This is a genomic window from Achromobacter sp. 413638 (assembly GCF_043119405.1).
In the GTDB taxonomy this organism is placed as follows: Bacteria; Pseudomonadota; Gammaproteobacteria; order Burkholderiales; family Burkholderiaceae_B; genus Achromobacter.
In genome coordinates, this window is record NZ_JBICCO010000044.1 from 1 (window position 1) to 50,753 (window position 50,753).

Annotated in this window: 41 protein-coding genes, 3 tRNA genes and 1 pseudogene; 13 read left to right on the plus strand and 32 right to left on the minus strand. The window is 65.6% G+C overall.

Annotation, left to right across the window (positions count from 1 at the left end; all coding sequences use genetic code 11):
- The 5 genes from ACEU5R_RS18095 to hisN all read right to left on the minus strand — a co-directional run.
- Window positions 1-189 (minus strand): GTP-binding protein (locus ACEU5R_RS18095; protein ID WP_233437053.1); only part of this gene is annotated, 189 nt, incomplete at its 3' end.
- Window positions 190-237: 48 nt separating this feature from the next.
- A tRNA-Thr gene (locus ACEU5R_RS18100) sits at window positions 238-312 on the minus strand.
- A gap of 10 nt (window positions 313-322) precedes the next feature.
- A tRNA-Gly gene (locus ACEU5R_RS18105) sits at window positions 323-396 on the minus strand.
- A gap of 159 nt (window positions 397-555) precedes the next feature.
- Window positions 556-642 (minus strand) — tRNA-Tyr (locus ACEU5R_RS18110).
- Window positions 643-1,378: 736 nt separating this feature from the next.
- Window positions 1,379-2,182, minus strand: coding sequence for a histidinol-phosphatase (gene hisN / locus ACEU5R_RS18115; RefSeq protein ID WP_392411108.1), 804 nt, complete (start codon window positions 2,180-2,182; stop codon window positions 1,379-1,381).
- A 594-nt stretch (window positions 2,183-2,776) separates the two neighbouring features.
- On the opposite strand from hisN, the gene ACEU5R_RS18120 reads away from it, so the two are divergent.
- The gene (locus tag ACEU5R_RS18120; RefSeq protein ID WP_103271757.1) at window positions 2,777-3,538 is read left to right on the plus strand and encodes a DeoR/GlpR family DNA-binding transcription regulator; all 762 of its coding nucleotides are present in this window, start codon (window positions 2,777-2,779) and stop codon (window positions 3,536-3,538) included.
- Window positions 3,539-3,580: 42 nt separating this feature from the next.
- On the opposite strand, the gene ACEU5R_RS18125 is transcribed toward ACEU5R_RS18120, so the two are convergent.
- The 8 genes from ACEU5R_RS18125 to ACEU5R_RS18160 form a co-directional block, all read right to left on the minus strand.
- Window positions 3,581-4,582, minus strand: a complete 1,002-nt coding sequence (locus ACEU5R_RS18125; protein WP_392411110.1) for an asparaginase — start codon at window positions 4,580-4,582, stop codon at window positions 3,581-3,583.
- Window positions 4,575-5,492, minus strand: coding sequence for a ParB/RepB/Spo0J family partition protein (locus tag ACEU5R_RS18130; protein ID WP_103271759.1), 918 nt, complete (start codon window positions 5,490-5,492; stop codon window positions 4,575-4,577). Before ACEU5R_RS18130 ends, ACEU5R_RS18125 begins: the two co-directional genes overlap by 8 nt.
- Window positions 5,493-5,535: 43 nt before the next feature.
- Window positions 5,536-6,363 (minus strand): GNAT family N-acetyltransferase, encoded by an 828-nt coding sequence (locus ACEU5R_RS18135; RefSeq protein ID WP_392411111.1) that lies wholly within the window; start codon window positions 6,361-6,363, stop codon window positions 5,536-5,538.
- Between the two features lie 13 nt (window positions 6,364-6,376).
- Entirely contained in the window at window positions 6,377-7,174 is a 798-nt protein-coding gene (locus ACEU5R_RS18140; RefSeq protein ID WP_103271761.1) for a ParA family protein, read from the minus strand.
- Window positions 7,171-7,821, minus strand: coding sequence for a 16S rRNA (guanine(527)-N(7))-methyltransferase RsmG (gene rsmG / locus ACEU5R_RS18145; protein ID WP_392411113.1), 651 nt, complete (start codon window positions 7,819-7,821; stop codon window positions 7,171-7,173). Before rsmG ends, ACEU5R_RS18140 begins: the two co-directional genes overlap by 4 nt.
- 29 nt (window positions 7,822-7,850) lie before the next feature.
- Complete coding sequence (gene mnmG / locus ACEU5R_RS18150; RefSeq protein WP_392411115.1) at window positions 7,851-9,809, minus strand: tRNA uridine-5-carboxymethylaminomethyl(34) synthesis enzyme MnmG; 1,959 nt, start codon at window positions 9,807-9,809, stop codon at window positions 7,851-7,853.
- 2,302 nt (window positions 9,810-12,111) lie between these two features.
- Window positions 12,112-12,318, minus strand: a complete 207-nt coding sequence (locus ACEU5R_RS18155; protein ID WP_006389561.1) for a cold-shock protein — start codon at window positions 12,316-12,318, stop codon at window positions 12,112-12,114.
- A 242-nt stretch (window positions 12,319-12,560) separates the two neighbouring features.
- Window positions 12,561-13,610 (minus strand): AbrB family transcriptional regulator, encoded by a 1,050-nt coding sequence (locus ACEU5R_RS18160; RefSeq protein WP_392411144.1) that lies wholly within the window; start codon window positions 13,608-13,610, stop codon window positions 12,561-12,563.
- 98 nt (window positions 13,611-13,708) lie between these two features.
- Here ACEU5R_RS18160 and ACEU5R_RS18165 point away from each other — a divergent pair, with 98 nt between their 5' ends.
- A complete protein-coding gene (locus tag ACEU5R_RS18165; RefSeq protein ID WP_392411117.1) occupies window positions 13,709-14,875 on the plus strand; it encodes a pyridoxal phosphate-dependent aminotransferase in 1,167 nt (388 codons plus the stop codon).
- A gap of 214 nt (window positions 14,876-15,089) precedes the next feature.
- On the opposite strand, the gene ACEU5R_RS18170 is transcribed toward ACEU5R_RS18165, so the two are convergent.
- The 5 genes and pseudogenes from ACEU5R_RS18170 to ACEU5R_RS18190 form a co-directional block, all read right to left on the minus strand.
- On the minus strand, window positions 15,090-16,616 hold the full coding sequence (locus tag ACEU5R_RS18170; protein WP_392411118.1) for a tripartite tricarboxylate transporter permease: 1,527 nt from the start codon (window positions 16,614-16,616) through the stop codon (window positions 15,090-15,092).
- Window positions 16,613-17,050, minus strand: coding sequence for a tripartite tricarboxylate transporter TctB family protein (locus tag ACEU5R_RS18175; protein ID WP_103271767.1), 438 nt, complete (start codon window positions 17,048-17,050; stop codon window positions 16,613-16,615). Before ACEU5R_RS18175 ends, ACEU5R_RS18170 begins: the two co-directional genes overlap by 4 nt.
- A gap of 117 nt (window positions 17,051-17,167) precedes the next feature.
- The gene (locus tag ACEU5R_RS18180) at window positions 17,168-18,166 is read right to left on the minus strand and encodes a Bug family tripartite tricarboxylate transporter substrate binding protein (RefSeq protein ID WP_392411119.1); all 999 of its coding nucleotides are present in this window, start codon (window positions 18,164-18,166) and stop codon (window positions 17,168-17,170) included.
- Window positions 18,167-18,284: 118 nt separating this feature from the next.
- Window positions 18,285-19,781: pseudogene (locus ACEU5R_RS18185) on the minus strand (sensor histidine kinase).
- Window positions 19,768-20,448 carry a response regulator gene (locus ACEU5R_RS18190; protein WP_103271769.1) on the minus strand — a complete coding sequence of 227 codons (681 nt, stop codon included), beginning with the start codon at window positions 20,446-20,448 and terminating at the stop codon, window positions 19,768-19,770. Before ACEU5R_RS18190 ends, ACEU5R_RS18185 begins: the two are co-directional and overlap by 14 nt.
- 491 nt (window positions 20,449-20,939) lie before the next feature.
- On the opposite strand from ACEU5R_RS18190, the gene ACEU5R_RS18195 reads away from it, so the two are divergent.
- Window positions 20,940-22,322, plus strand: a complete 1,383-nt coding sequence (locus ACEU5R_RS18195; RefSeq protein ID WP_392411120.1) for a ClcB-like voltage-gated chloride channel protein — start codon at window positions 20,940-20,942, stop codon at window positions 22,320-22,322.
- Between the two features lie 36 nt (window positions 22,323-22,358).
- Here the strand turns inward: ACEU5R_RS18195 and ACEU5R_RS18200 are convergent, their stop codons facing one another.
- Window positions 22,359-23,270, minus strand: a complete 912-nt coding sequence (locus ACEU5R_RS18200) for a LysR family transcriptional regulator (protein ID WP_392411121.1) — start codon at window positions 23,268-23,270, stop codon at window positions 22,359-22,361.
- Window positions 23,271-23,533: 263 nt separating this feature from the next.
- On the opposite strand from ACEU5R_RS18200, the gene ACEU5R_RS18205 reads away from it, so the two are divergent.
- The 6 genes from ACEU5R_RS18205 (at window position 23,534) to ACEU5R_RS18230 (ending at window position 29,379) form a co-directional block, all read left to right on the plus strand.
- Window positions 23,534-24,310, plus strand: coding sequence for a 5-oxoprolinase subunit PxpA (locus ACEU5R_RS18205; RefSeq protein ID WP_103271773.1), 777 nt, complete (start codon window positions 23,534-23,536; stop codon window positions 24,308-24,310).
- A 46-nt stretch (window positions 24,311-24,356) separates the two neighbouring features.
- On the plus strand, window positions 24,357-24,599 hold the full coding sequence (locus ACEU5R_RS18210; protein WP_392411122.1) for an acetyl-CoA carboxylase: 243 nt from the start codon (window positions 24,357-24,359) through the stop codon (window positions 24,597-24,599).
- A 7-nt stretch (window positions 24,600-24,606) separates the two neighbouring features.
- Entirely contained in the window at window positions 24,607-26,007 is a 1,401-nt protein-coding gene (locus ACEU5R_RS18215) for an acetyl-CoA carboxylase biotin carboxylase subunit (RefSeq protein WP_392411123.1), read from the plus strand.
- Window positions 26,004-26,876: an allophanate hydrolase subunit 1 gene (locus tag ACEU5R_RS18220; RefSeq protein ID WP_392411124.1), complete on the plus strand. Its 873-nt coding sequence runs from the start codon at window positions 26,004-26,006 to the stop codon at window positions 26,874-26,876. Before ACEU5R_RS18215 ends, ACEU5R_RS18220 begins: the two co-directional genes overlap by 4 nt.
- On the plus strand, window positions 26,869-27,858 hold the full coding sequence (locus ACEU5R_RS18225; protein ID WP_392411125.1) for a biotin-dependent carboxyltransferase family protein: 990 nt from the start codon (window positions 26,869-26,871) through the stop codon (window positions 27,856-27,858). The genes ACEU5R_RS18220 and ACEU5R_RS18225 overlap by 8 nt, the downstream gene beginning before the upstream one ends.
- Before the next feature lie 195 nt (window positions 27,859-28,053).
- Window positions 28,054-29,379 (plus strand): purine-cytosine permease family protein, encoded by a 1,326-nt coding sequence (locus ACEU5R_RS18230; protein WP_392411126.1) that lies wholly within the window; start codon window positions 28,054-28,056, stop codon window positions 29,377-29,379.
- Window positions 29,380-29,424: 45 nt separating this feature from the next.
- On the opposite strand, the gene ACEU5R_RS18235 is transcribed toward ACEU5R_RS18230, so the two are convergent.
- The 11 genes from ACEU5R_RS18235 to ACEU5R_RS18285 form a co-directional block, all read right to left on the minus strand.
- Window positions 29,425-30,378, minus strand: a complete 954-nt coding sequence (locus ACEU5R_RS18235) for a helix-turn-helix domain-containing protein (RefSeq protein ID WP_392411127.1) — start codon at window positions 30,376-30,378, stop codon at window positions 29,425-29,427.
- 39 nt (window positions 30,379-30,417) lie between these two features.
- Window positions 30,418-32,502, minus strand: coding sequence for a hydantoinase/oxoprolinase family protein (locus tag ACEU5R_RS18240; RefSeq protein ID WP_392411128.1), 2,085 nt, complete (start codon window positions 32,500-32,502; stop codon window positions 30,418-30,420).
- Window positions 32,503-32,512: 10 nt separating this feature from the next.
- Window positions 32,513-34,279, minus strand: a complete 1,767-nt coding sequence (locus ACEU5R_RS18245) for a hydantoinase B/oxoprolinase family protein (RefSeq protein WP_392411129.1) — start codon at window positions 34,277-34,279, stop codon at window positions 32,513-32,515.
- A 367-nt stretch (window positions 34,280-34,646) separates the two neighbouring features.
- Window positions 34,647-36,050 carry an amino acid permease gene (locus ACEU5R_RS18250; RefSeq protein ID WP_392411130.1) on the minus strand — a complete coding sequence of 468 codons (1,404 nt, stop codon included), beginning with the start codon at window positions 36,048-36,050 and terminating at the stop codon, window positions 34,647-34,649.
- 69 nt (window positions 36,051-36,119) lie between these two features.
- Window positions 36,120-37,262 carry an aminotransferase class V-fold PLP-dependent enzyme gene (locus ACEU5R_RS18255; protein WP_392411131.1) on the minus strand — a complete coding sequence of 381 codons (1,143 nt, stop codon included), beginning with the start codon at window positions 37,260-37,262 and terminating at the stop codon, window positions 36,120-36,122.
- A gap of 34 nt (window positions 37,263-37,296) precedes the next feature.
- Complete coding sequence (locus tag ACEU5R_RS18260; RefSeq protein ID WP_392411132.1) at window positions 37,297-38,376, minus strand: porin; 1,080 nt, start codon at window positions 38,374-38,376, stop codon at window positions 37,297-37,299.
- A 93-nt stretch (window positions 38,377-38,469) separates the two neighbouring features.
- Window positions 38,470-39,630 (minus strand): pyridoxal phosphate-dependent aminotransferase, encoded by a 1,161-nt coding sequence (locus tag ACEU5R_RS18265; RefSeq protein ID WP_392411133.1) that lies wholly within the window; start codon window positions 39,628-39,630, stop codon window positions 38,470-38,472.
- Window positions 39,631-39,770: 140 nt separating this feature from the next.
- Window positions 39,771-40,541, minus strand: coding sequence for a cyclase family protein (locus ACEU5R_RS18270; RefSeq protein ID WP_392411134.1), 771 nt, complete (start codon window positions 40,539-40,541; stop codon window positions 39,771-39,773).
- A gap of 10 nt (window positions 40,542-40,551) precedes the next feature.
- Window positions 40,552-41,979, minus strand: a complete 1,428-nt coding sequence (locus ACEU5R_RS18275) for an FAD-binding oxidoreductase (protein ID WP_392411135.1) — start codon at window positions 41,977-41,979, stop codon at window positions 40,552-40,554.
- Window positions 41,980-42,006: 27 nt separating this feature from the next.
- Window positions 42,007-43,311 carry an MFS transporter gene (locus ACEU5R_RS18280; RefSeq protein WP_392411137.1) on the minus strand — a complete coding sequence of 435 codons (1,305 nt, stop codon included), beginning with the start codon at window positions 43,309-43,311 and terminating at the stop codon, window positions 42,007-42,009.
- Between the two features lie 57 nt (window positions 43,312-43,368).
- Window positions 43,369-44,109 (minus strand): HpcH/HpaI aldolase/citrate lyase family protein, encoded by a 741-nt coding sequence (locus tag ACEU5R_RS18285; RefSeq protein ID WP_392411138.1) that lies wholly within the window; start codon window positions 44,107-44,109, stop codon window positions 43,369-43,371.
- A 325-nt stretch (window positions 44,110-44,434) separates the two neighbouring features.
- Between ACEU5R_RS18285 and ACEU5R_RS18290 the strand changes: the two genes are divergently transcribed.
- From ACEU5R_RS18290 to ACEU5R_RS18305, 4 genes are read left to right on the plus strand one after another with little or no spacing between them, the layout of a single operon-like run.
- On the plus strand, window positions 44,435-45,139 hold the full coding sequence (locus ACEU5R_RS18290) for an ethyl tert-butyl ether degradation protein EthD (RefSeq protein WP_103271789.1): 705 nt from the start codon (window positions 44,435-44,437) through the stop codon (window positions 45,137-45,139).
- A complete protein-coding gene (locus tag ACEU5R_RS18295) occupies window positions 45,136-46,281 on the plus strand; it encodes an LLM class flavin-dependent oxidoreductase (RefSeq protein WP_392411139.1) in 1,146 nt (381 codons plus the stop codon). The genes ACEU5R_RS18290 and ACEU5R_RS18295 overlap by 4 nt, the downstream gene beginning before the upstream one ends.
- A gap of 8 nt (window positions 46,282-46,289) precedes the next feature.
- The gene (locus ACEU5R_RS18300; protein ID WP_392411140.1) at window positions 46,290-46,829 is read left to right on the plus strand and encodes a flavin reductase family protein; all 540 of its coding nucleotides are present in this window, start codon (window positions 46,290-46,292) and stop codon (window positions 46,827-46,829) included.
- Window positions 46,830-46,878: 49 nt separating this feature from the next.
- Window positions 46,879-47,571 carry a GntR family transcriptional regulator gene (locus ACEU5R_RS18305; protein ID WP_158658313.1) on the plus strand — a complete coding sequence of 231 codons (693 nt, stop codon included), beginning with the start codon at window positions 46,879-46,881 and terminating at the stop codon, window positions 47,569-47,571.
- A gap of 268 nt (window positions 47,572-47,839) precedes the next feature.
- Here ACEU5R_RS18305 and ACEU5R_RS18310 read toward each other — a convergent pair whose 3' ends face one another.
- Together ACEU5R_RS18310 and ACEU5R_RS18315 are read right to left on the minus strand one after the other, a co-directional pair.
- On the minus strand, window positions 47,840-48,976 hold the full coding sequence (locus ACEU5R_RS18310; RefSeq protein WP_392411141.1) for an FAD-dependent oxidoreductase: 1,137 nt from the start codon (window positions 48,974-48,976) through the stop codon (window positions 47,840-47,842).
- A 169-nt stretch (window positions 48,977-49,145) separates the two neighbouring features.
- On the minus strand, window positions 49,146-50,753 hold a 1,608-nt coding region (locus ACEU5R_RS18315; protein WP_392411142.1), incomplete at its 5' end, for an RNA-binding domain-containing protein.

Below are 50,753 nucleotides of genomic sequence, written 5' to 3' on the forward strand. Positions count from 1 at the left end.
GATGGTGATGCCGCGTGCCTTTTCTTCAGGAGCTGCATCGATCTGGTCGTAGCCCTTGGCTTCGCCGCCGAACTTGGTCGACAGAACCGTCGTGATGGCTGCCGTCAACGTCGTTTTGCCGTGGTCAACGTGACCAATCGTACCCACGTTCACGTGCGGCTTGGTACGTTCAAACTTGCCTTTTGCCATGGCTGACTCCTGACCTGGATTGCGCTTCTGACTGAAGAAAAGAAGTTGTGGTGCCCATGACGCGGATCGAACGCGTGACCTCTCCCTTACCAAGGGAGTGCTCTACCACTGAGCCACATGGGCGTATAAATCTTGGAGCGGGTGAAGGGAATCGAACCCTCGTCGTAAGCTTGGAAGGCTTCTGCTCTACCATTGAGCTACACCCGCGGCTACCCTTTCACCTTCTCGTACTTCCCAACACCTTCAAATCCAGACCCCTGAAGCCTTACGGCCTTCGTTGCAAAGGCCGCCCAGCTCCCTGGGCTTGCATTTTAAAATCCAGGCCGCTGATGCTCTAGCCGCGCCTGGATTTAGGTATAGGGTCTCTGGTGGAGGAGGTTGGATTCGAACCAACGTAGGCGCAAGGCCAACAGATTTACAGTCTGCCCCCTTTAACCACTCGGGCACCCCTCCAGCGGAGAACTTGAGATTATGAACACTTTCGAATCCGGTGTCAAACGCCGGGATCGAAAATTTCCAATTTCCAGTCCTGCCTCCGCCGCGTTTCCGCGCAGAGGGGGCGAAGCTTACAGGTTTCTGCGAAACGCTGCACGGAAAAGTTGCGCCCTCCGGACCCGGGGACTGCGGGCCCGGAGGGCGGGTTGATCCGTCTGCCGGACCAGGCTGCCCCCTTCCCGGCCAAACAAGCCGCATCCGAACCGCCGCGTTTCGCCCTGCCTCTGCTCACAACCCTTTCAGCAGCCTGCCCTCTTGCGCCCACCCCAAAAAGGGACGCGGCAGATAGACAGAACCGCCTCCCCGCTTTCACCCATCCTCCAACAGATGCGCAACGGACGACGGTCACACCCTCCCCGCCCGCACGCCGACCAATCACAAGCGCGGCTATGCGCCAGACCGGCCAACCTCCATCCTCATGCGCTTCCCGGCCGAAGAAATGGCGCAATTCTCGCAATCCGGGCGCACCAAGCCAAATCCATCATCTTCTTGCGATATGCCGCCCAGCCCAATTTATGAGTACTTACTCGCTTATATGAATAAGCAAGCTTTAGCTCATGAATTTCCATATGCAAATCTTTACTCGCAAAATATCCGACGCTTTGCTCGTAAAACCTCAATGCACGAAGTGAAGCGATTGCTCGCATTCAACGCGAGACCGCGGCGCTCGAATCGCTGCCGTTCCTGATTCGTTTCAAGCCAGGTGCGCCAACGCGCGCATGGCCTGCTGATGCAGCTGCGGCGTCGCGGCGGCAATCACGCGGCCGTCAGAATCCAGGCCTGGCGGCTGGCCGGCCCAATCCGTGATGACGCCGCCCGCGCCTTCGATCACCGGTATCAAAGCCATATAGTCATAGGGCTGCAATCCCGCCTCGACCACCAGGTCGACATGGCCGCTGGCGAGCAAGCCATAGCTGTAGCAATCGCCGCCATAGCGACGCATGCGCGTCGAACGCGCCAGGGCGTCGAATGCGGCCAGTTCGGCGGTATTGAAGATATCGGGCGAAGTCGCATACAGAATGGCCTGGTCCAGGCTTGCGCAGCGGCTGGCCGAACAAAGCTGTCCGTTCAGATTCGACACGCCCCCCTGCGTACCGATCCAGCGCTCGTCCAGCATCGGCACATCGATCAAGCCCAGCACCGGCTTGCCCCGATACAGCAACGCCAGCAAGGTGCCCCACAGGGGATTGCCGGAAATGAAGGCGCGCGTGCCGTCGATGGGGTCCAGCGACCACACGAATTCCGCCTCGGCCTGCTGCACGCCATACTCTTCGCCAAAAATGCCGTGCTCGGGGTACTGCTGCGAAATAGCCGCCCGCAACGCGGCTTCGACTTCGCGGTCGGCCTGGGTGACCGGGCTCTCGTCGGCCTTGGTGTCGATGGACAAGGGATGCCGGAACCACTGCCGCGACAAGGGCCGAACCCGGTCCGCCAGGGTCTGGGCAAATGCGGCGTAGGCGGCCAACTGCTGTGCCGCGAGCGGCGTCGAGGTATGCATAGCTGTACTCCAAAACAGGGCAGGCCCGGATACTTGGACCCGTCAGGCAAGCGCCGCGCACTGGCTCGAACGCCTGCCTGCTGTTCGTTGACGCAAAAGCGCCTGTTCCGTTGCAGGCAAACAGATCCCGGCTGGACGTTTTGCCACAAATTTGCAAATATACCTAGAAATGCAACCCGGATTCTGACATCTGGATGGCAGCCCGCGATAAAGCGAATTCTTGGCCATTCCGGGCGCGCGGCATCGCTCCATGATGCCGCGAATGGGCCACGCTGACGACGCGCCTCGCGCCTGCGGCGATTTCAAGATCAGGGCTGTCTGACCCCATGCGATCCGACCCGTTTCCGAACAACCCTGTGGACAAGTCTGTGGGCAACTTCTTGCGCAGCTTTTGTTGGCCCGCCTCCCGACTTGAATCCGCCATTGCCGCGTCGGGCGCTTGCCGTTCCGTGCCCGGACGAATTCCCCGTCCCGAGGACCTGCGCGGCAAGTCCGGGCCGTATCATGCCAACTGCGCCGGGACGGCTAGGCATGAATCGGTCGTCCCGGGCGTCCGGCGTGCAACGCGCCGGCTATAGATAGGAAGCATCCGTTATGTGGCAAGAAGAGCGGTATCAGCGAATCCGCGCGCTGCTGTCTACATTGCAGCAAGTCTCGACCGACCGCATCGTCGGCGAATTGGGGGTCTCCCGGGAAACCGTCAGGCGCGACCTGCTCGAGCTGGAAGCGTTGGGAGAACTGCGCCGTGTGCATGGCGGCGCGGTGCCGGTGCACAGCGAGCCGCCCATCGCCGAACGCGTGCATACCCGCGTGAAGTACAAGCGCGCCATCGCGCGCCTTGCCGCCAGCCTGACCGCCAGCGGCCAGACCCTGTTCCTGGATGCCGGCAGCACCACCAGCGTGCTGGCCGACGAACTGGCCAGGCAGAGCGGACTGACCATCATCACCAATTCCTTCGACGTGGCAAGGAAAATCGGCGCCGCGGGCAACGGCGCCAATGAAGTGCTCATGCTGGGCGGAACGGTGGGCGGCCCCGTCTGCGCCACCGCCGGCGGCGTCACCGTGGCCGAGATCCACCGCTATCGCGCGGACCTGGCGCTGCTGTCACCGGTGGGTGTGGATGCCGAATGCGGCGCCACCAGCTACGACCTGCGCGAAGCCGACGTGGCGCGGGCCATGGCCGACAACGCCAGGCAGCGGGTACTGCTGGCCGACTTCAGCAAGATCGGCGTATGCAGCCGCATGTCGTACTGCGCCGCGAACCGCATCGACCACCTCGTCACCAACGCGTCGGCGCAAGCCTTACCCGCCTATGCGGCGCTGGAATCCGTGGTGGGCGCGGTGTCGATTGCCTGACTGCGCCGTGCGCTCAGATGGAGCGCATGGCGTGCGGGCTCTTCAATAGCGTTCGAAGCAATGCTGCAGCGCCGCCGGATCACGCGTGGCGGACAGGCCCAGCATCAACAGGATGCGTGCCTTCTGCGGGCTCAGGTCTGCCGCCGCGATGAAGCCCAGCGCGGCGTCATCGAGTTCGACGTCGCGCGCGACCAAGCCGCTGCCGGTGCGGCTGGAGCGAGCCACGGCCACGCCTGCGGCGGCGGCGCGCGTCAGGGCGGCGATGGCCGCGTCGGTCGCATTGCCATCCCCGACGCCAGCCAGCACGATGCCTTGGCACACGGACGCCATGAAATCAATCACGTCGGCCTGCAGGTCCGCGTGCGCGTACACGATGCCCACGCGGGGCCAGCCCGACTTTTCCAACAATGCGAGTGAAAACTCGCTTTGCGTGGAATGCGTGGTGGCATTCCGGGAATAGAACTTCGGCGCGCCGCCGTGCATGACACCGGCACGGCCGCGATTGGGCGAGCTGAACGCGCACAGGCCGGCGCTGGCGATCTTCTGCACCTCGCGCGCGTAGTGGATGTCCTCGTTCATCACCACCAGCGGCCCGCGGCCGCGGGCCTCGGCATGGCGCGCCAGCGCCACCGCGTTGTACAGATTGGCGGGACCTTCGGCGCCCAGCGCGGTGGCCGGTCGCATCGCGCCTACCAGCACGACAGGCTTGTCGTGGCGCACCACCAGGCTCAGGAAATACGCGGTCTCTTCCAGCGTGTCCGTGCCGTGGGTAATGACGATGCCGGCCACGGACGCGTCCTGGCACAAGGCATCCACGCGCGCGGCCAGCGCGCGCCAGACGTCATGCGTCATGTTCTGGCTGCCGACGTTGGCCACCTGCTCGGCGCGAATGCGGGCAATCCCCGCCAGCTGCGGCACGGCGGCCAACAGATCGTCCACCGAGAAGGAGCCGGCCTTGTAGCCGGCCGAGGTCGCGTCGGCCTGGGCGCCGGCGATGGTGCCGCCGGTCGCCAACACCGCCACCACGGGCAGCGCGTCAGGCATCGACTACTCCGGACAGGCCCTGGCGTTCAAGCAAGGAATTCAGGTGTTCCCAGCCGTGGAAGTCGATCACGATCTGGCCCTTGTCCTTGGCGCCGACCTTGAGCGCGACGCGCGTGCCCAGGTGATCGGACAAGGCTTCCTCCAGGCGCGTCAGATCGCGCGACACGCCATTGGCCTTCTTGCGCGGCGCCGATGCCGACTCGGCATCCTTGGCGGTCTTGGCGACCAGCTTCTCGGCCTCGCGCACCGACAGGCGGCGGGCGATGATCTGATTAGCCAGCTGGATCTGCGTGGCCGCGTCCACGGCCAGCAGCGCGCGCGCATGGCCCATGTCCACATCGCCGGCCAGCAGCATGGTCTGCACCGGCGCGGCCAGGTTCAACAGGCGCAGCAGATTGCTGGTCGCCGAGCGCGAACGGCCGATGGCCTGGGCCGCCTGTTCGTGCGTCAGGCCGAACTCGTCGAGCAGGCGGCGCACGCCATGCGCTTCTTCAAGCGGGTTCAGGTCCTCGCGCTGGATGTTCTCGATCAGCGCCATGACGGCGGCGTGCTCGTCGGCCACTTCACGCACCAGCACCGGCACTTCCTTCAGGCCGGCCAGCTGCGCCGCGCGGAATCGCCGCTCGCCGGCGATGATTTCGTACTGTCCGGGTTCTTCGCCCAGTTCGCGCACAAGAATGGGTTGCATGATGCCTTGCGTGCGGATCGATTCGGCCAGTTCGCCCAAGGCGCCCTCGTCCATGCGCGTGCGCGGCTGGTATTTGCCGGCGCGCATCTTGGAGACGGGCAAGGTGGACGGCGGACCCTCGGGCTTGGCCTGCGCCTTGCCGATATTCTCGATGGCGGGCGCGTCAGCGCCCAGCAGGGCATCCAGTCCGCGACCCAAACCCTTGGGTTTCTTGGTGGCCATAGTTAAATCCTCTTTCCTTCTGTTTTTGTATCCCGAGCCGGGCTCAGGCGGCCGCCTGCTCGGCAGGCAGGCGGTACCAATACGCGTAACAGTCTTTGAAACCGTAGCGGGCGTACAAGGCGCGTGCGGCGGCATTGTCCGGCTCCACCTGCAAATAGGCGGTTGCCGCGCCGTCGGCCGCGCCTGCGGCCAACAAATATTCCACCAGCGCGCCGGCATGGCCTTTGCGCCGTTCATCGGGATGCGTAACGATATCGAACAGGCCCAGCAAGTCGCCATCGCGCACGGCCAATCCCGCAGCCACGCAACGGCCGTCGCCGGCATGCGCCAGCACCGGCGAGATATCCACAGCCAACCCCGCCAGGCGTGCGCGATGTTCCTCGACATGCTGCGGCAAGGCGCCGCGCATGCGTCCAACTTCATCGGCAAAGCGGACCGGATCCACCATTGCGAACGTCAGCCCGGCAGGCGCGGCCTGCGGCCGAGGCGCCAATGGCGCGGACATGACGCGGGTTTCTTCGATCAGTGCATAGCCGCGCGCGGCCAGTTCGTCGTCCAGGGAAAAATCCGGTCCGATGGACGTCAGGCGGAACAGCATCGGCAGGCCACGGCGCGCGTACAACGAAGAACAATACGCCAGCCGCTCATCGAGCGGACGTGTGGATAACCCCAGCACATTGATGCTGCGCACCCGCTTGGCCGCTGACGGCGCAAAACGCACCAGCCAGCCGTCGTGGAGCAGCTGCGCGGAGACGGCCGTGGCGTTCAGCGCGGCCTCTTCCAGCCGCACGCGCAGGCGGTCGCGCGCATCGTCCGAGGGACGCGCGGCAGGCGCTGCGGTGGGGCGGGAAAAGAGCGTTGCTGCGGACATGGTGGCTGCGGCGTCAGTTGAGTTCCTTGACGCGCTCGATCATTTCGGCGCCGAACGAGATATAGGCCTGCGCGCCGCGCGAGCCGCGGTCGTACACCACGCCAGGCATGCCATAGCTGGGCGCTTCGGCCAGGCGCACGTTGCGCGGCACCACGGTCTTGAAGACCTTGTCGCCGAAGTGCGATTCCAGCTGCGCGGACACCTGCTGCTGCAGCGTCATGCGCGGATCGAACATCACGCGCAGCAAACCGATCACGCGCAGGTCGTCGTTGATGTTTCGGTGCACGCGCTTGATGGTGTTGACCAGGTCGGACAGACCTTCGAGCGCGAAGTACTCGCACTGCATGGGAATGATGACGCCGTGCGCCGCGGCCAGGCCGTTGAGCGTGAGCAGCGACAGCGTGGGCGGGCAATCGATCAGCACGAAGTCGTACTCGTGCTTGACGGAATCGATGGCGGCCTTGAGCTGACGCTCGCGCTCGTCCATCTGCACCAGGTCGATTTCCGCGCCCGACAGCTCGCGGTTGGCCGGCAGCACGTCATAGCCGCCCGACTCGGAGCGCACGCGCGCCTGCGCGATGGTGGCCTCTCCGATCAGCACTTGATAGAGATTGGACGCCAGCGAGTTCTTGTCGATGCCGCTGCCCATCGTGGCATTGCCTTGCGGATCCAGGTCCACCAGCAGCACGCGTTGCTTGTGCGTGGCAAGGCCGGCCGCCAGGTTGATGGCGGTCGTCGTCTTGCCCACACCGCCCTTCTGGTTGGCAATGCAGAAAACGCGAGCGGTTTCGCTGGGGGGAATGTTATTCATAGGGTTCCTTGACTGCGGCGCATCCAGATCAGGCAGCGTTCTGCTTGCAGCTCCGGCACGTGGAGCGGCTGTATGTGGTCGACTTGCCATGTCCCGCGCGCGTGCAACGCCTGGATTTCATCGTCGGGGACCTTGCCCTTCATCGCAACGAGGGTACCATCGTTGCGCACATGGCGACCCGCGAGTTCGGCAAAATCATCCAATGATGCGAAGGCGCGCGACGTCACAATATTGCACTCGCCCGGCTCCAGCGTTTCGATGCGGGCGTGGCGGGCCTGCAGATTGGGCAAGGCCAGCGCGCCGCTCATCTGGCGCACGAATGCGGTTTTCTTTTCGACGGCGTCGATGCAGGTCACGGACCAATGCGGCCGCATGATGGCCAGCACCACGCCGGGCAAGCCACCGCCCGAACCCACGTCATAGATCCTGGCAGGCGCCTCGCCCAGCGCGGCGCTCAGCGGCGCCACGACGGACAGGCTGTCGAACAGATGCTGGATCAGCATCTGCTGCGGATCGCGGATGGCGGTGAGGTTGTAGGTACGGTTCCAGCGCTGCATCTGCGCCAGATAGCCGAGCAGCTTGTCCACAGCTTGCGCGTCGACCGGCAGGCCGAGTTGCGCGCATGCCTGGGACAAGCGGCCGGCCATGTCGGCGCCGGCCGCTTGCGCTTGTGACGTCATGCCGCGGCCTCCTCGGGGCCCGCCTCGGACGAGGCATCGCGGCTCAGCTTGCGCGTGCCATAGTGCAGGCGCTTGAGATGGATCATCAGCAGCGAGATCGCCGCCGGGGTCACCCCGGAAATGCGGGCCGCCTGGCCGATGGTTTCGGGCCGGTGCGTCTTGAGCTTCTGGCGCACTTCGAACGACAGGCTGGTCACGGCGTCGTAGTCGACGTCGGCGGGAATGGGCTGCAGCTCGTGCGAAATCTGCTTCTGCACTTCGTCCTGCTGGCGGGCGATGTAGCCGGCGTACTTCACCTGGATCTCGACCTGCTCGGCCAGCACCTCGTCCGCAACCACGCCAGGACCGGCGAGCAGCGAGCCATCCAGGTTGCGGGCGGCCATCAGCGATTCATAGGAAACGCCCGGCCGTTTCAGCAGGTCGGCTAGTGAGTACTCACGTTCTATCGCCTTCCCCAGCAGCGGTTCCGCGATTTCGGCGGGCAACACGCGCGGGTTGACCCAGGACGATTTCAAGCGCTCGACTTCGGCGGCAACCGCATCGCGCTTGCGATTGAACGCATCCCAGCGCACATCGTCAACGATACCGAGGCGGCGACCGATTTCGGTCAGACGCAGGTCAGCATTGTCCTCGCGCAGGCTGAGACGATACTCGGCGCGCGAGGTGAACATGCGATAGGGCTCGGTCACGCCGCGCGTGACCAGGTCGTCGACCAGCACACCCAGATAGGCTTCGTCGCGGCGCGGCGTCCATTGATCGCGGTCCAGCGACTTGAGCGCGGCATTCACGCCAGCCAGCAAGCCCTGGGCCGCGGCCTCTTCGTAACCCGTGGTGCCATTGATCTGGCCGGCGAAGTACAGACCTTCGATCGCCTTGGTTTCCAACGTGCTCTTCAATCCACGTGGATCAAAATAGTCATATTCGATGGCATAACCGGGACGCAGGATATGGGCGTTCTCCAGGCCAGGCAACGAATGGATCAGGTCCAGCTGCACATCGAACGGCAGGCTGGTGGAAACGCCATTGGGATACACCTCATGCGTGTCCAGCCCTTCCGGCTCCAGGAATACCTGGTGCGACTCCTTGTCGGCGAAGCGGTGGATCTTGTCTTCGATCGACGGACAGTAGCGCGGGCCCACACCTTCGATCACGCCGCTATACATCGGCGAGCGATCCAGCCCGCCGCGAATGATGTCGTGCGTGCGGGTATTGGTGTGCGTGATCCAGCAAGGCAGCTGCCGAGGATGCATGGCCACATTGCCCATGTACGAGAACACGGGAATCGGATTCAGATCGCCCGGCTGCTCTTCCAGGATCGAGTAGTTAATCGTGCGGCCGTCGATACGGGGCGGCGTTCCGGTCTTGAGGCGGCCTTGCGGAAGCTTCAGTTCCTTCAGGCGCTGGCCCAGGGAAATCGCCGGTGGATCTCCGGCACGACCGCCGGAATAGTTCTGCAGGCCCACGTGGATCAGTCCGTTCAGGAACGTCCCTGCGGTCAGAACTACCGTCTTGGCGCGAAACTTCAGACCCACCTGGGTTACGGCGCCCACGACGCGGTCGCCCTCCACCATCAAATCCTCGACTGCCTGCTGGAATAGCCAGAGATTCGACTGATTTTCCAGGCGACCACGGATCGCCTTGCGGTACAGCACGCGATCAACCTGGGCTCGCGTCGCACGCACTGCCGGCCCCTTGGAGCCGTTCAGAATGCGGAACTGAATGCCGGCCTCGTCCGTCGCCAAGGCCATGGCGCCACCCAGCGCGTCGACCTCTTTGACAAGATGTCCCTTGCCGATCCCACCGATGGAGGGATTGCAAGACATTTGGCCTAGGGTCTCGATGTTGTGGGTCAGCAGCAGCGTCTGTGCGCCGGTGCGCGCAGCCGCCAGCGCCGCCTCGGTGCCGGCGTGACCGCCACCGACAACGATGACATCGAATTCGCGGGGGTAATCCATGATGGGGGGAGAAGATAAGAGAGCGTTCGGTGCTCATTATAGATGCAGGGGGGGCATGTTTCACGTGAAACATGCTTTACTGCGGCTGGATTGGCCGTCGCACCGGTAAGACGTGAGGAAAACGCGACGGGGATACAAGCATCCCAGCCTGAATATGTCGGCATCTGCCCAAGTCTCATGTTTCACGTGGAACACATGATGGCCCTGTTGATATCCGTAGATGGGTATCCGCCAAACCGATGTGGGCTTCATGAGAGTCAGCAATGCTATCGCGTTGACTCTGAACAACGGGGATGTCCATGCTCAGATTCCAATGTTTCACGTGGAACATATACCTATCTGCCATCGACATTAAATACGGACCGGCGCATCCCTACCCACCAGATAGCACTGCTCTTCCGTTGTTGTTTCACGTGAAACATCATTCGAATGATGCAACGTTCATGTTCGGCGGTGCGGATTTCAATGTTCCACGTGGAACATTTAATGCTCAGTTTTCCTGTGTTGGGTGCAAGGGCTGGAATTCGTTTCATGTTTCACGTGGAACAACCTCCCTTGGACTGCGCTGATGATTGTCCAAGGCTCGTGATGTTCCACGTGAAACCAAGATCCCCAGTTCCTTTTAATGCTGCACCCACATCGCCCCGAGCAATCCTTGTTCCCGTTTCACGTGAAACATCTAATGAAAATCACGATTCTCTAGCCCTACCCATCCCCTACCCCCAAAACAATCGGCCCTTCTTTGAACACAACGACCACGCACCATCGATTCTCGCGATCATCTGCATCACGCTAAGCAGACCGATCCATCAGTCCATACTCCGATTCCGACTACGACAGATAAGGGCTTACCAATGTCCGAGTCTGGTTCATACCCAGATCGCTGACCGGCAAAGGCCGACCGATCGTGATATGCCTTATCCACAGCACCAGCGTATTTCCGAAGATCAGCGCCAGCCGTACCCATTTTCATGTGAAACCACACAGCTTCCCTTCTCCAACACGCACGTGAGAACAAGAGCAAGCCAACAACAACGCTGAATATCTGAGTTCACCTTATCCACATGAAATCCTCATCCCAGATTAGCCAGGCCTGTGGACAAAAAAGTGGACAACCCGAACCTAGGACCCAGGCCGCCCACTCGGCCCATAAATCCATGAGCCATGCTAGGTAGGCACTCCGCCTGTTGCTGATTCGCCTGCCACGGCAAAATAGGCTTTCGAATCAATGGATACGCCGATTGCCCAAGCACGAGCAAGGCGGCAGAACATTGTGGATAAGCTGCAGTCTATGGCTGTGATAGGCAAGATTGCACGCGCCCGAATTTTGTGGACAACTCCTACAACTATCGTCAGCAGGAACTGGCTGATGAATTTGCTGTCCAACCGCACCTTCCGCTCGTCAGGCCGATCCACGACTTTTCCACAAAGTTGTAATTGCACGTCAGACACTCAGCCACCACATCCCGCTCGCGCACTCAATCCCTGGCCGCACAATTCATATAGCCCAGCCGGATACGGCCGCCCTCATCCTTTTGGCTGATCCACGGGAAAACGCTGTGGACAACATCTCTAGCCGCGTTTGATCTATTTTTTTGGCGGCAATACCCACGCGTGTCTGTCCCGGCCAAAGCCCGCTCAACGCTACCAGAGTGTTACGGCATCCTGGCTTTCCGCTGCACTGAAGCAGTCGCGCAAACCGGAATCAATAGCCGCTCGCTGGCCGATATCCCCATTTCTATCCACAGACTGGATACCCCACTTTGGCGTAAACCAAGGGGGATTCTGTGCATAACCAAGATGGGGATATCTTTGTGAACAACCGTCTGTCAGACCATCAAAAACTGCCCCAACAGAGCGCCAGAGCGCGTCGGCCAGCTTGCGGCCAATACGCCGTCGAAGCACTGAATAATCGGTAAGAGCCCGAATTTCCTGGGGAAAAAGCAGGTATCCCCCTGCGTGGAAGACGATATGGCGAGCTTCATGAGAAACATGAACCCGGCAGACACGCGATTCAAACAAATATCCAAAATTGTGCAAAACCGCGCCGCCGAATACCTATTGATCCAAGATTGCCCACAAAACCAAGACCGGTCCGGGAAAATTATCCACAGACTTATCCAAAGGACTCAGGTTAAGTTAGTATTCACTAACATTGTGCTCGGCAAGCCCGAAAATACTGGTCGCGCGAGATCAACATCGATAAGGGCAGGCCCAAATGAAACAACGCCCCAGACCGCAAGGTCTTGGGGCGTTGTAGCCAGGATTCAACCTGGCTGACGGGAAATTGGGATTTCCCGATTTAGAGCGGGCGAATTTCGGCCGCTTGAGGTCCTTTCGGACCATCCTTGACTTCGAATTCGACTTCCTGACCTTCGTTCAGGCTACGGTAACCGCGGCCTTGGATGGCGGAAAAGTGTGCGAAAACATCGGTGCCGCCAGCGTCCGGCGTGATGAAGCCGTAACCCTTGTCAGCATTGAACCACTTGACTTTGCCCTTCTGAGCCATTTTCCTAGCGTCCTGTAATTAACGAGATTGCAATGAATCAAGGACGCCGTGACAACTGAACGACCGGTAGGGATACCTGCGTTGCTGCTGCGTTCACGTTCGTCAAACGACGACAGAACGCGATCGCGCGCTGCTTGAATCAACTGCGGAACCAGCATACCCACCACACATTACCGAGTCATATAGTTGTTTACCCGAATGTCGCATTTTTCAGACTCGTCGGACGTCTTCGGGTAATACCGTTATGCGGACTCCCGCTGCCTGCGCGCCAGAAAGTTGTACATCGGTCCGGTCACCAGCACCACGAACACCATGCGCGTCACATGGAACGCCGTCACCACCGGAACCCCCAGTTGCAGCACCTTTGCCGTGATCGCCATCTCGGCGATTCCGCCCGGCGTCGTACCCAGTATCAACGTGGGCACCGGCGCGGCGGACCATAGCGACAGCAATGCGCCCAGCCCGAACGCCAGCGCCAATGCGACCAGCGTAAACACGGCCACGGCCGCGATGAAACGCGGCGCGGCGCGAAAGAAGTCCGGACGATAGCGGTCCCCCAGGGACCAGCCAATGAACAGCTGCCCGATCTTCGGCACATAGTCGGGCAGCGCCGACAATTCCATGCCGGACAGGGTCAGCGTCATCGCCACCGACATCGATCCCAGCACCCAGGGATTGGGTAGCCTCAGCCTCATGAACAGCAGCCCGCCCATGCAGGTCAACGCCACCAGCGCCGCCAGCCCGGGCCAATGCACCACGCGCGGCCCCGGCACGGTCGGATCCAACCCCGCCACGCCCCACCCCTGAAAGATGAAGGGCACCGTCACCACCACCAGCAGCACGCGCACGCTGTGCGCCGTGGCCACGCGATCGATGCGCGCGCCGTAGCGCTCTGCCAGGTTCGCCATTTCGCTGGCGCCACCGATCGCCGACGAGAACCAGGCCGTCTTGAAATCCGCGTCCGTATATCGGCGCAAAATCGCCGTACCAATGAAGGACAGTCCCAGCGCGAACAACATGCCCGCGATGATAGGCCCCGCGTTGTTGCCGATATGCTCGACGACCTGCGGTGTGAAGTACAAGCCCAGCGATGTGCCAATGACCCACTGCCCGGCATTGCGCGCCGGCCGTGGACAGGCTGTGCGCAAGCCCGCGATGCGCGTGGCCGCCGTGACCAGCAGCGCGCCCAGCATCCATGGCAAGGGCATGTGGGCCCATACCGCCACCAGCGCTCCGGCCAACGCAAGCACCAGGCCTGCCGCTACCCGCCCCCCCACTTTGCCGCCCTTCATCCCGTCCACGCATATGCTCATCGGAAAACCAGATTATGAGTTAGTGGGATACTTACGGAAACTCTCATCGCCCTATCGCGTCCACTATTGCGTCAACCATGATCCGATCCAAACTGCCCGACGTCGGCACCACCATCTTCACCGTGATGAGCCGGTTGGCCATCGAGCACAAGGCCATCAACCTCGGCCAGGGCTTTCCCGATTTCGATCCCGACCCGGCGCTGTGCGCGTTGGTATCCAAGGCCATGGCCGACGGCCACAATCAATACCCCTACATGCCCGGCGTCGCGCCGCTGCGTGAAGCCATCGCCGCCAAGGCGCGCGAGCTGTACGGCCACGCCTACGATCCCGAGACCGAGATCACCGTCACCAGCGGCGCCACCGAGGCGCTGATGGCCACCGTGCTGGCCGCCGTCGGCAGCGGCGACGAGGTCGTCGTCATCGAGCCCTGCTACGACTCGTACCTGCCCGCGATCCGCCTGGCCGGTGGCACCGCCGTGCCCGTGCCGCTGCGCGCACCCACGGCCGACGATCCCTACTACCGCATCGACTGGCAGCGCGTGCGCGACGCCATCACGTCCAAGACGCGCCTGCTGATGCTGAACTTCCCGCACAACCCCACCGGCGCCGTGCTCGACGACAGCGACCTGGACGCGCTGGAAGCCATCGTGCGCGACACCGGCGTACTGCTGCTGTCGGACGAGGTCTACGAACATATCGTGTTCGACGGCAAGCCTCATGCCAGCGTCGCGCGCCGTCCGCTGCTGGCCGAGCATGCCTTCGTCATCTCTTCCTTCGGCAAGACCTATCACACCACCGGCTGGAAGATCGGCTACTGCTGCGCGCCGCGCCAGCTCAGCGCCGAACTGCGCAAGGTGCACCAGTTCATGGTGTTCACCGTGCCGTCACCCATGCAGTACGCGCTGGCCGAATTCATGCGCGATCCCAAGCCTTACCTGGACCTGCCGGCCTTCTACCAGGCCAAGCGCGACCGCCTGTCCAAAGGCCTGGCCAAGACGCGCTTCCGCCCCCTGCCCAGCCCCGGCACGTTCTTCCTGCTGGCCGACTACAGCGATATCTCCAAGCAGGCCGAAGCCGACTTCGCGCGCGACCTGACCGTGAACCACGGCGTCACCGTGATTCCCGTGTCGGCCTTCTACCGCCAACCCGACGCGCCGGAATCCAATCACCGCATCGTGCGCTTCTGCTTCGCCAAGAAGGACGCGACGCTGGATGCCGCGCTGGAGCGGCTTGCCTCGGTGTAGTCCAAACGCTGCAGCAGCCTGAAAGAGCGCGCCATTTGGCGCGCTCTTTTCATTTCCACCAATACGAGCAAATACTCGCTATTAAGGTTTCGCAAGCAAACCCAGCGAGAATTCGCGCATAAAAAAAGGGCGCCGCAAGGCGCCCTGTCCAAGAACCGGCAGAGGCACCCCGCGGCGCCGCGCCTGCCGGTGCGCGGCCCGCTGGGGCGTCCGGTCATGCCGGCCCGACGACAACCTTCTTCTGCGCGCGCAGGCGGCGCATGAGCTGCGGCACCACAACCACGGCGCCGGCGGCCACCCACAAGCTGATGGCGACCGGGCTATGAAACAGCACCGACACATTGCCGTCGGTGATGGACAAGGCGCGCCGCAGGTTTTGCTCCATCATGTTGCCCAGCACCACGCCCAGCACCAGCGGCGCCATCGGCAGGCCGAACTTGCGCAGGAAGTAGCCCAGCGTGCCGATACCGGCCACCAGCAACAGGTCGAACGTGCCGGCGTTGATCGCATACACGCCGATATAGCTGATGCAGAGAATGCCCGGCACCATCAGCCAACCCGGCACCGACAGCACCTTGGAGAACAGCCGCACCATCGGTACGTTCATGATGAACAGCAGCACGTTGGCCACGAACAGCGAGGCGATCAGGCCCCAGACCAGCTCGGGCTTGGAATCGAACAGCACAGGCCCCGGCGTGATGTTGTAGAGCGTCAGCGCCCCCATCATCACCGCCGTCGTGCCCGAGCCCGGCACGCCCAGCGTCAGCATCGGCACGAAGGAACCCACCGCCGAAGCCGTGGCCGCCGCCTCGGGCGCGACCAGGCCGCGCATGTCGCCCTTGCCGAACTTGGCGTCCGGATCCTTGCCTTCGATGATGCGCTTTTCCTGCGAATAGGCCACGGCCGCGGCCACGCTGGCGCCCGCCCCCGGCAGCACGCCCACGCCGAAGCCGACGAAGGCGCTGCGCACCACGCTCCACCACGTGAACGCCAGCTCTTTCAGATTGAACAGCTTGCGGCCGCTGGGCTTGACCTCGACGCTGTGCCCGGCCATGACCTTCTCCAGCATTTCCAGCATCTCGCTGACCGCGAACAGGGCGATCACCACCACCACGAACTCGATGCCGTCGGACAGGTGCACCAGGTCGAAGGTATAGCGGTATACGCCTGAGTTCGCGTCCACGCCGACCACCGAAATCGACAACCCGATCATCGCCGCCAGCACGCCCTTGACGGGCTGCTTGCCCAGCAGGCTGGTCAGGCAGCAGAACGCAAAGATCATCAATACGAAGTATTCAGCCGGACCGAAGGCCAGCGCCCATTTGGCCAGCAGCGGCGCGAGCAGGATGATGCCCACCACCGACACGATGGCGCCGAAGAACGCCGACCAGGCCGACAGCGACAGCGCCACGTTGGCCAGGCCCTGGCGCGCCAGCGGATAGCCGTCCAGCGTGGTCATGATGGCGCTGGCTTCGCCCGGCACGTTCAGCAGGATGGACGTGATGCGCCCGCCGTACTCGGCGCCCACGTATACGGCCGCCAGCAGGATCAGCGCCGTCTCGGGCGGCAGGTTCATGGCGAAGGCGATCGGAATCAACATCGCCACGCCGTTGATCGGGCCCAATCCCGGCAACACGCCCACCAGCGTGCCGAAGAACGAGCCGATGGCCGCGACCAGCAGGTTGGTCAGCGAGAACGCGACGCCAAAGCCGATGGAAAGATGATCGAGGATGCCGCTCATATCAGGTTCTCCAGCAGTCCGCCGGGCAGGACCACGTCCAGCACCTTGTCGAACAACACGAAAAAGAAGACGCTCATGACCACGCCGCCGATGGCGCACTTGCCCCAGCCGCCGCCGAACAGCCGGCCCACCGCCACCGTCATCAACGCGGTCGCGACGATGAAGCCCAGCCACTGGAACAGGAAGGCGTAGCCCGCGCAGAACAGCACCATCAGCGCGATGCGCCCGTTGGCGCCGGGCGCGTTGGCCTGCACCGGGTTGCCACCCTTGATGGCCAGCCGCAGGCCGCACAGGCCGATGATCAGCGCCAGCAGCAGCGGGAAGGCACGCGGGCCGACGGGCTCGTAGGCGAACGGCGCCTCGATGTCCCATCCCGCCCAGGTCATGAAGGCCGCCAGCGCAAGCGCCGCGATGCCCAGGGTTCGATCGTTCATGGTGATGTCTTTCCGTGATGGCCGGAACGCGGCGTAGCCTCGTCCCGCCGCCCGCGAATGAACCGCGGGCGGGCTGCCACGCAGCGCTCGGGTTGGGATGAAGGCCGGCGGCCTAGATCACTTCTTGACCAGGCCGAAACTCTCGGCCAGTTCGCCGTACTGCTTCACCTGCTGCTTCACGTAGGCGTCCAGCTCGGCGCCGGTCTTGCTGAAGGGAAACAGGCCCTGCTGCTCGCGCAGCTTCGCGAATTCCGGCGTGCCGGTGGCCTTGTTGAACGCCTGGACCCAGAACTCATAGTCGCTGTCGGACACCTTCGGCCCCACGTAGAAGCCGCGGATGATGGGCCAGACGATGTCATAGCCCTGCTCGCGCGCGGTGGGCACGGTGTTCAGCTTGCCCGGCAGGCGCTGGTCATTGAACACGGCCAGCACGCGGATGGGAGCGCCGCCCTCGAGCATGGTGAAGGCTTCGGCCGCGTCGCCCATGTAGGCCTGGATATGGCCCCCGCGCAACGCAGTCACGGCCTCGCCGCCGCCTTCGAAGGCCACGAAGCGCATCTTCTTGAAGTCCACGCCCGCCGCCTTGGCGGTCAGCGCGGCCTTCATCCAATCCTGGCTGCCGACGGTGCCGCCGGCGCCCAGCACGATCCTGGTCGGATCCTGCTTGAAGGCCTCCATCAGGCCCTTCAGGTCGGTGTACGGCGAATCGTTGCGCACCACGGCCACGCCGTAGTCGGTGCCGATGCCGGCCAGCCAGCGCACGTTGTCGACGTTGTACTTGCCGAACTTGCCCTGCGCCAGATTCAGCAGCGAACCGCCGGAGAAGGCCACGATGGTGCCCGGCTCGTTCGGATGCTGGGCCACGATGTTGTTGTAGGCCACGGCGCCGATGCCGCCCGGCATGTAGACGATGCGCATGGCTGTCTTGAGCGCCCCGCTCTGCTTCAGGCCCTCGGTGGCCAGGCGGCAGGTCAGGTCGAAGCCGCCGCCGGGCTGGGCGGGGGCGATGCACTCCGGACGGCGGGGTTCGGCGGCGGCCTGGGCGGCGCCCAGCGACAGGGTCAGGGCGCCCACCGCCGTGGCGGCGGCCAGGCGCAGCTTCAAACTGGTCTGCATTGTTGCGTCTCCGAAATTTATAGGTCTGGATCCGATGCCCGCCTTGCAGGCCGTCCCATGCGCGGCTCTGCTGGCCCCGCGGACGCAACCGTACAAAATCGAACCTTTCCAACACCTTTCAAATTCTGTGATTTTCGTGATGCAGCGCAGCATCCGCGGTGTTTTCCAGGGTAAACACCAGCGCCGCGCGCAAGCCGGGCTGCGGCGTCCGGTTCTCCAGAACCAGCTTCGCGCCCAGGATCTCGGCGATGGTGCCGACGATGGCCAGGCCCAGGCCGGCGCCCGGCTTGTTCCTGCCCGCCGCTCCCCGGCGGAAACGCACGCAGGCGCGGGCGATGTCCTCGGCCGACATGCCCGGGCCGCTGTCCTCCACCACCAGCCAGGCCGTCCCGTCCCCGACCAGCACCCGGACCGTCAGATCCCCGCCCTGCGGGCTGTAACGGATGGCGTTGTCCACCAGGTTGCTGACCGCCTCCCGCAGCAGCCAGTCGGCCGCCGGCACCTTGACCGGTCCGGACGGCGTGTCCATGCCCACGTCCAGCTGGCGGGTACGGGCCGCCGGCAGCAGGGCGCGGATGACGGCGTCCGCCGTGTCGACCAGGTCGACCGGCTCGGGCGCGAACCCGCCTTCGGCCAGGGAGGCGTCTTTAGCGCGCGCCAGGGCCAGCATCTGGTTGGTGGTACGCACGGCCCTGTCCAAGCCTTCCTGCATCGCCAGAAGGGCTGTACGGACCTCCTGGGGGTCTGTTTCGCGCAAGGCATAGGCCGTCTGGGTCCGCAAAACCGACAAAGGCGTGCGCAATTGGTGCGAGGCGTCGTCCAGGAACTGGCTTTGCACCCTCGCCTGAGCCGCAAAACGGGCCATGTGGAGGTTTATGGCGCTGACCAGGGGTAGGACCTCACCTGGCATGTCCGATGCGTCTACGGGGCTTAAATCGTCCGAGGACCGCCTTTCCACATCCTGGCGCAGCCGTTCCAGGGGCCTCAGGGCCATGAAAACCCCCAGGATGACCACCAGGACGCTTATGACGATCACCGCCAGGTCGCGTTCCACCGAGCGCAACAGCACCCGGTGCAGAAATTCCTGGCGGGTGCCCAGGCCTTCCGCGACCTGCACGATTATACGTCCCCCTTTATTTGCATACAGCGGCGGATCCATCGGACGGGCCAGCGCCGCGACTCGCACCGGCGTGCCCAGGTAGTCGGCATAGAAAAACTGCGGTTCGCCAGATTCCAGCGGCGGGTCGGGCATGGGCAGGTCCGGATGACCGATCTCGGCCAGCCCGTCCTCGGTGGCTACCCGGTAGAACACGCTGCCATTGGCCGTCAGCTCGAAGAATTCCAGCATCAGGTATGGCTGCTCCATGGCTAATCCACCGCTGGCTGTGGATATGTTGTGGTCGATCGCGCGCAGCGCGCCGGCGAGCGAGCGGTCATAGGCCATGTCGACCTAGTTGCGCAGCTGGTGGTTCGACAGCCACAGCGCGGCGATCATCACCAGGACCAGCGTCGGAATCAGCCACCAGAGCAACTGTGTTTTCAGCGTCCGGGGGCGCCTGCCCTGTGCCGGCAGGCTGTTTTTCGCGCCGATTTTTTCCGTACTACGGGTTGTCAACAGCGTTCTCCAGGCAGTAGCCCATGCCGCGCATAGTCACGATCTGCACATCGGTATCCGCTAATTTCTTGCGCAAGCGGTGGACCAGCACTTCGATCGCTTCCAGGTTGATGTCCGCATCGTCGGTCAGGATCCGGTCCAGGATCTGTTGCTTGTTGATTGGTTCGCCACTTTTCTGGATCAGCGTGCGCAGCACCGCGTGTTCACGTGGGGATAACTGCAGGGGCTGTCCGTGGACCGTGAATTTCTGTGTCGCGGTATCGAAAACCAGGTTTCCCAGGATGTGCCGCGGACGTTCTCGCCCTCGGCTGCGCCGGATCAGCGCGATCAAACGCGCTTCCAACTCTTCCACAACAAAGGGTTTTGGCAGGAAATCATCGGCGCCTTCATGCAGCGTGCCGATTTTTTCGGCGAGTGAGTCGCGCGCAGTGAGGACCAGCACCGGCGTTCGATCGTCGCGCGCGCGCATCCTGGCCAGCAAGGAATGGCCATCCATGCCCGGCAATCCCAGGTCGAGCACGACCGCGTCGAATTCTTCCATTGCCAAACGCCGTTCGGCAACCAGCCCGTCATCTGCCCATTCCACAACGAAACCCGCGTGACGGGCCAGGCTGCGTGCCAACCAGCGGGCAAGTTCAGCTTCGTCTTCTATCAGAAGGATGCGCATGGACGAAGTCCGGGGGGGCGTGGCTGGGAGGTGAGAGAGAGCATGTTTGTCTTTTCCCTGTAGTTCTCTTTATATAAAGACTAATGATTAATAAGGCCTGTGGATAACTACCTTAACCTTGGAAACCTGTTTTTTTTCATAGCCTTGCGACGGTTTTTGGCTGTGCAAGAACTCTGTGTGGGAAAAAAGTCGAAGTTGGACAAGATTTGGCGACCCCGCCAAAACCCCCGCTTGTTCAACTTGCCTCCACAACATGTGCACAACAACGCGCCCCAGTAGTTATCCACAGGCTGATTCTTGCCGGACAGGCTCCGGATCGCCATTTTTACCCCTGAAAAACCCGCTTTGCCCATCCTGTTTTTCACCCCCTGGAAGCCTCCAGAAAGCCCTGTGAGGCACGTTCGCGGGCAGGCATTCCAGGCCCCATGCGCGCGTTCGGTTGACGGTCCGCTGAACAAAAAGTGAGCAGCTGCCGCCGTAGAATTCCGGCCATGGCAAAAGAAATTCGAATCGGAAAATTCCGCTGGGCCGGGGCGTTGCGTGGCCAATTGGTGGCCGAAAACCTGCCCTACACCTTGTTCACAGCCGCCTTGATGGGACTGCTGGGCGCGCTGGCCACCGTGGTGTTTCGCGAGCTGCTTTCCTGGATACAGGTGGTGCTGGGCGGAGAGGACACGCCGCATGGCATGGTCCATCTGGCGCGCGGCCTGGAGTCCTGGCAGCGGCTGCTGTTGCCGGCGGCCGGTGGCGCGTTGGCCGGCCTGGTTCTGCAACTGGCCTCGCGCTGGCTGCCCAGACGCGGCGCGGCCGATTACATGGAAGCCATCGCCGTCGGGCGCGGGGTGATCGGCTTTCGCCAGACCGTGGCGCGCAGTGTGTCCTCGCTGTTTTCCATCGGATCCGGCGCTTCCATCGGGCGCGAAGGGCCCATGGTGCAGCTGGCCGCGATGCTGTCCTCATTGAGCGGCCGCTTTCTGATCCTGCCGCCACGGCAATTGCGCCTGCTGGTGGCTTGCGGCGCGACGGCCGGCATCACCGCCGCCTATAACGCGCCCATCGCCGGCGCCCTGTTCATTTCCGAGATCGTCTACGGCGTGATTTCCTCTGCCACGCTGGTGCCGCTGGTGGTGGCCTCGGTCGTGGCCAATATCGTGACGCGGCAGATCCTGCACTACGACGCGGTATTCCACATGCCGCCCTTCGACTTCGTGTCCGGCTGGGAAGTGGCCAGCTATCTGGGACTGGGCCTGTTGGCCGGCTTGCTGGCGCCGCAGTTCCTGCGCCTGCTCGACCTGTCGCGCGCCGGTTTCGGCCGCCTGCCCGCGCCGTTGTGGACCCGCATGGCCCTGGGCGGCCTGATCGTCGGCGCGTTGTCGCTGTACAAGGCCGAGGTCTGGGGCAATGGCTACAGCGTGGTCAACAGCATGCTGCATACGCAATGGGCCTGGTCGGCGGTCGCCGCTATTCTGCTGTTGAAGATCATCGCCACGGCCGCCAGCGCCGGTTCGGGCGCGGTCGGCGGCGTGTTCACGCCTACCCTGTTCGTCGGCGCGGCGCTGGGTTCGCTTTATGGCATGGGCCTGCAGGCCCTGCTGCCGCCGGGCGCGGTGTCCACGCCCGCCAGTTATGCCGTGGTCGGCATGGGGGCGATGCTGGCCGCCACGACTTATGCGCCGCTCATGTCCATCCTGATGATTTTCGAGATGACGCTGAGCTATGAGGTGATGCTGCCGCTGATGCTGGCCTGCATCACGGGGTATGCCCTGGCGCAGCGGATACGGCCGGCATCCGTGTATTCGAAGTCGCTGGCGAGCAACCGGTTGGCGCGTGCAAGATTCGGCGGGGGCCGGGATGTGAGTGGGCGATCTTCCTGAGTGGCATGCTCTTTAAATATGAGCTATTGCTCATAATCAAGCCTGGCCTACCCGCTGCGCCGTATAGACATGCCGGAAATACTCGCGCACCGCCCGCATCGCCGGCGATATCTCCGCGCCCTTGCGCCAGGCCAGTCCCACGTTCATCGGCGGAATCGGATCCTTGAGCTGGATCGTCTCGATGCGCCGCCCTTCCAGCGACCAGGGCCGGTAAACCATGTCCGACAGCACCGTCACGCCGCTGCCGTTGGCCACCATGCTGCGCACGGCCTCGACCGACGAGGTGCGCAGCCGCACGTCCGGCTTGAACGGCGTTTCGTTCCAGTAGCGCAGTGCTGTATAGGCCGCTTCGTCCACCGTCAACATGATGAAAGGCTCGCGCGCCACGTCTTCCAGCGTGACGGTATCGCGCTCCAGCAAGGGATGCCGGGCCGGCAGCCATAGCCGCCGGGGCGAACCGAAGAAATGCTCGACCGCCAGGTCCGGGTTGGCCACATTGGACGTCAGCAGCACCGCCATGTCGTAGCGGTTGGCGATCAAGCCTTCCTCGATGGCGCTGCGGTTCAGCTCGTGCAGCTGGATGTCCAGCTGCGGATACTGCTGCGACAGCCGCTGCAGGTGATACGGCAGAAAATAACCGATGACGGTATAGGACGCGGCCAACAGCAGGCGGCCCGACACATCCTCGGCCGCGCTGGGCATGCGCAGCGCCTCGTCGACCGAGGACAGGATGTTGTACGCATGATTGAGAAAGCCGCGGCCGCTGTGCGTCAGCGTCACGCCGTGGGCGCTGCGTTCGAACAGCGCCGCGCCCACGGTTTCCTCCAGCTCGCGGATGGCGCTGGTGACGGCGGACTGGGAGATCGCCAGCTGGATCGCCGCTTGCGAAATCTGGCCCAGTTCGGCCGCGGCGACGAAGTACTTGAGCTGGCGCAGCGTGATCGACATGGCGAGTGCTATCTGATTAATCGATATTCAGAACGCAGAATATCTATTAATTCTGGTGGGAACCAGAAATCAAAATCTAGGGATTTCCCTTGGTTTTCATAGAGAAAGGCCAAATTGATGCGCTTCGTCGTAACTGCGTCGTATCTGAATTTCAGATACTGAACGATCAATAAAAAGAACTTTTTATCCCCGTCCGCCTTGGCTACTGTTCACGTCAAGCGCCGCGCCACACGCGGCCCGCAACAAGACGGAGACATCCCACAATGCGCAAGCGGAGCATCGACCTGAATTCCGACATGGGCGAAGGATTCGGCCCATGGACCATCGGAGACGGCGTGGACGACGCCATCATGCCGCTGATCAGCTCGGCCAACATCGCCACCGGCTTTCATGCCGGCGATCCCAACATCATGAACCGCACCGTGCTGCTGGCGCGCGAGCATGGCGTCTGCATCGGCGCCCATCCCGGTTTTCGCGACCTGGTCGGCTTCGGCCGCCGCGATCTACGCGAAAGCGCCGACGCCCTGGTCCACGACATCGTCTATCAGCTGGGGGCGTTGCGCGAATTCGCCCGCCTGCACGGGCTGCGGCTGCAGCACGTGAAACCGCATGGCGCGCTGTACATGCTGGCCGCGCGCGACGAGGCGCTGTCGCGCCGGCTGGTCGAGACGCTGCGTGAACTGGAGCCGACGCTGGCCCTGTACTGCATGGAAAACTCGGTGACCTGCCGCATCGCGCGCGAACTGAGCCAGCCCGTGGTGCGCGAGTTCTATGCCGATCGCGACTACGACGCCAGCGGCTCCATCGTCTTCACCCGCCGCCCACAGCCGCTGGACCCGGACAAGGTCGCCGCCAAGGTGCTGCGCGCCTGCGTCGACGGCAAGGTCCGCACCGTCGACGGCCAGGACATCGCCATCGATTTCGATTCCGTGTGCATCCACAGCGATACGCCGGGCGCGCTGGCGCTGGTGCGCGCCACGCGCGCGGCGCTGGACGGGGCCGGCATCCATGTCGCGCCGCCCAGCATCACCGGACCCTGAACCCGCGCGCGCTTGCAACCCATACGAACATTCCAAGGAGAAAACCATGTCGTCACAGGAAATCCCCAGCCCCTTGCCCGGCACTTTCTATCGCCGGCCCAGCCCCGACGCGCCGCCGTTCGTCGAGCCCGGCGCGACGGTCGCGGCGGGCGACGTGATCGGCATCGTCGAGGTCATGAAGCAGTTCATCCAGGTGGAAACGCCGGTCGCCGGGGTGGTCGAGGCTTTCCTGGCCGAAGACGGCGACCCGGTGGATATCGGCCAGCCGCTGCTGCGCATCAAGGAGTGAGCGTTCCATGTCCGTGATTGACTCTTCCTACCGCCCGCGCCGCATTCACAAGCTGCTGGTGGCCAACCGAGGCGAGATCGCTTTGCGCGTGATTCGCGCCGCCCGCGAACTCGGCATGCGCAGCGTGGCGGTCTATAGCGACGCGGACCGCGACGCGCTGGCCACGCGCATGGCGGACGAGGCCGTGCACATCGGCCCGGCCCACGCCACGCGCAGCTACCTGAACGTGGACGCCGTGTTGAAGGCCGCGCGCGAAACCGGCGTCCAGGCCGTGCATCCCGGCTACGGCTTTCTTTCGGAGAACGCCGCCTTCGCGCAGGCCGTCAGCGACGCGGGCCTGATCTTCGTCGGCCCGGATGCGGAGACCATACGGAAAATGGGCGACAAGGCCGCCGCGCGCGCCTGCGCCCTGGCGGCCGGCGTGCCGACCGTGCCCGGCAGCGCAGGCGTGGTGTCCTCGCTCGATGAAGCGCTGACGCATGCGGGCGGCATGGGCTATCCCCTGATGATCAAGGCGGCGGCCGGCGGCGGCGGGCGCGGCATCCGCGTGGTGCAGGACGAGGCCGAGCTGCGCGCGCAGATGCCGCAGGCCCAGGCCGAGGCGCAGGCGGCGTTCGGCTATGGCGGCGTCTACCTGGAACGCTACCTGCCGCGCGCGCGGCACATCGAAGTGCAGGTGCTGGGCGACGGCAAGAACGCCATCCATCTTTATGAACGCGAATGCTCGTTGCAGCGGCGTCGCCAGAAGGTGTTCGAGGAAGCGCCCTCGCCCGCGCTGGACGCCGCCACGCGCCAGCGCCTGTGCGAATCGGCGGCGCAGCTGGCGCGCTCGGTGGGCTATCGCGGCGCCGGCACGCTGGAGTTCCTGTACGACGACAGCCGTGGCGCGCACGATTTCTATTTCATCGAGATGAACACGCGCATCCAGGTCGAGCATCCCATCACCGAGGCCGTGACCGGCGTGGACCTGGTGCGCGAGATGCTGCGCATCGCCGATGGCGAGCCGCTGCGCTGGCGCCAGCAGGATATCTCGCTGCGCGGCGCGGCCATCGAATGCCGGCTCAATGCGGAGGATCCGCAGCGCAATTTCGCGCCCAGCCCGGGCCGCGTCGATCAGCTGCGCTGGCCGGGCGGGCCGGGCGTGCGCGTGGATTCCATGCTGTATCCGGGCTGCACGGTATCGCCCTACTACGATTCGCTGCTGGCCAAGCTCATTGTCTGGGACGAAGACCGTGGCGCGGCGTTGGCCCGGCTGTCGCGGGCGCTGGATGAGGTCGAGCTGGACGGCGTGCATTCCACGCTGGCGCTGCACCGCGCGCTGGCGCAAGATCCCGAGGTGGCGGCGGGCAACTACCACACGAACTGGCTGGAAGCCTGGATGCGGGCGGAGCGGGAGGAGCAGCGATGAGCGTGCGCTACACCCATGGCGGCGACGAATTCATCTTCGCCGAGATCAGCGAGGACATGTCGCTGGAATCCTTCTTCAAGGGCATGGCCATCACCCGCGCGCTGCGCGAGCGCGCGGTCGACGGCGTGACCGAGATCTGCCCGGCCAACGCGTCCTATCAGGTGCGCTACGACCCCGATCGCATCGCGCCCGACGCGTTGCTGGCCCTGCTGCGCGAGCTGGAGGACGGCATCGACATGGCCAACCTCAGCCTGGACACGCGCATCATCGAAATCCCGGTCTACTACAACGACCCGTGGACGCACGAGACGCTGATGCGCTTTCGCGAGCGGCATCAGGACCCGGCATCCACCGACCTGGAATACGCCGCGCGCATCAACGGCTTTGCGTCGGTGCAGGCCTTCATCGACGCGCATGCCGGCTCGCCCTGGTTCGTGTCCATGGTGGGTTTCGTGGCCGGCCTGCCCTTCATGTTCCAGATGGTCGAGCGCGAGCGCCAGCTGCAGGTGCCGAAGTACCTGCGGCCGCGCACCGACACGCCCAGGCACACGGTGGGACATGGCGGTTGCTTCGGCTGCATCTATTCCGTGCGCGGCGCCGGCGGCTATCAGATGTTCGGCGTGACGCCCGCGCCGATCTTCGAGCCGGGCCAGCGCCTGGCGCATCTGCGCGATTCGATGGTGTTCTTCCGGCCCGGCGACATCGTCAAGTTCAAGCCCATCAATCGCGAGGAATACGACCGGGCCGAGGCCCAGGTCGAGGACGGCAGCTTCGCGCTGCGCATCCGTCCCGTGTCCTTCTCGCTCGCGGAATTCCTGCGGGCGCCGCAATTGTGCAACGCCCGCCTGCTGGAGACGCTACATGGCTGACGCTTCCCACATCGAAGTCCTCAAGCCCGGACTGGCCACCTCGGTGCAGGACAAGGGCCGCCAGGGCTACTACCACCTGGGCATTCCGCCGTCGGGCGCGCTGGACCAGTACGCGCTGGCGGCGGCCAACCTGCTGGTGGGCAATGCCGAGGACGCGGCGGTGCTCGAATGCACGCTGCTCGGCCCGGAATTGCTGTTCCACCGCGCCGCGCTGATCGCCGTGACCGGCGCCACCATGGCGCCGAAGATCGATGGCAAGCCCATGCCCTGCAACATGGCGCTGGCCGTGCCCGCCGGCAGCCGCCTGTCGTTCGAGTTCGTCTCGGCGGGCGCGCGCGCCTGCCTGGCCGTGGCCGGCGGCATCGACGTGCCGGTGGTGCTGGGCAGCCGTTCGACCTATACGCTGGGCGCCATCGGCGGGCACGAGGGCCGCCGGCTCAAGGCCGGCGACAAGCTGGCCATTGGCCAACCCTCGCCGCGCGCGCGCGCCGGGCGCGAATTGCCCCTGGACCTGGCGGCGCACTGTCCCAAGACGCAGACGCTGCGCGTATTGCCGGGCCTGTACGACCATCGGCTGGAACCGGAATCGGCCGCCACGTTCTACCAGGACGCCTGGACCGTCACGTCCGAGGCCGACCGCATCGGCTACCGCTACAAGCAGGGCCGCGCGCTGCGTTTTCGCGAGCGCGAACAGCCCTTCGGCGCGGGCGCGGATCCGTCCAACATCGTCGACGCCTGCTATCCCATCGGCTCGATCCAGGTGCCGGCCGGCGTGGAGCCCATCATCCTGCACCGCGACGCGGTGTCCGGCGGCGGTTACGCCATGATCGGCACGGTCATCAGCGCCGACATGGACAAGGTCGGACAGATGCAGCCCAACCAGAGCGCGCGCTTCGAAAAGGTGACGCTGGAGCAGGCGCTGGCCGCCAGGCGTGAGCACCACGCCCGCTACGACCGTTTGCGGCAGGCGCTCAGCGGTTAAGACGCCGGCATCCTCGACCGCGCCCTGAGCGGCGCGTTTTCCCCGCTTTCTTTCACGTTCCACGCCGCAGCCCGCAGCACGGGTTGCGCGCGTCGGCGCGTCCGTTGCAGTTGAACCGCAGCAAAGCACGCCGCAAGGCACGCAGTATCCGTCGCTTCATTCATCGCAGCACTGATTCCCGCCGGGAGATCGATCATGGCCAACCTGGTCCGCAACAAACCGTCCGACGAGACGGACAATTCCCTGCATGCCGTCGCCGATGCCGACCGCATGCCGCGCTACTCGCTCACCATGGCATGGTGGGCCGTGTGCAGCGCGATGTTCTATATCGTCGTGGGGGCGACGCTGGCGCTGAAGTACGGCGCGCGCAACGCCATCATCGGCATGGCGCTGTCGGTGGTCTGCTATGGCATCGTCAACGGCATCATCAGCCGCTACGCGATCCGCACCGGCCTGTCGGTGGCGCTGTTCTCGCGCAAGCTGTTCGGAACGTCCGGCGCGGCGCTGGCCACGCTGATCTTCTTCGCCACCGCCATCTACTACGCGGTGTTCGAAGGCGCCGTCATCGCCGTGGCGGCGCACCACCTTTATCCCGCCGTGCCGTACTGGCTGGTGGCGCTGGCGGTGGTGATCTACAGCGTGCTGCTGATCTTCGGCAGCGTGCAGCGTTGGCTAGACAAGTTCAACGGCGTGCTGCTGCCCTTCTATCTGCTGGGCCTGCTGCTGGCCGTGGTAATGGCCACGCGCGAATACGGCTACAGCGACGCCTGGCTGTCCTTCGGACCTGCTGGCGGCCCGGTGGCGGGCGGCTGGTGGGATGCGTTCGTGTACTACATGGGCGTGTGGATCCTGATGATGTTCACTTTCGACTATGCGCGTTTCGGCAAGCGCGAGGATCAGGCGTATCACAGCCGTTTCAATTTCGGCATGCCGTTCTACCTGGTGACCTTCCTGCTCAACGGCGTGGCCGGCATCTACCTGGTCAGCGCGATTCCCAGCGATGCGGCGTTGTCGGAAGTGTCGGTGGTGCTGGCCCTGCTCAAGCTCATGGGATTGGGCGGCCTGCTGTTCGTCTGGATCACGCAGACCCGCATCAATACCGCCAACTACTACCTGGCCACCATCAACATGCAGGCCTTCTTCGCGCGCTTTTCCGGCATGCGCTGGCCCAAGGCCGCCTGGGCCGTGGCGGTGGGCGCGGTGACCTACGCGCTGATGCTGCTGGACGTGTTCTCGTATCTGCTGCAGGCGCTGGCCTACCAGGGCATCTTCGTCGTGTCCTGGGTCGCGGTGGCGCTGGTGCACATCCTGTCGGGCGATGACGGGACCGTGTCGTCCGGCGGCGCGGCGTTCAATCGGGCGGGCCTGACGGGCTGGTTCGCTGGCGCGATCTGCGGACTGGCCCTGATGCACACGGCGGGCTTCGCGGCCACGCTGGCCGCGCCGGCCAGCTTCGTGGTGTCGGCGCTGGTGTACCGGTTGTGCGCCGGCGCGGCGGGCCGGGTGGCTGCGGCCGGCTAGATCAGGGCGACGATGCGTGGTCGGTCACACCGGCCGCGCTTCGTATCAATCCATGCGGCGGCGCGCTTGCCCCGGCGTGTGTCCATAGCGGCGCTTGAACAGCCGCGAGAAATGCGACTGGTCGGCAAAGCCCCATTGATGCGCGACGCTGGCCACGGATACGGGCGCGCCGCGCAGCGCCTGCTCGGCGCGGCCCAGGCGCTGCTCGTGCAGCCACTGGACAAAGGTCTGGCCCGCGTCGCGGTACAGCGCGTGCAGGTAGCGCGTGGAGATGCCGCAGGCCTGCGCGGTGCGTTCCGGCGTCAGGTCGCGGTCGCCCAGGTGGCGGCGCGCGTAGTCCTCGATGCGGCACAGGTGCGCGGCGCGCACCGCCGAATCGCTGGAGGACAGCACGCGCGCATCGGCCTGCACCGAACAGACCAGCAGGTCCACCAGCTGCTGCGCGGCGAGTTCGCGTGCCGGGCCGTCGCCGCCATCCAGCTGCTGCCCGAGCTGCTGGCCGACCAGTTCCACATAGGACGCGAACAACCAGCCCGCGCCGCTGCTGGCGTCGAACGACAGCGCGCAATAGCGGTCGGGCGTGCGTAGCCGGCCGCGCAGCAGGGCGCCGGGCACCTTCAGCACCGACAACGCGTTGTCCTGCGCATAAGAGAATTCATAGGGGCTGTGGCCGTGTTCCAGCAGGAACGCGCCGGGCTGGCACAGCGTTTCGCGGCCGGCCTGGGCGAAGCGTATGCCGCTTTGGCGCGGCACAGTCACCAGATATTGCTCGTCGTTGCAGTCGCGCAGATGCGTCTTCAGCCGCCGGTAGCACAGCGGCGACGAGGCCAGCCGCGACAGCGACAGCGCGCCCAGCCGCCAGGAGCGCAGCGAGCCCTCGAAGCGCGCGGCGTCCTGGAATTGCAGTTGCAGGCTAAAGTAGGTGTTTCCGACCGCCGCCTCCCAGTGGCGGGAGCGGTCGGGAGCGGCCAGGCCGGCGGTGTCGTAGCGGGTGTCCACGGGACTGCCCTCCGCGTGCATAACAGACGCCAATCTGGATCAGCCGGCCGCGCGGGTCAATAAGTACGTACCCGAGCCGTGCAGCAGGGCTTGCCAGCCTGGCCGCACCACGATGGTGGTGGTGGGCTCCTCGATCACCGCGGGGCCGGCGATCGCGTCGCCGGCCAGCAGCTTGCCGCCGTCATACACCGGGGTGGCGGTCCAGGGGCCGTCGCCCTCGAACAGCATGTCGCGCATGTCCGTCAGCGCTCTCGCCGGATCGCCGTCGCCGCTTGGCAGCTCAGGCAAGGCGGGTTTGTCCACCGCGCCGGCCGCCATCACTTCCAGGTTCACCAGTTCGACCACGTTGTGCGGTTCGGCATAGGTGTAGAGCTGTTCGTGGCGCGCATGGAAAGCGCGAAGCAGCGCGTCCAGCGTGTCGGCGGTGACGGGGCCGGGGGGAACGTCCACCTGGCATTCGTGGATCTGGCCCTGATAGCGCATCTCGACCTTGCGGTCCAGGCTGATGCGTTCCGGCGCGAAACCGTCGGCCGCCAGTAACTCGCGGCCGCGCGCTTCCATGTCGCTGAACAGCTGGTCCAGCCGCGCCAGATCGGCGTGCTCGTCCAGGCGCATGACGGCGCTGGCCAGGAAGTGGTATTTGACGTCGGAGATCACCTGGCCAAAGGCGCACAGGCAGGAGGCGATCTTGGGCACCAGTACGTTGCGGCTGCCGATTTCCTCGGCCAGCGCCGTGATGTGCATGCCCGCCGCGCCCCCGGCGCAGACCAGCGCGAAGTCGCGCGGATCGTAGCCGTTCTCGATGGAGATGCGACGGATGCCGTTGGCCATGTTCAGGTTCACCAGCGTGCCGATACCGTGCGCCGCGCGTTCCAGGCTCAGGCCTAGCGGCTCGGCCACGCCGCGCCGGATGGCGGCGACGGCGCGCTCGCGGTCCAGGCGGATGGCGCCGCCCAGCACCGCATCCGGGCGCAGGTAGCCCAGCGCCATGTTGGCGTCGGTGACGGTCGGTTCCTCGCCGCCCTGGCCGTAGCAGGCCGGCCCGGGCATGGCGCCGGCGCTGCGCGGTCCCACTTCCAGCATGCCGAAGGCGTTCAGGTGGGCGATCGAGCCGCCGCCCGCGCCCAGCGTCTCGACGTGGATCATCGGCACGCCGATGCGGTGGCGCAGGAAATCGATGTTGCGGTTCAGGTTGGTCTGGCCGCCGCGCGCCAGGGTGATGTCGAACGAGGTGCCGCCCATGTCCACGGTGATGATGTTGTCGATGCCGAAGGGCGCGGCCACGTACAGGCCCGCCTGCGGCGCCGAGGCCGGGCCGGAGTTGATGGCGTTGACCGCGCGGCGGCGCATGATCTCGCCCACCGCCAGCCCGCCGTTGGACTGGAAGTAGCGCACCGCGCCGCGCGCGCCCAGGCCGCGGAAATAGTCGTCGATGCGCGCCACGTAGCGCGCCATCACCGGACTCAGGTAGGCATTGACGATGGTGGTGGACGTGCGCGTGTATTCGCGCACCTGTGGATAAACCTCATGGCCGGCGCAGACGAACACATCGGGCATGGCCTCGGCCACCATCCGCAGCGCGCGCTGTTCATGTGCGGGATTGGCTGGCGCCCAGACGAAGGACACCGCCACCGCCTGCACGCCCTCGCGCTTGAAGACCTCGATGGCGGCGCGCACGTCGTCCTCGTTCAGCGGCTGGCGCACCGAGCCGTCGGCCAGCACGCGCTCGCGCACCGGCAGGCGCAGCCGGCGCGGCACCAGCTGCGGCGCCGGCGGGTAGTCGGCGTCGTAGCGGTAGCCCTCTTCCTTGTGGCCCAGGCGGATCTCGATGCTGTCCTCGTGGCCAGCGGTGCACAAGAGACCGACCTTGACGCCCTTCAACTCGATCAGCGCGTTCAGCGCCACGGTGGTGCCATTGATGCACAGATCGCAGTCGCGCACGATGTCCTCGACCGGGCGGCCCAGTTCTTCGGCCATCTGCGCCAGGCCGGCGGCGATGGCGCGGGTGCCGTCCTGCGGCGTGGATGCGCTCTTGAACAGGCGGATCTTGCCGTCGCGGCCCGCCAGCACGAAATCGGTGAAGGTGCCGCCGGCGTCCACGCCGAGGCGATATTGTCCTTGCATGGTGGGCTCCTTAACGGGGATCGCGGGTGCGCAGGGCATGGGTGGCGGTCAGGTCGGGCTGGCCGTCGGCGCCGATGGCGACGCCGTACTCGGCCTGCGCGGCCTCGCGCGAGACCAGGCCGTTGCCGACGTCGCGCGCCACGTCCAGCGGCGCGCGGCTATAGGGATCGCCGTAGCCGCCCCCTCCCGGATTGACGTTGCGCGCGCGTTCGCCCGGCGTCACTTTCAGGATGGTGTTCTTGCGATGCGTGGTGACCTGGCCGTCGGCGTGACGGTGCTCCAGCCGGCCCAGCTTGCGCTCGGGCAGCGAGTTGTAGGCGCCCGCCGCGCCTCCGGTGGGAATCTGCCGGCCCTCGCCGAAAGCCACCACGGTCATCTCGTGGCCGATCGGCTCCACTTCCCACACGGTGCCGCTGCCGCCGCGATGCTGCCCGGCGCCGCCGCTGTCCTGCTGCAGGCCATAGCGATGGATGATGATGGGATAGGCGTATTCCAGCAGCTCGATGTCGCCCGAACTCAGGGCGCCGAAACAGCACAGCGGGCCGCAGGCGTGCCAGCCGTCCATCTGGCGCGTGGCGCCGGCGCCCGAGATGATCGAGGCCAGCACCATGGTCACGTATTGCTCGCCGGTCTTGGGATCGACGCCGGCGATATTGACGCCGCTGGCATGGCCCCAGGACGCCGTCACGCGCTCCGGCGCGGCGGCCTCGAAGGCCTGGCGCACCGCGTCGGTCAGCGTCTCCATCGGCGTGGTGGTGCAGTTCACGTGCGGCGCCGGCTCGCGCGCGTTGCACAGCGTGCCCGACTCGCCCAGGTCCACCGTCACGCAGCGGTACAGCCCGGCGTTGTAGGGCGGCGGTACCTGGGCGAACATCATCAGCCCCAGGTAGATGCCCGACAGCGAATTGCCCGCGTAGGAATTGATGAAGTACGGCACCTGCGGCGGGCTGTCGATGCGGATGTGCACGCTGTCGCCGTTGACCGTCACCGCCGCCGAGATGGTCATGTCGCCATGGCCGTGGCCGGCGTCCTCCAGCCGCGCGCGGCCGTGGTACGTGCCGTCCGGGATCGACGCGATCAGCGAGCGCATGTGCCGGTCGGCCATGTCCTTCAGCTCGGCGATGGCGGCCTGCACGGTGGCCAGCCCGTACTTGGCCAGCAGCGCGCGTAGGTGGCGTTCGCCGACGCGGCAGGCGCCGTACTGCGCGTTCAGGTCGCCTTCCTGGTCGCGCCGCGCCCGCATATTGCACAGCAGCAGGTTGATCACGTCGTCGCGCCGCACGCCGCGGTCCCAGAGCTTGACCGGCGGGATCCGCAGCCCTTCGGCGTACAGGTCGCGCGCATCCGGGTTGTACCCGGCCGGCACCGGGCCGCCGATATCGGTCAGGTGGCCCTTGCAGACCGCCCAGAACACCAGCTCGCCCTCGTGGAACACCGGCTTGTACATGCAGCAATCCAGGATGTGGCTGCCCTGGTAGACCGGGTCGTTGTGATAAATGATGTCGCCTTCGTGCAGGTCGTCGCCAAAGAAATCGGCGACCGCCTTCATGGCCGGGATCAGCGAACCCAGGTGAATCGGGATGTCCTGGCCCTGCAGGATCATTTCCGGGTGATGGTCGAACAGCGCGTTGCTGTAGTCGTGCGCCAGGTTGAAGACGCTGGAGCGGCCGGTCTTCTCCAGCGTCAGCGTCATTTCGCGTTGCGCCGTCTCCAGCGCGCCGCGCACCACGGCCAGCGTGATCGGGTCCACCGGCGCGCCGGCGGTTTGCTTGCTCATCATGTTCCCCTTGATCGAGCGCCGTCTTCGAGGACGGCCATGGGGCTACGTTAATGAGCGGGGGGCGGCGCTGGCTTGTACCGGAGCGCAGGAAAAATAGGCTGTGGAGGAACGGGGACGGATCGATTCGGAACCCGGCGGGGGCAGGGAAATCGAGCCGGATGCCTGTGGATAAGCCTGTTGGCTAGTCTGTGATCAAGCTGTTGGCAGGCTGTGCGCAGGGTGTGGACAGGGTGTGGGCAAGTGGCGGCTTTTCCCTATGGGACGCGACGGCAAGCCTGCTTTTTCCACCCTGTTGGCAGATCAGCACTGCGGGGACCGAGGCCCGGGGGCGACGGATTCGCCGCCTCCCGGGGAGCGTCACGCCCTACCCCCGCGCCACCGCCGGCGCGCCGGCAGGTCCCTGCCGCCGGCGCCAGAACACATACGCCAGCGATACCCCGATCAGCCATGGCACGCCGATGATCCACGAGATGTTCCAGAACTCGGTGTCCAGCCCCATCGTGACCAGGATCCCGACCAGCAGCGCGATGCCGGTGATCTGGGCGATGGGAAACAGCGGCATGCGCACCGGCAGCGCGGCGCCACGCCAGGCGCGACGGAAGCGCAGGTGCGTGACCAGGATCATGATCCAGACGAAGATGCCGCCGAACAGCGCCACGCCGAACAGGTAGTTGTAGGCATGCGGGCTGAAGAAGGACACGCTGGTGGTGGCCAGCACGCCCGCGCCGGAGATCAGCGTGGCGCGCAGCGGCGTGCCGTTGGCGGTGAGCTTGCCGACGAAGCCCGGCGCATAGCCGCCGCGCGACAGCGAGAAAAGCATGCGCGAGGACAGGTAGATGTTGGTGTTCATGCTGGACAGCGCGGCGGTGATCACCACGAAGTTCATGATGCCCGCCGCCTGCGCGATGCCGGCGTGCGCGAACAGCTTCACGAAGGGGCTTTGCTGCACCACCTTCGCGCCAGCCTCGGTCCAGGGCAGGTAGGCCACCATGATGCCCAGCGCCAGCACATAGAACAGCGTCAGCCGCAGCACCATGGATTTGAGCGCGTGCGGGATGGCCTGCTTGGGGTTCTCCGCCTCGCCCGAGGTCACGGCCACGATCTCCACGCCGTAGAACGAGAAGATCGCCATCAGCACGCCCATCCATACGCCGCTGAAGCCGTGAGGCATGAAGCCGCCCTCCAGCCCGGTCAGGTTGTGCATGCCGACCGGCGGCCGGCCAGTGCCGATGCCGAACACGTGCGCCAGCCCGATGACGATGAAGGCCATGATGGCGGCCACCTTGATCAGCGCGAACCAGTATTCGAACGAGCCGAAGTTCGCCACCGACTTGCAGTTCACGTAGATCAGGATCAGCCCGAACGCCGCCGACCACATCCATACCGGCGTGCCGGGGAACCAGTAGGTCATGTACAGCCCCACCGCCACCGCCTCGCCGCCCACGGCCACGACCTGGATGATCCAGTAGGTGTAGCGCACCACGAAGCCGGCCCAGCGGTTCAGGTACATCTCGGCGTAGGTGCCGAACGAGCCGGCCGACGGATGCGCCACCGCCATCTCGGCCAGGCTGAACACCATGATGACCGCGATCAGCGCGGCGATGGCGTAGCTGATCAATACCGCCGGCCCTGCGTAGCCGATGGCGATGCCGCTGCCCATGAAGAGCCCGGTGCCGATGGCGCCGCCGATGGCGATCATGGTGATCTGGCGCTTGGTCAGCGCCTTGTGCAGGCCGGCCTCGCGCGTGGTGATGTTGGATGATTCCATGCCGCGTTCCCCTAGTTTGTGAATATGCGGTGTGCGATGGATGCGATGGGTGCTTTCAGGCCACGGCAATCAGGCCGCGGGCAGCAGGCGGTCCAGTTCGTCGATCACGGTGGCCTGCGTCAGCACGCCCGGCGACAGACGCAGCACCTGGCCGCGCGTGTCGGCCAACACGCCCTCGGTTGCGAGGCGCGCTTCCAGCGCCTGCGCGTCGATAGGCGCGGGCAGCTCGACCATGACGCTTCCGCCGCGTTCGCTGGCATCGCGCGGCGAGCGCAGCCGGTAGCCCTTGGCATCGGCCAGCGCGATCAGCTTGCGCGATAGCGCCTGGTTGTGCGCGCGCATGCCCTGCGCGGCCGGCGACAGCAGCCAAGACAATCCCGGCGCCGAGGCCACGTAGGGCAGAAAGGACGGCGTGCCGTTGTCGAAGCGGCGCGCCTGCGTGGCCAGCGAGTATTTGTCCAGGTCCCAGTTGAAGGGATCGGGCTGGCTGAACCAGCCCTGCACCAGCGGCTGCAGGCGCTCGTCCAGCAGCGCCGGGTTGATGTAGGCCAGGCCCGCGCCGGGCGCGCCGCAGAGCCACTTGAGCGTGGTGGTGGCGGCGAAGTCGATGGCGGGGGCGCTGACGTCCACGTCGACGATGCCGGCGGCCTGGGTGATGTCCACCGCGATCAGGCTGCCCTGCGCGCGGCCATGGGCGGCCAGCCTTTGCAGGCCGGCGCGCTTGGACGCGGTCGAGGTGACCAGCGTGATGATGGCCAGCGCCACGTCGTCCTGCCAGCGCGCGATATAGCCGTCGTCGGTGACGTAGCCGGCGGCCGCGTCCACCGGCACCGTGTCCAGCGTGTAGCCCAGCAGCGGCGCCAGGCCGGTCAGCATGTAGTGCAGGCTGGGGAAGCAGTCGGCGGCGATCAGCACGCGCTTGCCGTTCAGCCGTGCGCGACCCAGCGCGCCGACGAACTGCGCGAAGGCCTGGGTCACGTTCTCGGCCGCGTAGACCGCGTCGGCTGGCGCGCGCAGCAGGCGCGCATACAGGTCCAGCACCTGGCGGCGCGCCGCCAGGCCGTCGTCCCAGCGTTGCAGGCCGGGCCTGCACCAGCTGGTCGTGAAGCCTTCCAGCGCCGCGCGCATGGCGGCCTGCTGGCCGGGGAACATGCCGACCGAGTGGTACAGCAGCCAGCCGGCCTTGTCGTGTTCCTGGGGTGTCGTGCTCATGGGGATCCTTGGATGTCGCGGGCGCGGCGCGCCGTCAGAAAATGTGGCGCAGGCCGACGCCCAGGCCGGTCTGGTTGTTCTTGCCCGGCATCTCGGCGTTGGCGCCGCCGCTGGTCCGGTTGAAGTCCACCGTGCCGTAGACCTGGGTGCGCTTGGACAGGCTGTACTCGGCCAGCAGCACGGCGGCGTGGCGCTTGCCACGGTTGCCTTCGAAGCCGTTGATGTTCTTGGCGTCGCTGTAGTAGTAGGCGCCGGTCAGCGCCAGGCGCGGCGTGGCCTGGTAGGTCAGGCCGGTGTACAGCGTCATGTCCTTGCGCGGGTTGGCGCCGGGCGAACCCTGCGCGACGGTGCGCGTCGGCGCGTTCAGCAGGCTGTCGACGAAGCCGCTGGCGTCGCGTCCGCCCATGTAGCCTACGAAGAGCCTGGCCGCGTCCAGCGCGTAGCGCGCGCCCAGGCCCCACATGCGCTGGGCGCGGTCGTCGGGGTCGCGCATTTCCTGGTAGGTGCCGCCAAAGCTCAGCGGGCCGGCGTCGTAGGATGCGCGCGCGCCCCAATAGCTGCCGCGCCGCATGCTGCCGAACTGGTTGCCGAAGCCGTAGGTCAGGCCCAGGTTCAGGCCGCCGAACTTGCCGGCGTAGGTCAGCAGGTTGTCCAGGCGTCCGACCGTGATCAGGAAGGGCCAGGAATTGCCCATGTAGTTGCCCACGGTCAGCGGGTCGAACTCGCCGAAGAAGTTGAAGGACTCGGCGCCCTGGCGGCCCGCCGTCAGCGTGCCCCAGCGGTCGTTGGACAGGCCCACGTAGGCGTAGCGTCCGAACAGCCGGCCGTTCTGGTTGGCCATGCCGGTCTGCGGATCGAAGCCGTTCTCCAGGCGGAACACGGCGCGGCTGCCGTCGCCCAGGTCTTCATCGCCCTTCAGGCCGAAGCGGCTGTTGGTGATGGCGCCGTTGGCGAGCTGCAGCTTGGAGCCGCCGCCGTCATCGACGTGATTGGTGTAGCGGATGCTCTGGTCGATGATCCCGTACAGCGTCACGTTGCTGGCGCTCTGGGCCTGCGCACAGGCGCACAAAGCCAAGCCCGCGGCCGTCGCGGCCGCGCGGAGATTGCGTTGCATGGTCTACCTTCCCCTGATTGTCGGTATGTGGAACAGCGAAGACGGCGCAATGCGCCGGCCGCGGCATGAGGCGGCCGGCCGGTCCGCGGCGGTTCAGCGCGCGCGGCGGATGAAAGCGGAGAGGCGGTCCATTGCCTCGGTGAGCTGGGCGTCGCTGCGCGCGTAGCACAGGCGGATCTGGCGCGCGGATGCCGCGCCGAAGGCGATGCCCGGCGCCAGGCCGACGCCGGCCTCGTGCACGGCGCGCTTGCAGAACGCCAGCGAGTCGTCGATGCCGTCCACGTCGAACATCACGTAGAAGGACGCCTTGTTGGGCACGATGCGCACGCGATCCAGCGCCCCCAGCCGGTCCAGCACGATGGCGCGGCCGCCGCGGCAGCGCTCGACGAAGGAACGCACGAAGGCTTCGCCCTCGTTCAGCGCGACCACGCCGCCGGCCTGCAGGAAGGCCTGGCCGCCGCTGGTGTTGAACTGGATCAGTTTCTCGAAGGTGTCGACCATGCCGCGCGGATAGATCAGCCAGCCCATGCGCCAGCCCGTCATGGCCCAGGACTTGGAGAAGCTGTTGACCACGAACACGGGGTCGTCCGGCGCGGCGATTTCCAGGATGGACGGCGCGTGGGGGCGGTCGTAGACGATGCGCTGGTAGACCTCGTCGGCGATGATGGCGATGCCGCGCCCGCGCGCCCAGGCCAGCAGCTCGCGCTGCTGCGCGTCTTCGAGCATCCAGCCGGTGGGGTTGCCGGGCGAGGCGTAGTAGATGGCGCGGGTGCGGCCGTCGCAGGCGTCGAACAGGCGCTGCAGGTCCAGATGCCAGCCGCTGTCGTCATGGTCCAGCGCCACTTCGCGCGCCTCGCCGCCGGTGATGGTGATGGCGCGCAGGATATTGGGCCAGGACGGCGTGACGCAGACCACGTTGTCGCCCGGCTCGACGATGGCCTGCGCCACCAGCATCACGGCGTTCATGCCGGCGCAGGTGGCGGCGATGCGTTCATCATCGAGCCGCACGCCGCAGAGGCGTTCGTAGTAGCCGGCGATGGCCGCGCGCAGCGCGGGAATGCCGCGGTTCTGCGAGTAGAAGGTATGGCCCGCGGCCAGCGCCTGCGCCGCCGCGTCGCTATAGGCCTTGGGCGTGGGCAGGTCGCTCTCGCCGGCCCACAGGCCGATGACGTCGTCGCGGCCCTGGCCCAGGCGCCAGACATCGATGATGGGCGAATCGGGCATCGTCAGGATCGATGCTCTGGTGGGGTTCATGGCCTTGTCTCCCATGATTATGAATTCTGGATTCAGTTTTTATTTTGTGCGTGAAGATTAGGTCTGGCCCGGGCAAAAGTCAAACCTCGCAAGCGTGTTTTCGGACGCGCGGGAGCCTGGGAAAAACCCGAACCGGCGCGCTAAGCCTCGACCAGCGCCAGCACCCGGCACGGACTGCCCGAACCGCGCCGGATCTTCAAGGGCGGCGTGATCAGGATCGCGCCCGTGGGCGGCAGCTGGTCCAGGTTCACCAGGCTGGCCAGCCCGTAGCGGTTGTTGCCGTGCATCACCGAGTGGCAGGGAAAGGGCTGCGTGAAGGCATGGGCCTGGCCGGCGTCGGTGCCCACGCCTTCGGTGCCCCAGCCCACCACGTCGCGCTCGCGCGCCAGGAAGGCCGGCAGATCGGGATGGCCGCCCGGCGTGTGTGCGCCGTCGTCGCGCAGGTTGAGAAAGGCGGCGGGATCGTCGCGCTGCGACCAGTCCGTGCGCATCAGCACCCAGCTGCCCGGCGCGATGCGGCCGTGCTCGGCTTCCCATTGCTCGACGCGCTCGATGGTGAGCAGGTAGTCAGGGTTGTCGCGCGCCTCGGCCGACACGTCGATGACGCAGGCCGGCGCCACCAGCTTCTGCACGTCTATCGTTTCGGTGGTGTTGTTCGGGTAGTCCTTGCCGGTGATCCAGTGGATCGGCGCGTCGAAGTGCGTGCCCGTGTGTTCGCCGCAGGAGATGTTGTTCCAGTACCAGGCCGGCCCGCGCTCGTCGAAGTTCGAGATCTCGTCCAGGCGGAACGGCGCGCTCTGTCCGTATTGCGGCGGCAGCGGGATGATGGGCGTGCGCGCGTGCAGCGTCTGGCTCAGGTCCACCACGCGCACGGAACCGCTTTGCAGGGCTTGCGCCAGGGTCTTCAGCATGTCGATGCTCCTAGTGTTGGGCGAGCGGCGGCGTCGCGGGCAGCAGCTTGCCGGGGTTGAGGATGCCGCGAGGATCCAGCGCGGCCTTGATGGCGCGCATGGCGGCCAACTCGGCCGGGCTGCGGGTATGGCCGAGGACGCCGCGCTTCTTGGCGCCGATGCCGTGTTCGGCCGACACTGAGCCGCGATGCTCGCGCACGATGCCGTAGACCATGGCCTCGACGGCATCGGCCAGCGCGGCCTGGCCGATGCCCTGTTCGTCTGGCACCTGCACGATCAGGTGCAGGTTGCCGTCGCCCAGGTGGCCGTAGGCCAGCACTGTGCTGGCGGGCCAGGCCTGGCGCAGCGCCGCGTCGCAGCGCTGCGCGGCGAGGCCGATGTCGGCGATCGCGAAGCTGACGTCGAACGCGACCAGGTCCGGCAGCAGCATCGGGAATTCGGCGGTGGCGTCGCGCACGCGCCAGAATGCCGTCGCGTCGGACGTGGACTGCGCGATGGCGGCGTTCTCAATTACGCCGGCGTCCAGCATGGCGCCCATGAACTGCTCGAATGCGGCCTGGTGGCCGTCGCTATCGGCGCCTTCGGATTCCAGCAGCACATAGAACGCGTGCCGGCTGGACAGCGGCGCGCGCAGCGCCGGCACCTGCGCCAGCATGTAGTCCAGGTAGCTCGGCCACATCACTTCGAAGGCCGAGACGCCGGCGGGCAGCCGGCGCTGCGCCTCGGCCAGCAGCCGGGTCACGGCGTCGTAGCCGGACAGGCCGCAATATGCAGTCGCCACCGCCTGCGGCCTGGGCCGCAGGCGCAGCACCGCGCGCGTGATGACGCCCAGCGTGCCTTCGCTGCCGATCATAAGGTGGCGAAGGTCGTAGCCGGTGTTGTCCTTCACCATCTTGCGCGTGCCATCCAGCACGCTGCCGTCGGCCAGCACCACTTCCAACCCCAATACCTGGTCGCGCGCCATGCCATAGCGGATCACGCGGTTGCCGCCGGCGTTGGTCGCGAGATTGCCGCCCAGCGTGCAACTGCCGCGCGCGCCCAGGTCCAGCGGAAACAGCAGGCCCGCCCGCGCCGCCGCCTGCTGCACGGTTTCCAGCGGCGCGCCGGCCTGCACCGTCATGGTGGCCGACAGCGGGTCGATTTCCTCGATGGCGTCCATGCGCGCCAGGCTCAGCGCGATGTCGCCGGCCGTGGTGCAGGCGCCGCCCGCAAGGCCCGTCAACCCGCCCTGCGTCACTACGGGCTGGCCGTGTCTGTTGCAGATGGCCAGCGCGGCCGATACCTGCGGGGTATCGCGCGGCCGCAGCAGCGCCAGCGGCGCCTGCGCCGGCAGGCCGCTCCAGTCGGCATGGCGGTGTTGCTGGATCTGCGCGCGCGGCAGGACGGCATCGCCGCCGAGCACGCGGCGCAGTTCGGACAGGATATCGAGGGCGGGCATGCGGCGTCTCCTGGCGGTGCGTGATATTCAGCGTCGGGGGGCGGGCCGCTCGCTCAGGCAGGCGAGCAGCGCGACGGCCAGCAGCGAGGCGGCGGCGAACATGTACATGGCCACGTCCAGGCGCGACGTCAGCGTCTTGATCCAGCCGACGATGTAGGGCGACACCAGTCCGGGCGCGTTGCCGACGGACGTGATGACCGCGATGGCGACCGCGGCGGAAGCGCCCTGGTAGGCGGCGGTGGGCAGGTTCCAGAACACGGGCAGCGAGGCCATCAGTCCGAACATCGCGATGCTCAGCACGGCCATCGACGCGCTCACGCTGTCGGCCACCCAGGGGCTGGCAGCCCAGCCCGCCGCCGCGGCCACGGACAGCGCCATTAGCACCGGCCGCGTGTTCTGGCGGCGGTCGACATAGGCGCCGACGCCGCACATCGCGACAATGGCCACGCCCCAGGGAATGGCCGAGATCAGGCCGATGGACAGCGGATCCGCGACGCCGGAGGACTTGATGATGGTGGGCAGCCAGAACACGAAGCCGAAGAAGGACATGCCGTAGCAGGCATAGATGCCCGACAGGATCCAGAGGCGCGCGCCGCGTAGTGCCTGGCGCACCGGCGTGTCGTCGACCCCTTCGCGTTCTGCCTGCAGCAGCGCGTTCAACCTGGCGGCTTCTTGCGGCGTCAGCCAGCGGGCCCGTTCCGGCGAGACCGGCAGACAGTACAGCGTGGCCAGGCCCAGCAGCACCGAGGGCACGCCTTCGATCAGGAACAGCCATTGCCAGCCGGCATAGCCGCCCAGTTCGTGGAAATGATGCAGCACCGCGCCGGAAACCGGCCCGACCACGACGCCGGCGACCGCGATGGCGGTCATGAACGCCGCCGTCATCCTGCCGCGGTGCTCGCGCGTGAACCAGCCAGTGAGGTAGAAGATGACGCCGGGAAAGAACCCCGCCTCGGCCATGCCCAGCAGGAAGCGCATGATGTAGAACTGCATTGGCGTCTGCACGAACATCATGCCCGCCGACACCAATCCCCAGGACACCATGATGCGCGCCAGCCAGCGGTGCGCGCCGTAGCGCCGCAGCAGCATGTTGCTGGGCACTTCGAACAGCACGTAGCCGATGAAGAACACGCCCGCGCCCAGGCCGTAGACGGCTTCCGAGAAGCCCAGGTCGTCCAGCATGTCGAGCTTGGCGAAGGCGATGTTCATGCGGTCCACCTGCGCGAACAGGTAGCACACGAACAGGAAGGGCATCAGGCGCCAGGCCGCCTTGCGGAACAGCTTGCGGTCGGCGTCGGGCGTATCGGCTGCATCGGAAAGGCTGTTGCGCATGGTCGTCTCGCTGACGGGAGTGGGACGTCTGGAATTGGCGGCGCGGCCGGGGATGCGCTAGGCGGGCGCCGCGGCCGCCAGGGCCGACTGCAGGCCCTGCTTGAGCAAGTCGATGTCGCTGGCCGCCACCGCCATCCGGTAGCCCTGGCCGTGAGCCTGGCGCGCCGCCTCGGCGCTGCCGGTGTAGATGCCGCAAGGCAGGCCGTGCGCGCGGGCGGCGGCCAAGACCTGCGCGCAATCGTGCCCGATCACGTCGGGATCGGAGGAGCCGCGCGACAGGGACAGATCGCCAGTGCCGATGAACAGATAGTCGATCCCGGGCAGCGCCGCGATGGCCTGCGCGTTTTCCACGCCGGCCACGGTCTCGATCATCAGGCCCACCGAGACCTGCGTGTCGGCTTCCAGCATGGCGGCGATGCCGCCCAGCAGCGGCCGTACGCCGCCGGCCGAGCGGCTGCCGCGCGGCGGGTAGCGGCTGGCGTCCAGCGCGCGCCGGGCGTCGTCGACGGTTTCGATCAGCGGCACCAGCACCGAGGCCGCGCCGGCGTCCAGCGCTTGCGCGATGGCGGCGTGGGTGTTGTCGGCGCAGCGGGCGATGACGGGTACGCGCTGGCCGGTCGAGGCGATGGCGGCCTCGACCGTGCCGCGCTCCCACAGGCCGTGCTGCAGGTCCAGCACGATGGCGGCCGGGCGCGCATGCGCGGTGAACTCCGCCATGGGCGCGCTGCCCAGGGCCAGCCAGACCAGGTCGATGGCGGTGTTGCCCGCCAGGATCGGCTTGAGGGAAGGAAACAGCATGGAAGGCGCTCCTGTTCCGCGCGGCTCGAAGCGAGTTGTGGCGCAGTTTATTTGTTTTGAATTCAGGATTCAGAATGTTTTTTCAGAATAGGAATGGCTGGCGAAAAAGTCAAACCTGTCCTGGCCCATTTGCTTAATAGCTCGGGTAAACGAGCATTTCGACGCGTATTCGGGGTCAGGATCTCAGGGATAGCGAGCATGGTGTGCGCCGATACGCTGATCGACAATCCGGCATCAGCTCTATAAATTGAATTCAGAATTCTTTTATTTGGCATGTCGTCGCGCAAAGCGATGAACGGCGCGCCAGGCGGAGAAAGGAGCGGGCATGGACGTCGTGATGTTCCTCACATGCAGGGCCGGCCGGCTGGCCGGTGATGCGTTGGTGCGCCGGCTGGCCGCGAGCGCTTCGGCCATTCCGGGATTGCGCGAGGCGCTGTTGCACGAGCCGGCCAGCGCGTCCGATCCCTGCCTGGAAACGGAAGCGCCGCCCACGCTGGTGGCGGAACTGCATTTCGACAATCTGCTGGCGCTGGAAGCGGCGGCGACGGCCCGGGGCGCGCTGGCGCGCTGGCTGGACCCGCGTGTCGACCCCTGGCTCGGGCAGGCGGACATCAGCCACCAGGCCATGATGTCGCGCCGCTATGCCGCGGCGCCGGGCGGCTGCACCTATCTGGTCGCCTATCACGGGCATGCCCAGGATCACGATGCCTGGCTGGGTCATTACCTGGATCGGCACGTGCCGCTGATGTTGCGCCTGCCGGGACTGCGCGCACTGGAGGTCTGCACGCGGCTGGACTGGCGCGGCGGGCTGCGGTGGCCGCGCGAAGATGCAGTCCAGCGCAACAAGGTCGTGTTCGACGATGCGTCCGCGCTGGACGCGGCCCTGCGCTCTGACGTGCGCATGGAGATGCGCCGCGATTTCGAAGCCTCGCCCATTTTCCACGGCGGCAACGTCCACTACCCGATGACAACGCGCAGTGCGCCGATGCATGCTTCCTCCGCCTCTCTTTCCGCTACGGAGCGTCCATGATCCAGACCCAGACCCCAGACCCGGCCGCGCGCGCGCATGCGAGCCCTGCCCTGCTGCCCAACCCCATGCGCGGCCCGAATCCATTCAAGCTGGGCGTGTTCTCGGCCAACGCTGATGGCGGCCTGAGCTTCACCACCGTGCCGGAACGCTGGGCCGCGCGTTGGGACGAGGTGCAGCAGGCCGCTGTCATCGCCGATCGCGGCGGCATGGACTTCTTCCTGCCCATCGCGCGTTGGAAGGGCTTCGGCGGCACGACACAGGCGCGCGAATGGTCGTTCGAGACCTTCACCTTCGCCGCCGCGCTGGCCGCCGTCACGCAGCGCATCGCGCTGTTCATGACCGTGCATGTGCCGCTGGTGCATCCGCTGTACGCGGCCAAGGCCCTGGCCACGGTCGATCACATCAGCCACGGGCGCGCCGGCCTGAACATCGTTTGCGGCTGGAACCCCGACGAGTTCGCGATGTTCGGCCAGACGCTTACCGACACGCCTTACGTGCAGGCCGGCGAGTGGGCCGAGATCCTGGAGCGCCTCTACAGCGCGACGGGACCGCTGGATTTCGACGGCCGTTACTACCAGCTCAAGCAGGCGGTCTCCAAGCCGGCCGCGCTGCAATCGCCGCGCCCGGTCACCATGAACGCCGCCTTCGGCGGACCCGGCCGCGACTTCGCCGCGCAGCATTGCGACTATCTCTTCACCACCTTCACCGACATCGAAGGCGGCCGCCAGCACATCGCCGATGTGCGCGCCCGCGCGCTCAAGACCGGGCGCGACGTGGGCGTGTACACGGTCGCGCACGTGGTCTGCCGCGAGACCGAGCAGGAAGCGCGCGACTACTACGAGCATTACTCGCACGTGCACGAGGACACGGCGGCGGTGGACTATCACATGAAGCAGAAGCAGGGGTTTTCCAACAGCCACGACGCGCAGGCCTACCAGCAGTACCGGCAGCGCTTCGCCGCCGGCACCGGCAGTTATCCGCTGGTCGGCACGCCCGAGCAGATCGCGGCCGAGCTGGCGCGCATGCACGAAGCGGGCTTCGGCGGCGCGGCGCTCACCTTCGTCAACTACGTGCAGGAGCTGCCCTACTTCTGCGAACGGGTTCTGCCCCTGCTGCGCGACGCCGGCCTGCGCGTCGAGTGAGGTTCGTCATGAGCGCTCCCGCCCTGCCCCGCGCGCCGGTCGCCGGCATTTCCTCCGAGGCGTTCCGTGCCGGCATGCGCCACCTGGCCGGCGCCGTCACCGTGCTGGCCGCCAGCGGCGCCGATGGCGCGCCCATCGGCCTGGCGGCGACTGCCGTCTGCTCGCTCAGCGCCGAGCCGGCCGCGCTGCTGGCCTGCGTCAACCGAGACACTTCGCTGGGCCGCGTCATCGCGCCCGGCATGGCCTTTTCCGTCAACGTGCTGGGCGCCGGCCATGAGCGGCTGGCGCGCGCCTTCGGCGGCATGCTGGGCCTGGACCAGGAGGCGCGCTTCGCGCTGGGCGCATGGTCGCGGCCCGATGGCCAGACGCCCGTGCTCAACGACGCGCTGGTCTCGTTCTCGTGTCGCGTGTTCCAGCTGATCGAACATGCCAGCCACCTGATCGTGATCGGCGCGGTCGAGCGCGTGACGCCCGCCGAAGGCGCGGCGCTGCAACCCAGCCTGGTCTATCACCATGGCAATTTCGGCAGCCTGCACGCCACCGTATAATTCCCCGGCTCGTTTGAATTCTGAATTCATGTTCCACCGGGAGTTCACGATGGCCCAAGACAGTGCCAAGCTTGTCAAATTGCCTCGCCGCACCGCGCTAAAGCAGACCACGCTGAGCGAATCGGTGTACGCGGAAATCCGTTCGCGCCTGCAGCGCGGCGAGATCGGCCCGAACGACCGCGTGCTGGACTACGAAGTGGCCGAGGAGTTCGACTGTACCCGCATGCCCGTGCGCCAGGCCCTGCTGCGTCTGGTGAGCGAGGGCTACCTGATCGGCACCACGCGCGGCTTCGTCACGCCCACGCTGACCAACGACGACATCCACGAGATCTTCGAAGTGCGCCGCCTGCTCGAGCCCAGCGCGGCCGCGGGCGCCGTCGCCATCCTGGACGACCGCCAGGACGCCGCGCTCAAGCGCGCCTTCCAGAAGGCCGTCAAGGCCCACGACAAGCGCGACGCGGCCCTGATGATCGAGGCCAACATGGAGTTCCGCGACGTCTGGCTGGGCGCCGTGCAGAACGCGCGCCTGCAGGACACCATCCGCCGCTTCACCGACCACGCGCAGCAGGTGCGGCTGGGCACGCTGAGCGACCCGGGCACGCAGAAGATCGTGGTCGACGGCATGCGTGCGCTGCTCGAAGGTTTCCTGGAACGCGATCCGCGCAAGATCAAGACGGCCATGCTGGCGTTCATCGTCAACGCGGAGCAGCAGTATTTCGCGCTGCTGGGCGGACACGACTGAGCGGGTCCGTGGCGCGCCGGCCGGTCGGCGCATGAGGCCACCGCAAGCCGGCGGGCGATGAACGGGTCGTGAGCGCCGACCGTTCGCGTCGGCGGCGAGGACTATGCGCAAGCGCCTGTGGATAAGCGACGGGCTGTGGATAAGCGGCATCTGTGGATAAGCCGCAGGTCGCTTGAACACTCGCCGCTCAGCTGCGCGGCAGATCGAATTCCGGGAACCTGCTGACCATGCGCGTCACGCAACAGGAAACCGCTGCGAGCTGGAACCCTCAGCCGCCGACGCTGGCCCGCATCAAGCGCTTGAATCCCGGAATCCGCACGCTCAGCCCGAACGCCAGATCGCGCCACCATGCCGGCAGGTCCGCCTGGAAACAGGGCGTGAGCGCGCGCGACAGCAGCTGGAAGGCCTGCACCCGCCTGCGCCGTTCCCGCGCGTAAGCCAGGAACCCCGCTTCGATGTCACCCGTGCGGCGCAGCCCGCGCGCCAGGGCCAGCGCGTCGCCCATGGCCAGTGTCGATCCCAGGCCCAGCTGCGGGCTCATGGCGTGGGCGGCATCACCCACCAGGCAGATGCGGCCCTGCGCCAGCCGCTTGGGCCAGGCGTGACGATAGGTGGCGAAGCTGAACTGCGAGTGATCGCGGATCTGGTCCACCACGGGACGGCTTTGCGGCCAAAAGCGGACCAGCTCGGCCTTCCACGTTTCCAGGTCCGATGTCTGCCATTGCGCATGGCGCGCGACGGGCAGGCTCCAGAACATCGCGATGTCCAGTTGCGCGCCGGTGTAGCTGCACGGCATCAGGCCGAACAGCTTGCGCGGGCCATGCATGCGCTGATGCAGGATGGTCGGCCATTGCCAGTCCGCCACGCTGATCATGCCGTTCAGGGCGCCCCAGGCATAGGGCGAGGTTGGCGCCGACAGGCCGCATTGCTGCGCCAGGTCGGAGCCCGAGCCGCTGGCGATCACCGCGCCTTCATAAACCTGCTCATGTTCGCCCCAGCGCAGCAGCACGCGATCGCGGGATGGCTCCAGCGCGGCGATCGGCGCGTCCAGATGCAGGCGCACGCCCAGCTCGCTTGCGCGCTGCTGCAACACCCGCGTCATCGCGGGCCGCGTCACGGCGCGCGCCGGCAGGTCTTGCGCATAGGGGATGTCGACCAGCAGCCAGGAACGATGGCTGCGGCCCTCCAGGCGGTGGATGGGCACGCTGGCTTGGGCGAAGGCATCGAGGGCGCCCAGCTCCCGCAGGGCCAGCAACCCGCCCGGCTGGATCAGCATGCCGGCCCCCACGGGGGCCAGCGTGGGGTGGCGTTCGAAGACGTCGACCTCGGCGCCTTCGCGGGCCAGCGCGATGGCACAGGCCAGGCCGGCGGTGCCGGCGCCGATGATGGCGATGCGGGGGGTCATGCTTGTGAAAAGTCGGTGGACAACCAGCGTATCGGGGACAGCTTGAATCGGGTGCGGATTTTTCGTGTCCTTTTCTTGGCGCTCTCTGCAAAGACTTAGACTCTGGTGCTTTGCAGAGAGATAAGCTATTGATTTATATGGCATTGAGAGAACGTCTCTCTGCGGCTCTCTAATTTTTCTTTGCTCTTGTCTCTGTCAGTCGCCAGCACGGCGCCGTGTCCGATCCGGTGTTGACGATCACTCCATGGCGGCGCTGTCTGGTCAGCAGGTTACTGATCTTGTTGTACTTCTGCTTGTCGTCAAGAGCATCGCTTAACTTGTTCATCAGGAGTTTGTTGATCTCGGCACGGGTCGCCTGACCAAACTTCTCCAGATAATCGGTCAGCAGTTTGACGTAGAACTCGTCGTCTTGCGCCCGGGTGCGGATGTAATCGGCCTTGTTCGCCGTCGCCTCGGCCACGGAGGCTGATACGTGGAAGTTGGGTTTGCGCCCTTCGATCAGCTTGCTGCGCCGCAAGCGCGTGGCGGCTTCGTCAGGGATAGGCAACTTCTTCTGCACACGATCAAGTGCCAGCACATCCGCCAGCGGCAGATCGGTGTTCTGGATCAGCAATCGACTGTAAGCCGGGTCCACCACGCCGCCATAGATCGTCAGCCTGACTGCGCCGGGATCGCTCAGGTCGTAGTCTGGCAATGGAAAGTAGCGTCTTGCCTGCCCTGTATAGATGGAGTGGATGCCATAGCCCATGGTGTCGATCATGTTCAGCTCGACCATTGCCTGGGCCAACGCCGGATTACGGTATCGGCGTGGCGTCTTGTCACCCTGGATGTACTCGTCGGGTTGTCCTTCGAAGAAGTTGCCTTCATTCTCGAATACCAGTCTGTCCGGCAATTCCGTCACCACCACGCGACCATTGCGGGTGTAGTCCTGATGTGCAAGGCAGTTGTGCAGGGCCTCCAATACGATCTTCTGGTCGTACTTGGATACCTCGATAGGCAACAGTTCATCTTGGGGCAGCAGTCGAAGCTGGATGTTGCGAATGCGCTGGTAGAGTTGCGTCGTGCTCAACAAAAAAGGCGGCCCGAAGTGCTCATAGGCCCGTTCCTGGCCTTCCAGTTTCCAGGTCAGTTGTGCGGGGTAGGGAGACAGGCGGTAGGACGATTCAGCCTTGCCGAGCAACAGCAGTGCGGCACGAGTGATTTGGCCACTTTGCGTGACGCGCGCGCGATCAAGGAATGATGCCAGTGGCCAACTCGCCACCTCACCAGATTGGAAACGGTTGGCGTACTTCTGTGCGAAGGACTCCCGCGCTTTTCTTACCGCGGCCTCATCCAGATCATCCAGCGTGGCGCCAGGAACCACCTGCGCCGTCCAATCTTGAGCAAGTGTCTGGTGGCGAATATCATCCAGCTTGTCCAAGCCCAGTGACGTCAGGCTTTCGCCAGCGCGGGCATAGTAGTGGCCTTTCCAGGCAATCGGGATGCCCTGCGGCGCAGCAGGAATCTCGAACATCAGCACGCGGCCATCGCAGTGTTGCAGTTCATGGATTTCACGGAAGGTGATGCGAGGTTCTGCATTTTCCGCAATCTGCATCTTCAACGAGTGGAGGCGTTCGGGTTGCGGGCGATAGTCCGTGCCGACCACGCGACGGCTTTTGTTGTTCACACCGAACACCAGCCAGCCGCCATCGGTTCCGCGCAGGTTGGCTTCGTTTGCCAGCGCGGAGAAGTACTTGCCGATATCGTCGGTACTGTAGTCGCTACCTGCTTGCTTGAA

Coding starts and splice junctions, on each gene's coding strand:
- hisN (WP_392411108.1), bottom strand. CDS start 2,182: ATGCATACCTCGACGCCGCTCGCGGCACAGCAGTTGGCCGCCTACGCC.
- ACEU5R_RS18120 (WP_103271757.1), top strand. CDS start 2,777: ATGTGGCAAGAAGAGCGGTATCAGCGAATCCGCGCGCTGCTGTCTACA.
- ACEU5R_RS18125 (WP_392411110.1), bottom strand. CDS start 4,582: ATGCCTGACGCGCTGCCCGTGGTGGCGGTGTTGGCGACCGGCGGCACC.
- ACEU5R_RS18130 (WP_103271759.1), bottom strand. CDS start 5,492: ATGGCCACCAAGAAACCCAAGGGTTTGGGTCGCGGACTGGATGCCCTG.
- ACEU5R_RS18135 (WP_392411111.1), bottom strand. CDS start 6,363: ATGTCCGCAGCAACGCTCTTTTCCCGCCCCACCGCAGCGCCTGCCGCG.
- ACEU5R_RS18140 (WP_103271761.1), bottom strand. CDS start 7,174: ATGAATAACATTCCCCCCAGCGAAACCGCTCGCGTTTTCTGCATTGCC.
- rsmG (WP_392411113.1), bottom strand. CDS start 7,821: ATGGCCGGCCGCTTGTCCCAGGCATGCGCGCAACTCGGCCTGCCGGTC.
- mnmG (WP_392411115.1), bottom strand. CDS start 9,809: ATGGATTACCCCCGCGAATTCGATGTCATCGTTGTCGGTGGCGGTCAC.
- ACEU5R_RS18155 (WP_006389561.1), bottom strand. CDS start 12,318: ATGGCTCAGAAGGGCAAAGTCAAGTGGTTCAATGCTGACAAGGGTTAC.
- ACEU5R_RS18160 (WP_392411144.1), bottom strand. CDS start 13,610: ATGAAGGGCGGCAAAGTGGGGGGGCGGGTAGCGGCAGGCCTGGTGCTT.
- ACEU5R_RS18165 (WP_392411117.1), top strand. CDS start 13,709: ATGATCCGATCCAAACTGCCCGACGTCGGCACCACCATCTTCACCGTG.
- ACEU5R_RS18170 (WP_392411118.1), bottom strand. CDS start 16,616: ATGAGCGGCATCCTCGATCATCTTTCCATCGGCTTTGGCGTCGCGTTC.
- ACEU5R_RS18175 (WP_103271767.1), bottom strand. CDS start 17,050: ATGAACGATCGAACCCTGGGCATCGCGGCGCTTGCGCTGGCGGCCTTC.
- ACEU5R_RS18180 (WP_392411119.1), bottom strand. CDS start 18,166: ATGCAGACCAGTTTGAAGCTGCGCCTGGCCGCCGCCACGGCGGTGGGC.
- ACEU5R_RS18190 (WP_103271769.1), bottom strand. CDS start 20,448: ATGCGCATCCTTCTGATAGAAGACGAAGCTGAACTTGCCCGCTGGTTG.
- ACEU5R_RS18195 (WP_392411120.1), top strand. CDS start 20,940: ATGGCAAAAGAAATTCGAATCGGAAAATTCCGCTGGGCCGGGGCGTTG.
- ACEU5R_RS18200 (WP_392411121.1), bottom strand. CDS start 23,270: ATGTCGATCACGCTGCGCCAGCTCAAGTACTTCGTCGCCGCGGCCGAA.
- ACEU5R_RS18205 (WP_103271773.1), top strand. CDS start 23,534: ATGCGCAAGCGGAGCATCGACCTGAATTCCGACATGGGCGAAGGATTC.
- ACEU5R_RS18210 (WP_392411122.1), top strand. CDS start 24,357: ATGTCGTCACAGGAAATCCCCAGCCCCTTGCCCGGCACTTTCTATCGC.
- ACEU5R_RS18215 (WP_392411123.1), top strand. CDS start 24,607: ATGTCCGTGATTGACTCTTCCTACCGCCCGCGCCGCATTCACAAGCTG.
- ACEU5R_RS18220 (WP_392411124.1), top strand. CDS start 26,004: ATGAGCGTGCGCTACACCCATGGCGGCGACGAATTCATCTTCGCCGAG.
- ACEU5R_RS18225 (WP_392411125.1), top strand. CDS start 26,869: ATGGCTGACGCTTCCCACATCGAAGTCCTCAAGCCCGGACTGGCCACC.
- ACEU5R_RS18230 (WP_392411126.1), top strand. CDS start 28,054: ATGGCCAACCTGGTCCGCAACAAACCGTCCGACGAGACGGACAATTCC.
- ACEU5R_RS18240 (WP_392411128.1), bottom strand. CDS start 32,502: ATGCAAGGACAATATCGCCTCGGCGTGGACGCCGGCGGCACCTTCACC.
- ACEU5R_RS18245 (WP_392411129.1), bottom strand. CDS start 34,279: ATGAGCAAGCAAACCGCCGGCGCGCCGGTGGACCCGATCACGCTGGCC.
- ACEU5R_RS18250 (WP_392411130.1), bottom strand. CDS start 36,050: ATGGAATCATCCAACATCACCACGCGCGAGGCCGGCCTGCACAAGGCG.
- ACEU5R_RS18255 (WP_392411131.1), bottom strand. CDS start 37,262: ATGAGCACGACACCCCAGGAACACGACAAGGCCGGCTGGCTGCTGTAC.
- ACEU5R_RS18260 (WP_392411132.1), bottom strand. CDS start 38,376: ATGCAACGCAATCTCCGCGCGGCCGCGACGGCCGCGGGCTTGGCTTTG.
- ACEU5R_RS18265 (WP_392411133.1), bottom strand. CDS start 39,630: ATGAACCCCACCAGAGCATCGATCCTGACGATGCCCGATTCGCCCATC.
- ACEU5R_RS18270 (WP_392411134.1), bottom strand. CDS start 40,541: ATGCTGAAGACCCTGGCGCAAGCCCTGCAAAGCGGTTCCGTGCGCGTG.
- ACEU5R_RS18275 (WP_392411135.1), bottom strand. CDS start 41,979: ATGCCCGCCCTCGATATCCTGTCCGAACTGCGCCGCGTGCTCGGCGGC.
- ACEU5R_RS18280 (WP_392411137.1), bottom strand. CDS start 43,311: ATGCGCAACAGCCTTTCCGATGCAGCCGATACGCCCGACGCCGACCGC.
- ACEU5R_RS18285 (WP_392411138.1), bottom strand. CDS start 44,109: ATGCTGTTTCCTTCCCTCAAGCCGATCCTGGCGGGCAACACCGCCATC.
- ACEU5R_RS18290 (WP_103271789.1), top strand. CDS start 44,435: ATGGACGTCGTGATGTTCCTCACATGCAGGGCCGGCCGGCTGGCCGGT.
- ACEU5R_RS18295 (WP_392411139.1), top strand. CDS start 45,136: ATGATCCAGACCCAGACCCCAGACCCGGCCGCGCGCGCGCATGCGAGC.
- ACEU5R_RS18300 (WP_392411140.1), top strand. CDS start 46,290: ATGAGCGCTCCCGCCCTGCCCCGCGCGCCGGTCGCCGGCATTTCCTCC.
- ACEU5R_RS18305 (WP_158658313.1), top strand. CDS start 46,879: ATGGCCCAAGACAGTGCCAAGCTTGTCAAATTGCCTCGCCGCACCGCG.
- ACEU5R_RS18310 (WP_392411141.1), bottom strand. CDS start 48,976: ATGACCCCCCGCATCGCCATCATCGGCGCCGGCACCGCCGGCCTGGCC.